Here is a 57119-nt window from a genome sequence, read left to right as displayed (position 1 = left end):
GTGGGAATCGGCATGAAGCCGCCGCGCTGGCTGCGCGCCGGCGACCGGATGAAAGTGGAAATCGACGGCATTGGCGCCATCGAAAACGTGGTCCAGACCGAACCTGCATGAACGCGGAGCCTACCGATGACCAGCAATACTGAAAACACGGTGCGCGACGAGGTGATCCGGCTGGAAGCCGAGCGGTGCCGCGCGCTCGTGACGGCGGACCTCGAAGCGCTCGATCGTCTCGTGGCCGACGACGTCGTGCATGTCCACGCCAACGGCCAGGCCGACGACAAGGCCGGCTATCTGGCGATGGTGAGCGGCGCGATACGGTTTCTTTCGGCGCAACGCGAGCGTCTGGACGTGCGCGTATACGACGGACTGGCCGTCGCGACAGGACCGCTGCGCCAGTCGATCGAGATGACGGCGACGGGCCAGCGCATGGACATGCACATCATGACCACGCAGGTCTGGCGGCTCCAGTCCGGCGCGTGGCGGCAGGTGAGCTTCCAGGCGACCAATCTGTAAAGACGCATCGGGCCGATCCACGGGGCTGCCACCATCAGAGGCTACGCCGTTGATGGCGGCCGCTGTCTCAGCGTGGCGCGTTCGACGAGCGCGCACGGCACGACGATGTCGGCGGGCCGCAGCTCTCCGGTCATCTGCTGGCAGAGCAGGGCGACCGTGGCGTCGATCATCGGCTCCAGATCCTGGCGCACCGTCGTGAGCCGATAGGCGCCCCACGCGGCCTGTGGGACATCGTCGAAGCCGATGACGCCCACGTCCTCCGGAACCTTCAGGTTGAGCTCGTGGCGCAGCACGTCGAGCGCGGCGATCGCCATGTGATCGTTGGCGACGAACAGAGCGTCCGGCCGTTCGTCGCCGGCGAAGAGCCGTTGCGTGGCTTCCTGCGCGCGCCGGAAATCGTAGTGGCCGACCTCGCGGTTCCACAGGCGCATTTCGAGGGCGGCCAGTTCGTCGGTGAAGCCGCGCTCGCGCTCGATGCTGGTCGAGGCGTTTTCGAGCCCGGCGATCAGCGCGATGCGGCGATAGCCGCGCTCGACGAGCAGCCGCGCCGCCATCCGGCCGCCGGCTTCGTTCGCGGATGTCACCGAGCTGATCTTGCTGCGGCCGCGGCCCCGCTGCTCCATCACACGGTTGAATTGCACGACCGGCACGCCAAGATCGGCGCAACTGTTCGCAAGCCTCGGCGAAAGGTTCGCGGAAGCTATGATGATGCCCTCGACCTGATAATCGAGAATCTCGGCCAGCACGCCATCGGCTTCTTCGTCCACCTCCGCGATGAACATCAGGACGTGGTAGCCGGCCTTCTGCAACCGCTGCGAGAGCTTTTCGATGACGAGCGGATAAAACTGGTTTTCGAGGTAGCTCATCACGAGCGCCACAATGCGGCTGCGCCGGGTAATGAGGCTGCGCGCGAGCGCATTGGGCCGATAGCCGAGCTTCTTCGCGGCGGCCAGCACCTTGCGCCGTGTCTCTTCGGACACGCTGGCGCCGGGCGTGAAGGTGCGGCTCACCGCGGACTGCGATACCTGCGCGAGAGCGGCGACGTCCTGCGCGCGCGGGGCCGTCTTCATGCCGCGGTCCATCCGCCGTCGAGCATGAGCGCGCTGCCTGTCATGAGGCTCGATGCGTCGCTGGCCAGAAACACGATCGCGCCCATGACCTCCGGCATCTCGCCGACGCGCCCTAGCGCGATGCGCTCGCACACCCACTCGCGGAACCCCGGCGCCGCGAACATGGGCGCCGTCATCGGCGTCTCGATGAAGGTCGGGCAGACCGTGTTGATTCGAATCCGTGCCGGGCCCAGCTCCCAGGCGAGCGCGCGGGTCATGCCCTCGACCGCGTGCTTGCTCGCGCAGTAGAGCGAGCGGCGCGGACTGCCGACATGTCCCATCTGCGACGAGACATTGATGATCGAGCCCGGCAGGCCGGCGGCCTGGAGCCGGCGCGCGACGGCCCGGGTCGTGTAGAACGTCGACTTCACGTTCAACTGCACGACCGCGTCGATGTCGTCGTCGGTGAGCTCGGCGAGCGGCTTGGGGCGATTCATGCCGGCGCTGTTTACGAGGATGTCGAACGGTGCGCGCGCATCGAGTGCGCGATCGACCGCACCGGAGTCGGTGACGTCGAGCACGAGGGCTTCGCAGGCGATGCGCTCGGCGCGCATCGCCTCGCACAGGTCGTCAAGCTCGGCGCCGCGCCGCGCGGCCACGCTCACGTGCGCGCCCGCGCGCCCCAGCGCCACGGCGGCCGCGAGGCCGATGCCGCTGCTGCCTCCCGTGACGAGCGCGCGTCGCCCGCTCAGCCCGAAGCCGGGGCCTGCCGGCAGGGCGATCACGATTGCGCCTCCACCGGCTGATACCAGGCCAGCTCAGGCCGCCCGCCATAGCGGCGCACGCGGATGTTCGCCTGCTCGCCGTGGCCGGCGAAATTCTCCATATGGCACAGGCGCGAGCAATAGGCGCCGATAGTGGCGCTGGCCTCGTCGCTCAACACGCGTTGATACGTGCAGGTCTTGAGAAACTTGCCGACCCACAGGCCGCCGGTATAGCGCGCGCTGCGATTGGTCGGCAGCGTATGGTTCGTGCCGATGACCTTGTCGCCGAAGCTGACGTTAGTGCGCGGGCCGAGGAACAGCGCGCCGTAGTTCGTCATGCGTGAGAGGAAGAAGTCCGGGTCGCGGGTCATGACCTGCACGTGCTCCGACGCGATTTCGTCTGCAATGCGAAGCATTTCTTCATCGGTGTCGCAAACGATGACTTCACCGCAATCGGCCCAGCTCTGCGCGGCGATCGACGCGGTCGGCAGGTGCTTCAACTGACGCTCGATTTCGGCGAGGGTATCGTGCGCCAGCTGGACGCTGTTGGTGAGCAGAATCGAGGGAGATGTGGGTCCGTGTTCGGCCTGGCCGAGCAGATCGACAGCGCAGAGCTCGCCGTCGACGCTATCGTCCGCGATGACGAGCGTCTCGGTCGGCCCTGCGAAAAGGTCGATGCCGACGCGCCCGAACAGTTGTCGCTTGGCTTCGGCCACGTACATGTTGCCCGGTCCGACGAGCATGTCGACGGGCGCCACGCTGGCCGTGCCCACGGCCATCGCCACCAGCGCCTGAACGCCGCCGAGCACGAGGATTTCGTCGGCGCCCGCCATGTCCATCGCCGTGACGATGGCCGGATGCGGCTGGCCCTGATAGGGCGGCGCGGTCGACACCACGCGCGGCACACCCGCCACCTTGGCGGTCAGCACGCTCATGTGGGCGGAAGCCAGCAGCGGATATTTGCCGCCGGGAATGTAGCAGCCGACCGCATTGACCGGAATGTGCCGGTGTCCCAGCACGACGCCGGGGAGCGTTTCCACTTCGACGTCCTTCATCGAGTCGCGCTGGATCTGCGCGAAATTGCGGACCTGCTGCTGCGCGAACGTGATGTCCTCGATTTCCCGGGCGGAAAGCTGTTTTCGCGCGGCTTCGATTTCGGCGCGCGAAAGCCGGAATTCGTCCGGATCCCAATTATCGAATTGACGGCTGTACTCGCGAACCGCCGCATCGCCGTCTTTCTCGATGCGTTGAATGATCTGCTCGACGGTGGCGCGCACCGTTGCTTCGGCGTCCGATTTGACGGCCGCGGGACGGCCACGCTTGATGTACCTGATCATGATTTTCCTTGACGAAAAGAGTATTCGGCTTCGAATAGCTGACACCATCCGGTCGTTGCATACGCATGCAAATACGTATAAACCCCTGTATTGGAGCTTCTGTGGTGGTCCGTTGCCGTGGTGTATGGCGATTGCCGCATCGGCGTGGAGGCGTATGCGGCGTCATCCGCTTGCGCGCGCAATCGTGCCTCAGCCTGCTCGCGTAGATAGTGCGCCGGAGACATGCCGACATGGCGCGCGAAGGCGGTGCTGAAGGCGCTCGCGGTGCCGTAGCCCACACGTTCCGCGACATCGGCCACGCCGCCTGCGTTTCTCAGCAGCAGGTCCCGCGCGATCGCCATGCGCCATGCGAGCAGGTATTTCATCGGCGCGACGCCCACGATGCGGCTGAACCGCTCGAAGAACGCCGAACGCGAGAGCGCGGCGTCCCTGGCCAGTTGCGCGACAGTCCACGGTCGGGCCGGAAACGCGTGTATGCCCCGAAGCGCGGCGGCGATCCGGGCGTCGGCGATCCCGCGCAGCAGGCCGGGCGAAGCGCTTGCATCGGCCGCGCGACGAAGCGCTTCGATGAACAGGACTTCGAGCAGTCGCCGGAGCACGACATCGCTCGCGGGTCCGGCCGTGCGGGTCTCATCCTCGATGAGGTGCACGAGCGTGGCAAGGCGGCTGCCGCCTTGCACATGGACAACCTGGGGCAAGAACGAAAGCAGCAACGCGGCGTCGGGCGAACCGAAGACACAGTAGCCCGCAAGAAGCCGCAGCTCGGCCAGCCCGCCGGTTTCTCCGGCACGCGGCGTCCCGATGAAAGGCCCCCCTGCGAGGTCCAGCAAGCGGAAAGCGATGCCGGAAGGGATCAGTACGAAGTCGCCCTGCTGAACGACCATTGTCTTGCCGCCTTCGACGGCAACGCGACACGTTCCGTCAAGCGCTGCGCAGAAAAAGGGCAACCCGGCTGGCGGGTAGCACGCGCGGGCGCAATCCGCACCGCGAACGGTCCTGGCAAGCGGTGCGGCTGGCCGAAGCAAGGCGACGAACTCGGCGAGTGGATCAGCCATGCCAGGACTCCGGCGAATGAAATCCGGACTGCCAACGATGGCAGTCCGGTCCGTGCAACTCTATCGTTGCAATGCCTTCAACCGTTTCATACATCCCCATGAAAACCGTTCTGATTACCGGATGCTCGTCCGGGTTTGGCCTCGAAACCGCGCGTTACTTTCTCGAACGCGACTGGAACGTCGTCGCCACCATGCGCATGCCGCGCGAGGACGTGCTGCCGCGCTCGGCACGCCTGCGCGTCCTCGCCCTCGACGTGACCGATCCGCGGAGCATTCGCGAGGCCGTCGATGCCGCCGGCCCGGTAGACGTCCTCGTCAATAACGCCGGGGTCGGTCTGCTCAGCGCATTTGAAGGAACGTCGATGGAGACGGTCCGCCAGGTCTTCGAAACCAACACCTTTGGCACCCTGGCGATGACGCACGCCCTGTTGCCGCAGTTCACGCACCGTCGCTCCGGGACCATCATCAACGTCGCGTCGGCGGTCACGTTGAAGTCGTTTCCACTGCTTTCCATCTACACCGCAAGCAAGGCGGCAATCGCGGCTTTCACGGAGTCGCTCGCGCTTGAACTCGAAGCGTTCGACGTGCGGGTCGGCCTGATCCTCCCGGGCCGGGCGCCGGAGACCCGCTTCGGCGAAAACGTCCAGCGCCTGATGCCCAATGGCATTCCGCAGACATATGAAGCTTTCGCGCATGCCGCCCTCGCGAAGGTCGAGCAGGTGGACGCCGTGACTCACTCGCTCGACGTGGCGCAAGCCGTATGGCGCTTCGCCACGGATATCGCTTGCCCTGCGCGGTTGCCGGCCGGCGCTGACGCCGTCGCAATCGCCGAATCGCGTTAAACCCAGCGGCGCGGCGCCGGGCGACTCCGCCTAAAGCCGCGCCGCGCTCTCGCGCGTTTCTCCGCGCCGTGATGCGGCGGTTTCTCATCTCCGCGGTCCTCGTGGACCGGTTGGCCATCGCTGTCGCCTAAATCCAGGTTGCCGCCGGCGTATGTGTCGACACAATTATGATCCAGAGTGGTGCCTCTTGTACAAGATTTTATCCGCGGGCAACTGAAGGTTGAGGTAAAGACCCATATATAAGCGGGCTTTGTGAAGTTGTACGGGTATGTCCTGGCGATGCCAGACTTCAAAACTGTTGACAGTTATTGGGTGGAAATTTATCGTTTCGACCAGATTGGCGCTGTTCACGAAAGTCCTGAACTCGGGCAGAAGGCAGGCGTCTCGCACGGTCCCGCGGACTTTCTCGGGCACCGCCGCTGTTCGTCCGGCGCCCCGCACCTGGGGCCGCTGAGCAATAGCGCGGTGTGCGTAACACGGCGAAATATGTTTCGGATAACGAATCATATTGATGGGCCAAACAGATTTATCCCAGCCACGCTGGGAGGCTCGAGGCAGAAATCCCGCCGCACTTCCATCAAAACAACCCGACACGAGATCCTTTTCAAAACGGAATCCACTTATGAAATCCAGACCGCAGAACACGGCCATGCGCGTCGTGACAGCCGGGGTATTCGCACTATTGGCGTGCTCGGGGACGAGCGCTCAAGCGCAAACCAGCGTGACGCTGTACGGCATACTGGATGCGGGACTCGAATACGTCAGCAATTCCGGCGGCCACTCGCTTGCCGAGGTGCAAAGCAACGGCGGCGCGCCTTCGCGCCTGGGCCTGCGAGGAAACGAGGATCTGGGCGGCGGCCTGTCCGCCCTGTTCGTGCTCGAAGCGCCGATCAGCGTCAACAACGGCGCGTCCACGACGCCGTTCTGGGCCTACGCTTCCTATGTGGGTTTGCGCAGCGAGACCTATGGCACGGTAACCCTTGGGCGGCAGTTCGATTTCCTTCACATCGAGATGCCGCCGGATTCCACCACCATGATCGAAGGCGGACTCGTGGAGGGCTTCCAGGGGTTCAGCAGCCCGGTCAAAGGCGCGCCGCCGCCCGCTGTCGACAATCATTCCGGCTCCGGGATGTACAACAATTCGATCAAGTGGTCGTATAACAACGGTCCGATATCGGGCGGTCTCATGTATGGCTTCGGCCCGGACAGCCGCCACGACAACATGCAGTCGGCCTATCTGAAGTACGTGAACGGCGGCCTGGAACTGGGCGCGGGCTGGGCGCGCGACAACTTCAGCACCGTGCTGCTCGCCAACGACGTCTATTCGCTGCGTGCGGTCTACACGATTGGCGGCCTCACATTGCTCGCCAACTATTCGCAGGGGTGGGAAACCGTCTTTCCTGGATCGCAGGCCAGAGCGCGGCCTTTTGAAGTGGCGGCGAACTACTATGTGACGCCCTCGATTACCGTGGGTGCGGGGGTGGGTATCGCCTGGGACAGAAACCGGGCAGGCGAGAGCGCAACCCTCACCGAACCGTTCGTCGGTGCGCGCTATCTGTTGAGCAGGCGCTCGATGCTTTATGTCATGGCGGCGCTCAACCACAGCAGCAACCCGTCCGCCATTCCTGCGACGGTTTCGGTGGTGGGCGGCGCGCCGGATGTCTCATCGAGCGCGAACCAGTTGGCGGTCGTGTGCGGCTTGATGATGTTCTTCTGATTCCGGCTGGAAGCAGGGTGGCGCAGCGGTGCCGCAGTTGTCGCCTCGGTCAGCGCGGCTTTGCATGGATTTCGGGCGCGCGGCCCGGGCGCATCACCTGTCGGGTGGCGGCAAGACGGCGTCGATACAGCTGCGCAGCCGCGCCGCGTCATACCGGGGCGCGGCGCCGGCCATGATGAGCGACGCCATGCGGCTGAACATATCGGCGAACAGAATGGACGCGCGATAACCGTCGCCCGAGGCAGCAGACAAGATGATCTCATGAAACGCCTTGCCCGACGGATGGGCAACCGGCGGCGCATCGGTCAGTACGTATGCGCGATAGCGTTGAGCATCATCGATTAGTCCTCCTATGATCGCCACCGAATGGGCGCCGGCGTGCCGCGCGAAGCACAACGCGAAACGCCGGAAGGCCGCCTCCCATGCGAACCGGTCCTGATTGGCGAACTTGTCCATTTCGTCGGCGCATTCGCGCAGATGCGCGACTTCATCCTGGCTCAGGAACGGCGTGGCGATGCGGATCGTCAGCGCGATGTTCACGAGATGCAGCCCGAGGACTTCCTCGAGGTCGGCGATATCGAACGACGCCACGCTGAAGCGCCGATTGGCCTCCGCCACGACCAGCTGTTCCTGCTGCAGCCGCCGCAGCGCTTCCCTTACCGGCCCGCGGCTCGTGCCGCTCGCCTTCGCGATGGATAACTGCGAGATCGGTTGCCCAGGCGAAAGCGTGCCGTCGAGAATCTTGGCCCGAAGCTCGGCGTAGACGATCGACGCCGTATTGCCCGTTCGTTTGACGCGCGGCGCTTCTTCAGGCACGGCTGTCGCGACCTTGCGCGTTTTGCGTTTGGCGTTTGGGGAAGGCGCTGCGGATCTCGTCATGAGTGCAACCGGAAGTGAGTGTTATGGATGAAACGCAGAGTGTCGACACCTTGCGGATGTGCTTTCACTATACCACGCAGCAAGACACGGGTCGACCCGCTGCCGTGCCCGCATTTAATGCGAAAAAACAGCCATATTGCGCGAGTCTTTCATGTCTCGACGCCAGCGGCACTGACAGTTTCGACTCGCGTGCAACCGAACCGATGTGTGTCAGAAATCGGGCGCCGAAAGCGGTCAAGTGTCGTCAAGGGTGGCGGCAATCGTTATGTTGCGCGCGCCATGATGCATGGACACAAGTCGTAAGTGATGTTTGCGATATTAAAAATGTCAACACTATAAATTTCGACCGAGGTGCGAAAATCGTATCGGATCGCGATGATGGAAGCGCAACTCAAAGCACAATATTCCTAAAAACAAGGAAGTTTTGGAGATTTCCATCGGCATGCGAATGATGGGTGGCTTTCCTGGATAAGCCGATACCCAGCGTGCTTCCATCAAAAAGTGTTGACATATTTAATTGTCGATGTGAATCTGTGTCGACTTAAACCCGATGTCTATTGAACTTGGAGACCCGCAATGAGTGTCGTGTCCGTTGCCCAGCCGTCGACCATCAGCAGCGATGCCGCGCCTCGCGCGCCGCAGCTTTCCTCTCCGGGCGACGAGCAGATCGCTGCGCGCATCCTCGCGGACGTGCGGGCCTACGTGCCGACGCTGCGCGAGCGTGCGCGTCAAACGGAGGTGCTGCGCCGCGTGCCCGATGAAACGATCAGGGAACTGGACGAGTTGGGCGTGTTTCGCATGTGCGTGCCGGTCGAATACGGCGGCTACGCGCTGACGCCTGTGCAGCAATTCGACATCGTCGCGGAGATCGCGCGCGGCTGTGGCTCGACCGGATGGGTGGTATGGGTCACCACGACCTCCCAGCAATGGGTATCGTTCTTCGACCCGCGCTTTCAGGCGGAACTCTTCGGGATGGGCTGGGTTGGGCCGCTCAATTCCGGCGTCATCACGGCGTGGGGGCCGGGATTCGCGCGGCGCGTCGAAGGGGGGTACATGCTCAAGGGGCGCTGGCCGTTCAACAGCGCGTGCCACCACACCCCGTTCCATCACCTGGGCGCGAGTTGCGAAGGCGAAACCGATCGGGGTCCTATCCTTTTGCAAGTCCCGCACGAGCAACTGCAGATTCTCGACGACTGGAAGGTGATGGGACAGCGCGGTTCGGGCAGCAACACGGTGGTGATCGAGGATGAGGTGTTCGTGCCGGAATATCGCGTGCGTCCGATCGGTGACATCTTTGCCGCGAAGCGCCTCGCTCCCGCGCCCGAAGGCGTGCTTTACCAGGTCAACCTCATCCAGCACACGGCGTCGCTGATGGCAGCCATCGCGGTGGGACTCGCCCGTGCGGCAGTCGAGTTGTTTCAGGAAAAGATCCATCGTCGCGGCATTTCCAACTCGGGCTACAGCAAGCAGAGCGAGGCGCCCGTGACGCACCTTCAACTCGGCGAACTCCATTGCCAGCTGCGCACGGTCGAAATGCTCGCTCGCGGCAACGTGGAAAAAGTTCAGGCGCTCGCGGCGACCGGCCAGAGCGTCGATGAACTCGAAATTGCGCGAACCAAGCTGGAAAGCGCGCATGCCATCAAGCTTGCCTCGGAGATCACGGCATTGACGCTGCGGGCCGGCGGCGCGTCGTCGATCATGGACGGCAATCCGTTCGAACGCCTGTTCCGCGACAGCCGCGTAGTGACGCTGCACGCCCACACGCAAATCGAGACCTGCCAGGAAGACTATGGCCGTGCGTTTGCCAAAGCGAACGCACCCGCGGCCGCGACGCCGCAATGACGCCGGCGCGAAGCGGACCACGCTTTCATCGCTGGCTTTGAATTGGCGCAACTCATATAAAACCGGAGACAACCATGCAGGCAACAGTGGAGACGATACGGGCGTCGAAGATCGATGCCGGCGAGCCCGCCGATACCTTGAATGATCTGGTTGCGAAGGCGGCGGCCCTGCAGCCGCTGCTCATGAAGAATGCTGCGGAATCCGAAAAATATCGTCGCGCATGCGACGAGAACATCGCCGCGATCGACAACGCAGGCCTGTTTCAACTGATGGTCCCGCGCCGTTACGGCGGCCACGAAGGGACGCTGCGCGCGCACCTCGAGGTGTCGGCCGCATTGGGAGAGGCGTGCGGCGGCACGGCATGGGTCGTCGCGCTCATCAACGTGTGCGCATGGTTCACCGCGTTGTTTCCGAAGCAGGCCCAGGACGACGTATGGGGCGCCAATCCGAAAGCGCGCGTGTCGGGCGTCTTCACGCCGTCCAGCCAGTCGCGCCGCGTGGAGGGCGGGCTCGTGGTTTCGGGCAAGTGGTACTTCTCCTCCGGTTCGCTGCATGCGGACTGGGCTGCGATAGGCGTGATCGAGCACGATCAGAACGGCGCGTTCAAGAAGCAGTACCTCGCGCTCGTGCCCGTGTCCGAGCTGACGATCGAGGACACGTGGTTCACGGCGGGCATGCGCGCCTCGGGCAGCAACTGCATCGTCGGCAACGATGTGTTCGTACCGGAGCATCGCCTGCTCGACATGATGGAGGCCATCGAGCGTCGCTATCCGACCGAGTGCAAGGACGAAGCGGCGTATCGCGCATCGTTCGTGCCGTTCGCGGCGCTGATCCTCACCGGCCCGCAACTCGGGCTCGGCCGCGCCGCGCTGCGCTATGTGATCGAGAAGGCCGCGCAGCGCCCGATCACCTATACGTCTTTCGAGAAGCAATCCGATTCGACCGTGTTTCAGACGCAGATCGCCGAGGCCGCGATCAAGATCGACAACGCGCATCTGCGCGCCTTCCGCGCCGCGGACGAGATCGACGCCGCGGCGCGGCGCGACGAGCAGCTCGACGGCGTGACGCGTGCGCGCGTGCGGGCGGACACGGGCATGGTGACGACTTACGTGACCGACGCGATCAACACCTTGCTGTGGGCGCACGGCGCCGGCGGCTTTGCCGAGACGAGCCCGCTGCAGCGCTGGTGGCGCGACTCGAACACGGCGGCCCGCCACGCGGTGGGACTGCCTGCGATCGGGCTCGAGCTCTATGGCAAGGCGCTGCTTGGCGTCGAAAACAACGTGACGCCGCTGGTCTGACCATGAATGCCCGCAGCCCGCTTTCTGCCGCACCGCGCATCGACGCGAAAGTCCTGCGCGAGACCATGGGCCGGTTCGCCACGGGTGTGACGGTCGTGACCTTTCGGCTCGACGGCGAACCCGCGGGGATGACCGCGAACGCGTTCATGTCGGTCTCGCTCGAACCGCCGCTCGTGCTTGTCTCCGTTCGCGCGAGCTCGCGTTTCAACCAGTGGGTTGACACGGGCGTGCGTTACGGCATCAATTTTCTCGCGGAGGACCAGCGTGCGTTGAGCGCGCATTTCGGCGGCCGGCCCGACGCCAGCCTCGCATTGCCGTTTTGCGAGCACGAGGGCACGCCGCTGCTGGAGAACAGCCTCGTGCAGCTCGTCGCGCGCACCGTCGATATTCATCCCGCGGGCGACCATCTGCTGTACATCGGCGAGCTCGAATACGTGCGGCACGGCGAGCAACGGCGTCCGCTGGTTTTCTACAGCGGGAAGTATCAGCAGATGCACGCCCGCACGCCGATGCTGTCCGCCAACGGATGCATCGAGGGATGGTGAGCAACAACCGGTCGCTGCGCCCGGCGTCAGCGAAAGACCCAGCAAAACAGGAGGCAAACATGACGACATCACAGACAACGACGAGCGCGACCGATACCGAAGCGCGCATCGTCCCCGCCCGCATGGCCCATCTCGTTCTGCAATGCGCGCGGCGCGCGGACACGGTCGCGTGGTACATGAAGCTGTTTCAGGCGCGGCTCGTATTCGAGGACAACGTGCTGACCTTCATTACGTACGACGACGAGCATCACCGCCTCGCGTTCTTCAACATGCCGGACTTGTCGCCGAAGGCCGAGCGGGTAGCGGGCGTGCATCACATCGCTTACAGCTACAACGACATCGGCGAGTTGCTGGCGACCTATGCGCGCCTGAAATCGCTCGGCATCCTGCCGTTCTGGTGCATCAACCACGGCCCGACCACGTCGCTCTACTACCGGGACCCCGAGGGCAACGATATCGAACTGCAGGCCGACAACGGGGAAGATCCGGGCGCGTACTTCCATACGGAGGCGTTCGCGCAGAACAATCTCGGCGTGGAGTTCGATCCCGACGAGCTGGTCCGTATGTGGCGCGCCGGCGCGAGCGACGCCGAGTTGAGCGCGGTCGGCGCCGCCGCGACCGGCAAGTCCACCCTCACGTAAACGGAGCACCCACCCATGAAACTCGTTACTTTCAGCACGGCGCGCCATGCGCCGACCGTCGGCCTGGCTCTCGAGGACGGCGTCCTCGAGATCGCCCGGCATCTGGGCGACGCGCCGCGCGACATGAAAGCGTTGATCGCGGCATGGCCGGCCTGGCGCGAGCGGCTCGCGTCGCTCGCCGCCACGCAACCGGCCGACATCGCGTTCGATGCGCTGACCTTGCTCGCGCCGGTGCCGCGTCCGGGCAAGATTCTCGGCATCGGTCTGAACTACGCGGATCACGTTGAGGAATCCGGAATGGCGCGACCCGCCGAGCAACAGTGGTTCGCGAAGATGCCCACTTCGGCGGCCGGTCCGTTTGCTTGCGTCGAGCTGCCGCGCGTCTCGGAGCAACTGGATTACGAGGCGGAACTCGCGTTCGTGATCGGCCAGCGCTGCCGCCATGTGCCGCGCGAGCGCGCGCATGAAGTGATTTTCGGCTACTGCGCCGCAAACGACGTGAGCGTGCGCGACTGGCAACTCAGGACGTCGCAATTCACGATCGGCAAGTCGTTCGATACGCACGCGCCGTTCGGACCGTGGATCGTGACGGCCGACGCGATCGCCGATCCGCACGCGCTCGGCATCCGCTGCTTCGTGAACGGCGAAAAGCGCCAGGATTCGAATACGTCGCAACTGATCTACGACTGCTACGCGCAAGTGGAGCATCTGTCGAAGGTGATGACGCTGGAGCCCGGCGACGTGATTTTCACCGGCACGCCGGGTGGCGTCGGGATCGGCATGAAGCCGCCGCGCTGGTTGCGCGCCGGCGACAGGATGAAGGTGGAGATCGACGGCATCGGCGCGATCGAGAACATCGTGCAGGCCGAGCCGGCGTAATGGGAACAGAACGGGAACAGAACGGGAACAGGAGAACACAGATGAAGAATGCGAACGACGTCCACGTAGCGGATGAAATCGCGCGGCTCGAACGCGCGCGTTGCCAGGCGCTGGTCGAGGCCGATCTCGCGACCCTGGGTGAGCTGGTCGCCGACGACGTCGTGCACGTGCACGCCAACGGCAAGACCGACGACAAGGCCGCTTATCTGGCCGCGGTGAGCCAGCAGATCCGCTTTCTCTCGGCTACGCGTGAAGACCTCGACGTGCGCGTTTACGGCGACGTCGCGGTGGCGACCGGGGCGCTGCGCCAGTCGATCGAATTGATGGCCTCGGGCCAGCGCATGGACATGTCGATCATGACGACGCAGGTGTGGCGCCGGCAGATGAATGCGTGGCAGCAGGTGAGCTTCCAGGCGACGAACCTCTGAACGCGCCGCAGACGGCGCCCGGCTTCTTGCGGCGCCGTCCTTCAACTTGATTGCGATGTCCCGAGTGAGGTCCGAATGACCGAAGCCACCACGGTTTCCCGTAGTCTCGCCGCTGAAGCGAATCGCGCCGGCGAGCCGTCGTTTTTTCGCTTCCGGCTTGGCGCGCTGTCGTGTGTTTCATTGAGCGACGGGTATGTCACGACGCCCGCGCAAATGGCCGCCCCGGAAATTCCGCCCGATGAATTGCGCGCGTTCCTGAGCGCGTGCGGAGAAAGCCCCGACGTGATCGATACGCCCATTTCGTGCTTGCTGGTCCGTCTGCCCGAGCCGCGCATGACGGTGCTGGTGGACGCGGGGATCGGCAGCGTGCCGGGGCCCGACGGGCGCGCCATTCCAACCGCGGGCCGTCTGCTGCGCTCGTTCGCCGATGCGGGGATCGCGCCCGCCGAAGTCGATGCGGTACTGGTCTCGCATATCCATCCGGACCATATCGGGGGACTCTTCGACGACGAGGGCCGGTCTGCCTTTCCGAACGCTACGTACTACGTAAGCAATGAGGAATTGGCCTTCTGGCGTCGGCCCGATCTCGATGGCTCGCTGATGCCGGATTTCATGAAGGCCGACGTCGTTCAGGTCGCGCAGCGCTTCATCACGCTTGCGGCGCACCGGATGATCCGTTTCGCGGCGGGCGACACGCTGCCCGGCGGCATCGAAACCGCGCTGTTGCCGGGGCATACGCCGGGCCAGGTGGGTTTCCGTTTCAAATCGGAGGGCCAGGTGATGTTCTACACGGCCGATGCGGCGGGCCACCCGTTCATTTCCATCCGGCATGAAGACTGGCGTTTCAGTTTCGACAGCGATCCGGCGCTCGCGATCGAGACGCGCCGCAAGCTGGTCGCTCGCCTGTTGCAGGAGCGCTGCTTTCATTTCACGCCGCACTTCCCCTGGCCGGGCGTCGGACGCACGCTCGACGAGGGCGGCGAGCGGATATGGAAGCCCGGCTTGCAGTTGCACGACGCGGCGGCATAACCGCGGCGCTTTTGGCGCCCACGCATATAACAATATTCTTGACGGAGACAGGCAATGGATTCAGTGGATCTTCATGGCCAGAAAATTTGCACGCCCGCGCGTGCCCTCGACGGAGCACGATCATGAGCGAAGCCAGGCGTGGCGTATTCAAGTCGTATGAGAACCGGCTGCTGATCGTCCTCACTTTCACCTTCGGCTTCGTATTCCTCGACCGGACCGCGATGACCTTGCTCGCCCCGTTCGTCGCGCGCGAGCTTGCGCTCGACAATCTGCAGATCGGGCTGCTCGCGTCGGGCCTGTCCGCCGCGTGGGCGATCTCGGGCTATGGCTTTGGCCGCCTGTGCGACCGGCGCGGCAACTACCGCCTCGTGCTGGTGGTGGCGATGGTCGTGTTTTCGCTGTGCTCGTTCATTTCCGGTCTCGCCGCGACGTTTGCGGTGCTGCTGTTCTCGCGCGTGCTGATGGGCGTGGCCGAAGGGCCCGTGCTGCCGATCTCGCAGACCTTGATGGCCGCCGCGTCGTCGGAGTCCCGCCGCGGATTCAACATGGGGATGATGCAGACCTTCGGCGCCAGTGTGCTGGGCGTCTTCATCGGCCCGATCGTGCTGATTCCGCTGGCGAGCCATTGGGGATGGCGCGATGCGTTTTTTGTGGCCGGTCTGCCGGGACTGATCTGTGCGTTGGTGACGTGGCGCATCGCGCGCGACCCCGCGACGCGGCCCGCCGCTGGCGCGGCGCCGGGTCAGGAGCCGTTGAAACTGCGCGTGATGATGGGCCACCGCAATATCGTGCTGTGCATGGCGCTGGCCAGCCTGCTGCTCGGCACGTTCTCGCTGGCGTTCGTCTTCTTGCCCGTTTATTTCTCCAGCGTCCTGCATATGCCGTCCACCGAGGTAGGCGTGATGATGAGCATGATCGGGCTGTCCGCCGCCGTTGCCGGGCTCGTGGTGCCCGCGATATCGGACCGGGTCGGACGCAAGCCGGTCATGTTCGTGACCGGCGCGATCTCGCTGTTGATGCCGTTCAGCGTCGTGTATCTGTGGCAGACCCCGATAGCGATGGCCGCGACGCTGTTCGTCGGCAGCTTCGTCAGTGCGCTGGGTCCGTTGCTGATCGCCACCGTTCCGGCGGAAACGCTGCGCGACGGCCGCGTCGCGGCGGCGATCGGACTCGTGCTCGGCACCGGTGAAATTGTCGGCGGCGTCCTCGCGCCGCTGCTTGGCGGGGCGCTCGCCGATCGCGTCGGCCTGATCGCCGTGCCTTGCCTGCAGGCGGCCTTCATGATCGTTGCGCTGCTGTTGATGCTGATGGTCGAGGAAACCGCGCCGCGCAAGGCAAAGCGACTGGCGCTCAGTGAAGCACAGTTTTAATGAAGAGGACGAATCGCGGCGACAGGACAGATATCGCCGCTTCGAACAAGGAAAGCCAACCCTCGTTAGCCACCACGGAGAAGACAATGAGTTCGACGCGTAACCCCAACATCCAGAACCCCGAGGCGCCGTTCTATTTCATCAACCTGCTCGAAATCGCGGAAGCGGACATCGAGCAGTTCGTCGACGACTGGAACCGACGTTCGAAGCTGATGGGGCAAATGCCGGGTTTCATCCGCGCCGACTTGCAAAAGTCGCTGCTGCCCGACCATCAATATCAATTGATCAACGTTTCGCTTTGGCAATCGTATGACGCATGGGTGGCCGCCGTCGACAATCCGGCCTATGCCAGCGAACTGAAAACGGATCTTCACCGCACGTCGAGCGTGAAGGTCAATCGCGGATTCTATCGGCCGGTCGCGTCCTATACGCATCTGTATGAATAGGTCGCCGCTCTCCGATGATTGACGTGCCCGACTCCACCATCCACTAAACCGAGGAGACTATCTTGACCAGGACGACCATGACCGTAGCCACCGAGCAAGCCGAGCTCTACTGCGAGCGACGCGGCGAGGGGCCCCTCCTTCTGATGATCACCGGCGCACTCGGAGACGCCGGCTTCTTCGCCGACGTGGCCGACATTCTGGCGGCCGACTACACCGTCGTTACCTATGATCGGCGCTGCAACTCCCGAAGCACGGGCGACCTCGCGGCGCCCATGACGGTCGCCCAGCAGGCTCGCGACGCCATTGCAGTCATCCGCGCGTTTGGCGAGGAAAAGGCGCTGATCTTCGGTAACAGCGGGGGGGCCGTGATCGGCCTTGAACTCGCCGCGCGTCATCCCGAGGTGATCGACTTCCTCATCGCCCACGAGGCCCCGGCCGGACTGCTGCTCCCCGAAGCCGCGCAATGGCAGGCGCTCGCCGATAAGGTCGACGAAGCGACTCGCACGCAAGGCTGGGAGGCCGCCGAGCGCGTATTCACCGAGCTGAACAACGCGAGCCAGGAAGCCGCCACACTGGTCGCGCTGGAGTATGCGGAACGCGTCGCCGGCAACTGGAAGTTCTTCTTCGAGCACGAGTACATGCCGTTCACCCTGTATGTGCCGGATCTCGCGCGCATCCGCGACAACCGGGTCAGCATGGTCACGGCCGCCGGCGTCGGAACTGGCGACGGACTCGCCGGCCGCGCGGGCGTCGTCATCGCGCAAGGGATCGGCTGCCCGATCGTGGAGGTGCCCGGTCATCATCTCGGCTTCACCGAGATGCCCGAGGCGTTCGCGGCCGCAATGCGAGCGATCTTGAAGAACCATGGACGCGGGTGACACGCACTCCGATTTCGCGCGGGTACCAGCGAACACCCGGAATGATTGCGGCGCGGTCGAAATGACGGCCGCCTGCGCGCTATTTGCACCAGAGCCCCGCGGCGCGCTTGCGCATTAGCCGGAGCGGGGTGGCCAGGTGGTCGCGCAGCAATGCGCAGGCGCGATCTGCGTCGCGCAGGAGCACGGCCTTGACAATGTCTTCGTGTTCCTGCGCGAGAGGGCTATGCCCGGCATGCCCATCGCGCAATAACAGGTGCCAGTAGCGCGCCGTGTGGTTTTGCAAGGTTGCCGCGAAACGCCGCAGCCAGTCCGAGCGGCAGCATGCGAGAAGCGTCACGTGGAACGTATGGTGAGCCTGTTCCCACGCGGGATTCATTCGCGGGATTTCGCCGACGAAGACGGGCAAGCTGTTCACCTGGTGCCATGCTGCAATAACGGCGCCCTCCCATTCGAGGCCGGTATTTTCGATCGCCCTGCGCAGCGCCTCACTCTCGATACGCTGTCGCGCGGACGTCACATCTTCCAGGTCTTGCAATGAAACCTGCGTGACCCGGAAGCCGCGCTGGTCCTCCGCTTCGACAAGCCCGCTCGTCGCAAGCCGCGAGACCGCCTCGCGCACGGGTATGACGCCCGCGCAGTAGCGATCCGCGAGGCCGCGGATCTTGAGCTTCGATCCAGGGGGCAGTGCGCCCGTGACAATGTCCGCCAGGATGGCGTCCGCAAGCGCGGACGCCATCGTGCGCGGCGAGCCGGCGCCGGCATTCCCGAGCCTGATGTCCGCGACGTCTTGCGCGCATTCGGCCATGCGCTCCGCACCAGGCGGCGTTGCCGGTAAAGACGAGGCGACTCGAACCTCGATCGATTTTCTGTCCATCAGTGCCGGACCTGCTCTATAACCCTGTTCCCGGGTACCCTGGTCTCGTCGGGCTCTACGCCCGGAGTGGGGCTCGCCTCATGCTGCGCCGATCGCATCTGTCGTCGGACGCGGCATACGGGATGGCGCGGTTTCCTTGAGACTTAGTGCAACCACGAACCCGATTGCAAGCGCGATGAACCCGAGCCACATGATGTACTGGATTCCGAAGTGTTTGGCCACATAGCCCGCGATGGCCGGAGCAATGCCACCGCCGAATACTTCGCCGACACCCACGACCAGCCCCGACGCGGTGGACATCAGCTTCGCCGGCACCGACTCCGCGCTCAACGGCCCGACGGTCAGTGTGATCATGCTGAACACGAAAAGCAGCGTCAGCATCAGATAGAAGAACAGCGCCGTCGGATTGGCGCCGGTTCTGGCCAGCAACGCCAGGAAAATCGCGGCGCCGATCACTGACAGGATCATGACCGGCTTGCGGCCCAGCTTGTCCGAGAGCGTCGGCATCGTAATCGTCCCGAGCATGCCGCCGAAGCCGATCGCAGAGAGCACGTAGCCCATCTGCTGGATATCGAGATGCAGGTAGTCCACGAGATAGCTCGGAAACAATGCGCTCAGCACTACCAGGCATGTCAGCCAGCAAAGCATGCCGACAATGTTGAGCGGAATATTTCGATACCGGAGCACGTCGCTCCACTTATGCTCGGCGGCGTCGTGCGTCATCGTATGTTCGGCGGCGGTGGTCGCCCTGGTATTGCGCAGCACCTTCCATAGCAGTACCGCCACCACCAGACCCGGAATCGAGACAATCGCAAAGATCAGATGCCACGGCATCACCTTCAGCAACTGCGTGACAAGAATTGGGGCGATGCCCAGGCCGAATAGCGGAAGCGCCATTTGCTGGATGCCGATATTGCGGCCATGGCGACTGGGTTTCGAGGCATCGAGCGTCGCGATGATGCTTGCGGGCGTATAGGCGCCTTCGGCGAGGCCCATGACGGCACGGATGAGAATGAGCGTTCCGACGCCTGTCGCGAGGCCACTCAATCCTGCGAGAAGCGAAAACATGACGATGGCGGGCATGATGACCTTCCGGTGCCCGATCCGGTCCGACAGGTTCCCCATGAACATCGCTGAGAATCCCCATGCCACCGACAGTGCGCCGGTAATGTGGCCGAGGTCCTGATAGTCGAGCTTCAGGTCTTTCATCATGACCGGGAAGAGCGGCATGATCATGAAGCGATCAATGCCAACCAGGCCAAAGCCGAGGGAAAGCAGGAGTACAGCTTTCCATTCATAAGCCGTGTCCCAGGGTGAGTTAAGGTTGCTGTTCATTCAGGTCTCCTGATGTAAGCCTCGCTACGAGGAGGCTTCTGGCGAAAATGACCGGTGATTCGCTAGAACGCCGTTTGCAGACCGAGGCGCCCGATAATCTGATGATCGCTGCTCGATTGACTGACGCCGTTGATCCAGGCGTCATGTCCGCCCGGAACGTCGCCCCCGGTCCACTGGAAGACTCCTTCGGCGTACACCACGGTGCGTTTGGAAAGCGAATACTGGACGGCGGCGCTCACCTGTTGGGCGCGGTTGTCCTCCAGTTGAGCGTTGCCCTTCATGTACTGGTAGTTGGCGCCCACGCGCCAGAACGGGGTCAGGGAATAGAGGCCGCCGGCCTGGATGGCCTGAACCATGCCTCCAGTCAGCGTGTTCTTCGTGTTGGTATAGAGTGCGTTGAGGTAAAGATCGCCTATCGTCTGGCTAACGCCGCCCCCGAAATTGCGGATACCGTCGTGGCCATTGTTCATCGATGCGTACCGCGTCTCGTTGTAGGCGGCACCGATCCCAAACCCGCCGATGGTGTAATTCACGCCAAAACCGACCGTGTTGTTGGCAGAAAGGGATCCGGCCGTGTTGCCAAATCCGTACAACGCACCGAGGCGAAGCCCGTCAATCGTCGCACTGGTGATCTTCACCGAATTGGAGACGCGCGATGTGCCGCCTGTCTGGTCGAAGTCGAACGAGCCTGTGGGGTTATCGGGGATACCCAGTGCGGAAAATGGGCCTTGTCGCATGTTGTACAGGCCGCCATACATGAACGATCCGTCGAAACGGCCGGGAGGGAAAAAAAGGAAGTCGGCCATGAGGTTGTACTGCTGGCCGAAAGTAACGCGTCCGATCCCTTCCTTTTCGAGGCCGACAAAAGCCTCGCGGTTAAAGTCGGCGTTGGGGCCCGGAATGCCGGCGCCAGAGTTGACCGAGAACTGCGAGGCAAGCTCGAATACCGTCTTGTACCCGCCGCCCAAATCCTCCACGCCCCGGATACCCCAAAGACTGGGTGTCCAGATGGAGTCGTCGGCCTTGAAGTTGTGGCTACCATTTTCGTTCGATACAAAACTCAAACCGACGTCGAGCAACCCGAAAAGCGTCACGCTGCTTTGAGCGTGAGCGGCAGAGGAGAGGGCGAGCGTCGACGCAGCACATATCAGGGTCTTTCTCATTCTGCATTCCTAATAGAATGGGATGATCATGGCGCCTGGCGGTGAACCATGGTTTCGTTCCGGGCAGACGCCAGATGCTCGCGCTTCTGCCCGTTCGTCCGGCTAGGCTGCTACTTCTCCGTGCTGGTTGAGCGCTCCCGCGATGCCATCGCGGCGTTCCACCCCCAAGGCGAGCGTCTCCAACATGGCGGAAATGTCCTCATACGCTCCGCACGTCGCATATATGTAGTAATCGGGGCGAACGATTACGGCCCGTACACGGTGTTCCTCGAAGAACGCCTGATACTTTCCGCTCACGTCATACAGGACGCGGCCGGTAACAACGCGTGACGGATCACGCGTGATGCCAATCGTATGAGCGCCGATTTGGGCGAGCAGTGCCCGGGCGGCGGCGTCAAGATAGTGCTCGGGGTCCGCGTCGAGCGCGATGACGTGAAATCCGTTAGGGACGGCCTCGTCATAGCGCATCGTCTCGCCGGCGTTTTGCACCCGGCCGTGGACGCTCAACTGTCCCGCAATGCCGCCGTGCGCCGCGTTCTGGTCAGCATGGATCAGGCCATCGGTGATCCCCGGGAAAGGCGGCAGCGGCGGCACGTTTCCCGAGAGGTAGGCTGAGTCTCGCCGCGCCGCCTCCTCGGGATCGGAAATACAGACGACCTTGCCCATCGCAATCGACGCGTCGATCACGGCGCGGACCTGGGGCTTGCGCTCGGGCGTATAGCCATCGAGAAGCGCCGGCGACGCGATACCCTTGAGAATGAGGTCGAAGCGCCACGCGAGGTTCCAGGCATCCCGCAGGCCGGAGCACATGCCCTGTCCCATGAAGGGGGGCATCTGGTGCGCCGCGTCGCCGGCGATCACGACGCGTCCCTTGCGCCACTGCTGCGCGAGAAGCGAGCGGAACGTATAGAGCGCGTAGCGCACGAGCGTTGCCTGATCCGGTCCCACCCAGGGCGAGAGGAGCTGCCACACTTTTTCTGGCTGCTGCATCTCCTCGCGCGTTTCGTGCGGCAGACGCATGAACTCCCAGCGGCGGTAGCCGGGACCGCCCGGAACCATCGTGGTAGGGCGTTGCGGGTTGCACCACTGGCCGATGTCCGGCACGTCGAGTTGCACGCCTTCGTTCGGTTTCAGGTCGATGACGAGCCAGTCTTCCTGAAACCCGAGATCCTCGAACGTGATGCCAAGGGATTGTCGGACGAAGCTGTTGGCGCCGTCTGCGCCAACGACATAGCGCGCCTTCACCGTGCGAGTCTCACCCGTAGGAGTCCAGACGTTTTCCGTCATGGCGCCACGTCGAAGCGTCACTTCGCAATAGTCGTCGCACTCGCGCAGATCGACGGCTTCCCATCCCTGATTGACGGAGATCGCCGGGATCGACTTTGCCTTGCTGTCGAGGAGCGCCTCGAGCGACGGCTGGTTGAACAGGTAACCGACCGGCCCATCGCTGATGGACTCGGACGACCAGTCGATTTCGACCAGCGTCTTCCAGTCGGCGTTGAACCACTGGTAGGTGGCGGAGGGCTGGGACAGCGCCTCCACTTCCTTGCCGATACCCATTGCATGGAACACGCGCCGGATCTCGTGATCGTGGAATACCGCGCGCGGCAAGGGGTAAAGAGACGGCCAGCGGTCGTAGACCGCCACGCTGTAGCCGCGCTCGCCCAGCAAGATCGAGAGCGATTGTCCAACGGGGCCGTAGCCGATAATGACGACATCGAGAATGTTCTGGTCAGCCATGATGTTCACCTTCGAACGAGCGAGTCGTCCCCTGGCGCCGTGCATGCCGGCTGCCATCAAACCCGCTTCTGGTTGAGAAATCGCTTAGCCTTGCGGCCGGAGGCTTGAGCCGCTACGCGCTCGCCTCGGTGTTGCGGATGAAGTTTTCGGGAACAGCGGGGCCCCACAGATAAAGCGAGTCCTCGGGGGGGAAGTCGCCGGCCGGCCAGGCATGACCGGCGGAGACAAAGTCGATGTCGGCGGAGTATTCGCAGAACGAACCCCACGGATCTTCGACGTAGTGAAAGTAGTTCGAACCCAGCACGTGACGGCCCGTACCCCATCCTTTCGCATAGCCCGCGGCCGCCATTTGCGAGGCGCCTGCGCCCACCATGTTCACGTCGTCCACGTCCCAGGCCGCGTGATGCCAGCCGCGCGCGTGGCTCCTGGCGAACGCGACCAGGTGATGGTCGCTGCCATGCGGCGCATGGGTGAAGGCGATGATGTCCCTCGACTTGTCGGAGAGCCGCAGGCCAAGCGCCTTGGCGTAGAAGTCGAGCGCGCGCAGCACGTCCGGCGTGAACAGGAGAACGTGCGAGAGCCGGCGAGGATGGACGGCCTTCGATTCGGAGCGGGTATGCGACCCGCGCGCGTCGGCGGGACTGCCGGAAACCACGTTGCGCGTCTTGGACGAAGGGCTCGTCTTCGGCCCCACCTTGACCTGCACGAGATTGCCGTCCGGATCGCGGAACCAGACGCCGTCCCGGTCTTCGCCGATGACGATATTCGCACCGGCTGCGACGATTTGGGCATGAAGCGCATCGAAGTCGGTGGCGAAGCAGTTGAACGACAGATACGCCAGGGATTTGCGCTCGGCGGGCAGGATGCGCGCCCAGCGATGGCCGTCCGCGGCATATAACGCCAACTCTGGCTGGTGGCCGGCGCACTTCTCGACGCGAAGACCGAAGCTGCGGTAGAAGCGCTCCGCCTCGTCGAGCGACGGCACGTTCAGCGCGAAATGATCGATCGAATGCACGCTGGCGCGCGCGGGAGCTTCCGGGTTGGCGGTCATGGCTGTCTCCATCGTTTTTCGATGCGCCCGCCCGGATGGCGGGCGGTGCATTACCTGTCGCCGGCGATTACCGGGCGGCTTCGTCTGCGATCACATTGCGCAGGGTGCCGATCTTTTCGACACTCACCTCGCAAACATCGCCCGCTTTCATCAGCAGCTTCGGCGTCCGCGCCCAGCCGATGCCCGACGGCGTACCGGAAACAATGACGTCGCCCGCTTCAAGCGTGATCGCCTCGCTGATGATGCTGATGAGGCTGGCAACATCGAAAACCATCTCGTCCGTGCTGGCGGACTGCACGACCTCTCCGTTCAGGCGCGTTTCGAGCCGCAGGCCCTTGATGCCGGGCGGCAGTTCGTCGGCCGTGACGAGGTCCGGGCCGAATGCGCCGGTGCCATCGAAGTTCTTGCCGACGGTCCACTGCGGGGTCTTGAACTGGTACTCGCGCACCGAGCCGTCATTGAACAGCGCGTAGCCCGCGACGTGCGAAAGCGCCGCGTCCTTGCCGATGTGACGTCCGCCCTTGCCGATGACCACGGCGATTTCCCCTTCGTAATCCAGGCCCGCCGAATCGGCGACGGCCGGGCGGATCATCGGCTGCTCGTGGGCGATCAGGCTCGTCGCGACGCGGAAGAACAGGGTGGGGTAATCCGGTTGCGCGTACTGGCTTTCGGACGTGTGGTCCGCGAAGTTCAGGCCGACGCAAATGATCTTGGGCGGCCGCGCGAGCGGCGGGAGAAACGTTACTTCCGTCAACGGGACACGCTCCTGCGTGGCGCTCTGGCTCGCGTACTCGACGAGATCGACGCCACGTGCCAGCAACGATTCCAGGGTTTCGTCGCCGATCACCCGTACCTGTTCGCCCTCGCGAATACCCAGGGTGGCCTTGCCATCCCGCTCAAAACTCACCAGTCGCATGTGTTTCTCCTGACATTCAGTGGAGGCGGCCGCTCGGGCCGCCTTGTTTTGACAAATCCGTCAGAACGAATATTAGTCGTTTTGACAAAAACGTCAATTAGAATGCGCCAGGACAAACCCGTACAATCGCAGTGGGGTCGGGTCGAAGGATGAGCAACCAATGAAAGCGTCACCAGAGCATTACCAGAGCCGCGTCGGCGCCTTGCGACGGGAAAAAACCCGCAATCGCCTGATCGAAAGCGCGCTCGCCGTCTTCGCGGAAAAAGGCCCCGATGCGCCAATCATCGATGACTTCATTGCGGCCGCGGGCGTCGCGCGGGGCACGTTCTACAACTACTTCAGGACCACGGCCGAATTGCTGGCCGCAGTGGCCGGCGAAAGCAGTGACCAGGTGCTGGAAGTCATCGATCCGCTGGTACTCGAGGAACAGGACCCGGCCAGGCGGGTCGTGGTCGGATCGCGGCTGTACATGACAATGGCTGCCCGCTATCCGCTATGGGGGGCGTTCATTACCCGGGTGGGGACGCGGCGCGGCTCGCGCGGCCGATTACTGGACGAATACCTGACACGCGACCTGCAACTGGCGATGGATGCGGGGCGAATCCATGTGGGACATGTTTCAGTCGCGCGCGACATCGCGCTGGGCGCCATCATGTATGGCATTGAAACCTTGCTCTCCGGCGAGGCGCCGGATGACTACACGGAGCAGTCAATGTTTGCACTGCTGCAAGGTTTCGGAGTCGGCGCGGCCGAAGCGCGTGAGCTTGCCTTTGCGCCAATAGTGGATTGCGGCGAGCCACAGGGTGTGGCCTTCGAAAAAGATCAACGGCAGCACCCCGGAGTCGGGGAAGGGTCGTCTGCCGCATAAGCTCAGATCGTCTGCCTGACTCATTGCCGATCACAATGTTCAGGACGCAAGGTCCTTGAACAATTCGTGCACCAGGGTACGCAGCCAACGTACCGCGGCATCGTCGTGAAAACGCTTGTGCCAGTGCTGGCGAAGGCGGAAGGTGGGCGAATCGAACGGTAGCGCGTGCACGGCGACACCTCTGGCACTCCTGAATAGTTCGCCGGTCTCCCGCGGCACGATCGCGATCAGATCCGACTGGGAGACGATCTCAAGCAGGCTTAGGAATCTCGATACCTGAAGTGGCACATTTCGTACGATCTTCTTTTCCGCCATGTATCGCAGGATGATTTCCTGACTCCGGCCGGGCGTCTCCACATCGGCGTGCGGAGCCTGCAGGAACCGGGTCATCGTCAACTTGCCCTTGACATGGGGATTGTCATTTGTTGCGATCACAACGAAGTGACTCGTGAAGAGTCCCTGCTGGTAAAAATCGGCGCCGGCCAGGTCAGGATAGTACCCGACAGCCAGGTCGACATCGCCGGATTCCAGTTGCTGCTCGAGAGCCGACGGCGTCAGTGAGAACACGCGAAGCTGCAGTTGTTGCCCGTGGCTGCGAAGCGCGCGCATCAAGGGCGGCGTAAAGAAACTCTCGCCGGCGTCGCTCATGGCGATGCGGAATTCGCGATTCGAACTCGCAGGATCGAATATCGCCGGGCTGAGCAGGCCGGACTGGATGCGTTGAAGAACATCGCGCACCGTTTCCACCATCGCCAGCGCTCGCGGCGTCGGCTGCATGCCCGACTTGACGCGAACGAACAACGGGTCTTCAAAGGCCGTACGCATCTTCAGCAGGGCGTAGCTCATCGCCGGCTGGCTCAGCCCCAGTTCGCGCCCGGCAGCCGTTACGTTGCGATGCCGGATCATCGCGTCGAACACCACTAGCAGGTTCAGATCCAGATGACCAAAATCCATTTTTTCGATTGCGACTATTGAAGTTGCCTGATTGACGAATAATGCCTGGAAATCGACTATAGCGCCAACGGGACATGGCCGTGCGCCTCGCCCGAACCAATTGCAAAGAAACAGGAGACAAGCGTGGGAAACGCAAACCTTCCCCTCATCGTGGTCGGTGGCGGCCTGGGCGGCCTTAGCTTCGCCCTGGCGCTGGGCCAGAACGGCCGCCGGGTGCATGTCCTCGAGCAGGCAGCCCAGATCTCCCCGATCGGCTACGGTATCCAGCTCGGGCCGAACGTGTTCAAGGCATTTGACCGGCTGGGACTCTCGGAGACCGTGAGAGCCGCCGCAGATTGCCCCGTGTCCCTCGTGATGCCCGACGCGGACAGCGGCGAGACGCTCATCCAGGTTCCCCTGACGTCTGAAAAGTTCTACCGGCGCTACACGAATCCGTACATCGTGATCCACCGGGCCGACATCCACAACATCCTGCTGGATGCCTGCCGCCGCACGCCAGGCGTTGAACTCACGGTCAACGCTACCGCAGTCGGTTTCGAAGACCGCGGCGGCGACGGCGTGCGCGTCACCTGCGCGGATGGGCGAACTTTCGACGGCGCCGCGCTGATCGGTGCCGACGGCATCAAGAGTCGGGTACGGAATTACGTCGCTGGCGAATCGCCGGCACGGTCGGTCGGCTATGTGGCGCACCGCACCATCATCGACATGAAGGATGTTCCGGCCGATCTGCCTCACCAGCAGGATGTGGTGCTATGGGCCGGCCCCGGTTATCACGTCGTCCACTATCCGCTTCGGCACGGGACCATCTTCAACATCGTCGCCGTCTTCAAGGACCCGGCTCCGGGCCATGGCGATCTTCGGGTGACGCACGAGGAGGACGTCAACCATGTGTACGCGAACGCTCACCCTGCATTGAAGACGCTGCTCTCGATGATGAATCTGGAGCGCCGCTGGGTGCTGGCCGATCGCGATCCGATCCGTCAATGGAGTCGCGGACGGGTGGCGCTTCTGGGAGACGCCGTGCATCCGACGCTGCAGTCGCTGGCGCAGGGCGCCGGCATGGCGATCGAGGACGCGGTCTGTCTCGCGGACCTGCTGCACAGCATGGACTACGACTACGAGCGCGCGTTCAGCGAGTATCCGCGGCGCCGTCTCGTTCGCAGCGCGCGTATCCAGCTTGCCTCGCGCGAACTCTGGGAGGTGTACCACGCCGAAGGCATCGCCCGCGAGGTGCGGGACGCAGGGCTGCAAGGGCGCGGCGAGGACGACTATTACGACTGCCTCGACTGGGTCTGGAAGGGCGACCCCTCTCTCGTCGAGGCCTGACGGCCGCACGTTTGCTGTTTCAATTTCCACGGATAAGGAACACGTCATGAGCGCACAACCCGAAGCCCATTTGCATAGGAATCCTGCGGATAATGCCGCTGCATATCGCGAACAACTGGCGGCGCTGAACGTCGCCCCGTTGTGGGACGTACTGAAGGGGCTCGTGCCGAACGAGCCGCGCCCGAAGGCCACGCCTCATACCTGGCGATGGACCGAGATGCGCGACAGGCTGATCGAATCGGGCAGCGTCGTGAGCGCCGAAGAAGCGGAACGACGCGTGCTGATGCTGGAGAATCCTGGCCTCGGCGGTTTGCCCAACGCCACCGATACGATCTACGCGGGCCTGCAATTGATTCTTCCCGGCGAAATCGCCCGCGCGCATCGCCATACCCAGTCCGCGCTGCGTTTCGTGCTGGAGGGCGTGGGCGGCTATACGTCCGTCGACGGCGTGCGCACCGAGATGGTGCGAGGCGATTTCATCGTCACGCCGGCCTGGACGTGGCACGACCATGGCAATGACGGCAACGGCCCCGTCATGTGGCTCGACGGGCTGGACGTACCGCTCGTGACCTTCCTGCGCGCCGGATTTCGCGAGGAGTATGAAGCCGCCACGCAGTTTCCGCGCACCGGCGAATCCGGTCAGGTGTACACGCGGTACGCCGATGCGCTGCTGCCGCTGGAGAACAAACATACGGGGACGACGTCGCCGATCTTCAACTACCCGTATGCCCGCACCCGGGAAGTCCTCGACCGGCTGGCGCGCTATTCGGACATCGATCCCTGTCACGGCGTCAACGTCCGCTACGCCAATCCGCTGACCGGCGGATGGGCGATGCCGACCATCGCCGCCTCCATGCGGCTGATCCCGCGTGGATACACCACCGAGTACTTCCAGTCGGTGGAGGGCACTGTGCTCGTCGGCGTCGAAGGTTCGCCCTCGGTCGAGATCGAAGGCGCCGGCTGTTTCGATATTTCGGACAACGACGTTTTCGTGGTGCCCGGCTGGAACCGCTGGCGCATGCGTGCCGACACGAGTGCCGACGCCGTGCTGTTCGCCTATTCCGATCGTCCGGTCTACGAAAAGCTCGGCCTTTACCGCGAAAAGCGCGGTTGACCCTATCTCGACGCAGGATTCAAGCCATGAAGATTTGCCGCTTTAACGATAACCGTATCGGAGTCATCCGCGGCGATACGGTCCACGACATCACGCCCCTGTTCCAGTCGCTCGGCGAGCCCGGCTGGCCGTACCCGCCTTACGACTGGATCATCGGGAATTTCCCGCGCGTCCAGGCGCAGATCGAGCCGTTCCTCGCGCGTGCGAGCACCTTCGCCCTGTCGGAGGTGACGCTTCAGGCACCCGTTGCCAACCCGGGCAAGATCATCGGCGCGCCGATCAACTACCGCGATCACATCGACGAGGCCAATGCCGACCAGCAGATCGCCAACGGCAAGACCTTCACGACGCTCGAACAATTCGGACTGTTTATCAAGGCGCCGACCGCGCTGAACGGTCCGGACGGCATCGTCGAGTTTCCGTTTCCGGAGCGCCGCACCGACCACGAGGTCGAACTGGGCGTGATCATCGGCAAGCAGGCGAAACGGGTGCCGCGCGAACACGCGCTCGAGTACGTTTTCGGCTACTGCGTGGCGCTGGACATGACGGTTCGCGGTCCCGAGTTCGCAGGATTCCGCAAGTCGGCTGACACGTTCGCAGTCATCGGTCCGTGGATCACCACCGCTGACGAGATCGCGGACCCGAACGCGCTCGATCTCGACCTCACGGTCAATGGCGAGCCGCGCCAGAACGCCAATACAAAGTACCTGATCTACAACGTCCAGCACCTGATCGAATATGCATCGGCGATGTACACGCTGCAACCAGGCGACGTGATCATGACCGGAACGCCGGCAGGCGTTGGTCCGGTGAAGCCCGGCGACGTGATCCATGCCCGCGTGTCGCAACTGGGCGACCTGACGGTGCGGATGGCGCGGTCATGAAGAACGAGACTTCCAAAGCGAGCGAGCCCCAGGCGGATGTGATGCCGCTTGCCGGCGTCAAGGTGCTCGAACTCGGCTCGCTGATCGCCGGGCCTTACGCCAGTGCGCTGCTGGCGCAGTTCGGTGCCGAAGTGATCAAGATCGAGCCGCCGAAGGACGGTGACCCGCTGCGCAAGTGGCGCAAGCTGCACAACGACACCTCGTTGTGGTGGTACACGCAGAGTCGCAACAAGAAGTCGGTCACGCTCGATCTCAAGCGTGAAGAGGCGCGTGAGATCGTGCGCAAGCTTGCTGCGGAAGTCGATATCGTCATCGAAAACTTCCGCCCCGGCACACTCGAAAAGTGGGGCCTGGGATGGGAGCAACTTTCGGCGCTGAATCCGAAGCTGGTCATGGTGCGCATTTCCGGCTATGGGCAGTCGGGTCCGTACAGCCAGCGCCCCGGCTTTGCCGCAATCGCCGAATGCATGGGCGGTCTGCGCCACGTCACCGGGTTTCCCGACCGTCCGCCCGTGCGGGTGGGCGTCAGTCTGGGCGACACGCTGGCGTCGCTGTACGGCACGATCGGCGCGCTGGTGGCCATGCATCACCTGAAGAGCAATAACGGCAAGGGGCAGTTCATCGACGTCGCGCTGTACGAATCCGTATTTGCGGTGATGGAAAGCCTGATGCCCGAGTACGCTGAATTCGGCTTCGAGCGCGGGCGCTCGGGCGCGAGCCTGCCGGGCATTTCGCCGTCGAATACTTACCTGTGCGGCGACGGTAACTACGTTGTGATCGCGGGCAACGGCGATGCCATTTTCAAACGGCTGATGCACGCGATCGGGCGTGACGATCTCGCAGAGGACCCCGAGCTGGCCCGCAACGATGGCCGCGTCAAGCACAACGACAGGCTTGACCAGGCGATTTCGGAGTGGACCACCCAGCGTCCTCTCGCGCAAGCGCTGCAGGTTCTCGAAGCCGCCGAAGTGCCCAGCGGTCGTGTCTATACGGCATCTGACATCGCCAAAGACCCGCACTACGAAGCGCGCGGCATGATCCAGCGCGAGACGTTGCCGGACGGCGAGCCGATCGACCTGCCGGGTATCGTGCCCAAACTGAGCGAAACGCCGGGACGCACGAAATGGGTTGGACCCGCGCTCGGTTCGCATACCGAAGAAGTGCTTGCGTCGCTGGGCATCGGAGCCGATGAGTTCGCGCGCCTGCGTGCTGATGGCGTAGTCTGAGGAGGCATCGATGAAAAGTGTCGAACGCCAACGGTTATATATCCAGGAAGTGTCAGTACGCGACGGCTTCCAGATCGAGTCGCGTTTCGTGCCGACCGATCAGAAAATCGATTTGATCAACGCGCTGAGCCGAATGGGTCTCGCGAAGATCGAGGTGACGTCGTTTACGTCGCCCAAAGCCATCCCCGCGCTCGCTGATGCCGAGAGGGTGATGCAACAGATCGAACGCGTAACCGGCGTGCAGTACGCCGCACTGGTCCCCAACCTGCGGGGTGCCGAACGCGCGCTCGCCAGCTATGCCGACGAGCTGAATCTGGTGATGTCCGCCAGTGCGACGCATAACCTGGCGAACCTTCGCATGACGCCGACGCAGTCGCTGGCCCAGTTCGCCGATATCGTCGGAATTGCCGCTGGCCGTGCACACGTCAACGTGTCGCTGTCGACCGCCTTTGGCTGCCCGTTTGAAGGCGAGGTCCCCGATGCCGTGGTTCTCGGATTGCTGGAGCGCTTCGCGCAGATCGGCGTGCGGCGCGTGACGCTGTGCGACACGACCGGCATGGCCAACCCGGCGCAGGTCAGGCGCCTGTGTGCCGAAGTCACCAAGGCATGGCCCGAGCTGACGCTCACGCTCCACTTCCACGACACGCGGTCGATGGGACTGGCAAACGCCGTGGCCGCGCTGGAAGCTGGGGTCGATCGCTTCGACGCGTCGCTCGGCGGCCTTGGCGGCTGTCCGTTCGCTCCGGGCGCCAGCGGCAACGTCTGTACCGAGGATCTGGTTCACATGTTCGAAGCAATGGGCTACGACACGGGTGTCGATCTCGATGCCCTGATCGCGCTCTCCCGGCGCCTGCCGGAGATCGTTGGTCACGAAGTGCCAGGGCAGGTCGCCAAGGCCGGTCCGTGGACGCGCCGTTATCCGGCGCCCGAAGGCGTGGCCGAACAGGTCGCTGCATATCGAGTTGCCGGCCCATGCGTCGGTACGGTCGATCCCGCCACGACGGGTCGAGGGAGCGCATGATGGGAACGACCCTGGTCGAGAAACTCTGGCGCCGGCATGTCGTGCACGAAGACGCAGACGGGCGCGCGCTGCTGTATGTCGATCGTCACCTGGTGTATGAGGTGACGAGCCCGCAAGCCTTCGAAGGCCTGCGGCTGAGCGGACGCAAGCCGTGGCGCGCGCAGACCGTGCTGGCCACTGCGGATCACAATGTACCGACGACCGGGCGGGCACAGGGGATCGCGGATCCGCTGTCGCGCATTCAGGTGGAACAGCTGAGCCGCAACTGCGAAGAGTTCGGTATCACCGAGTTCGGGCTCAAGGACAGGCGACAGGGCATCATTCACGTGATCGGACCGGAGCAGGGCGCCACGCTGCCCGGCATGACGGTGGTTGCGGGCGATTCGCATACGAGCACGCACGGTGCGTTCGGTGCGCTGGCATTCGGCGTTGGCACGTCGGAGGTCGAGCACGTGCTGGCCACCCAGTGCCTGTCCGTCGGCCGGATGACGCCGATGCTGGTGCGTGTCGAAGGTGAGCTGCCCTCGGGCGTCACGGCCAAAGACCTGATCCTGCACATCATTGGCCTCACCGGCACTTCCGGTGGCACGGGCTATGCCATCGAGTTTGGCGGCAGTACCATCAGGGCGCTGTCGATGGAAGGGCGGATGACGTTGTGCAACATGGCGATCGAGGCTGGCGCACGTGTCGGTCTGATCGGCGTGGATCAAAAGACAATCGACTACGTCAAAGGGCGGCCCTTCGCCCCGCGCGGCGAGCAATGGGATCAGGCGGTCGCGTATTGGCGATCCCTGGTCAGCGATGCCGACGCGCAATTCGCCCGCACCATCGAGATCGATGCGGCCACCGTGAAGCCCATGGTGACCTGGGGCACGTCGCCCGAGATGGTTCAGCCCATCGACGGGCGAGTCCCCGATCCTGCGCTCGAGCCGGACCCCGTGAAGCGCGCCGGCATGCAGGCCGCGCTTGCCTACATGGGGCTGGAGCCAGGTACCGCCATCGAGGCGATCCGGCCTGACAAGGTTTTTATCGGCTCGTGCACGAACGCCCGTATCGAGGACCTGCGCGCGGCTGCGGCTGTGCTCAAGGGAAAGCACATTGCGCCGACGATCAAGCTGGCGCTGGCCGTGCCAGGCTCCGGACTCGTGAAGGCGCGGGCCGAAGCCGAAGGGCTCGACCGCGTGTTCATCGATGCGGGCTTTGAGTGGCGCGAACCCGGCTGCTCGATGTGCCTTGGCATGAACGACGACCGGCTGTCGGCAGGCGAGCGTTGCGCATCGACCTCGAACCGCAACTTCGAAGGCAGACAAGGCGCGGGCGGCCGAAGCCATCTCGTCAGTCCTGCCATGGCCGCTGCAGCAGCGATTGCCGGTCACTTCACCGATATTCACCTGGAGGCGCACTGATGCAGCCCTTCACGACACTGGATGGCCTCGTTGTGCCGGTTGACCGGGCCAATGTCGATACCGACGCGATCATCCCGAAGCAGTTCATGAAATCGATCCGGCGCACCGGCTTCGGCGAGAACCTGTTCGACGAGTGGCGTTATCTGGATCGCGGCGAGCCGGGACAGGACTGCTCGGTGCGGCCGCGCAACCCGGATTTCGCCCTGAACGACGCACGCTATCAGGGAGCGTCGATCCTGCTCACTCGCGCTAACTTCGGCTGTGGCTCCAGCCGCGAGCACGCTCCGTGGGCATTGCACGATTACGGCATTCGCGTGCTGATTGCGCCGAGCTTTGCGGACATCTTCTACGGCAACTGCTTCAAGAACGGCATGTTGCCGATTGTGTTGCCGGATGCGCAAGTGCAGCGCCTGTTCGAGGAAGTTGAAGCCACCCCGGGTTTCCGGCTCGGCGTCGATCTCAATAGCCAGAGCATCACGACCCTGGGCGGCCGAACCCTGCGCTTCGAGGTCGATCCGTTCCGCAGGCACTGTCTGCTCAACGGACTCGACGACATCGCCTTGACGCTTGAGCGGGAGGCCGACATCCGCCAATACGAAAACTCCCGGCGTGCGCTCGAACCCTGGATCTTCGACGCAAGCCAGGAGAATCTACAGAAACTATATCAAGGAGACTGCTTTAAATAATAGGTATGCCGAAATATTAAAAAATGAATGTTGCAGATACACCGTTCGGAAAGAAACGCCTGCAGCATGACCTCATAAGGGGATGTCCGGAAATCGCAGGCATCCCGATGGCTATCCCATACCGGAAGACATACCGGCTGTGCGCCGCAATCTGCATCGCAGGTTGATATGACGCGCCCAGCCATACTGGAGGAAGACAATGAAACAGGATCTCAAAGCGGCCATTAACGAGAGCCCGATGAGCTCGTTTCAAAGATTGGTGGTAGTCGTCTGCATTGCACTGAACATGCTGGACGGCTTCGATGTTCTTGCAGTTGCGTTTTCTGCACCGCATCTCGCCGCCGACTGGCATCTGAGCGGCAAGCAACTGGGCACATTGCTCAGTGCAGGGCTGTTTGGCATGGCCGCCGGGGGACTTTTCATCGCCCCCTTCGCCGACCGCATCGGCCGACGGCTGCTCGTGTTGCTTTGTCTGTTCGCCATTGCGGCGGGCATGCTGGCATCCGGCTTCGCCCAAACGCTGAATCAGCTTGTGGCCTTACGTGTCGTCACGGGCCTTGGGATTGGCGGCATGCTCGCGAGCATCTCCGTTATCGCCGCTGAATATGCATCGAACAAATGGAGAAGCGGCGCAATCAGCATGCAGTCGACCGGCTATACGCTCGGGGCGACCATTGGCGGCGCAATAACCGGTGTGCTGTTGAGCTATTACAGCTGGAGAAGTGCATTTCTTTTCGGCGGAGTGTGCACGTTACTGGTCATTCCAGTTGCTCTCTATGGGCTTCCGGAATCACTGGATTTCCTGATCGCGAGGCGCCCGAAAGGAGCACTCGTCAGGGTGAACGCGATCCTGAAGCGCATGAAGTGGGACACCGTCGATCAATTGCCGGACGCGGATCACACGGCAAAGGTGACTCACGCACCGTCGGACAGCGAGGGATTTCTGTCACCGGTCATGGTTCTGCGCACCGTCCTCATCTGGATGGCATTCGTGCTTGTGATGGCCGGATTCTATTTCGTGATGAGCTGGACGCCAAAACTCCTGGTGCAGGCGGGTATGTCTGCCGCACAGGGCGTAACGGGTGGCGTGCTGCTGAACGTGGGAGGCATCGTCGGCTGTACGCTGTTCAGCGTGGTTTCCGGTCGCGTGAAACTCAGGAGTTTGCTCACGGCGTTTCTGATTGCCAGCGCCGTGGTGCTGGTGATTTTCGGAGCGAACGCATCACGACTGCAATTCGTCATGCCTGCTGCAATCGTGTTAGGCGCAGCGATTTCGGCATGCGTAGGCGGCCTCTATGCGCTGACGCCGCTTCTCTACTCACCCACGGCACGCGCAACGGGCGTGGGTTGGGCGGTCGGGATGGGACGTCTCGGCGCAATGGTGGCGCCCGTGCTCGTCGGCATATTGATGGACAAGGGCTGGCAGGCCTCGAATCTGTACTACCTCTTTGCAGTCCCATTTCTGGTCGCGACGCTGCCCGTCAATGTGATCGCTCGCACCCTCACAAGGCGGGACCGCTGGCGTCAGGCTGATGCAGTTGGAGTGTGAAAACTAATACAACGAAGGAGACGAAAGCATGAAAGAAGGTTTGGAGTACAAAATGATTGCCACGGTTTGCATGCTGGTTGCCGCACTCTGTGCGACCAACGCCGCGCATGCCGATAGCGGCGTGACGCTGTACGGCATCATGGACGCCGGCGTGATGTACCTGAGCCATTCGACGCCGGGCTTCAACGGCACGCAAACCGGTACCGGCCGGCAATTCGCGCTGACGAACGGCGGCTATTCGCCGTCGGTATTCGGACTGAAGGGCTCGGAAGATCTGGGCGGGGGCCTCAAGGCGATCTTCAAACTCGAAAGCGGGATTAGCCTCGCCAACGGCGGATTCGATAATCCACCGGCCAACAACGGACTCTTCAATCGGACAGCCGAAGTGGGGCTGACAAACCAGTACGGCACGCTGAAGGCGGGTCTGCAACTTTCGCCGTTCTTCGAAACCATTTACGATCTCGACCCGCGCAGCGTGAGCCAGTTCGGCAGCATGCTCACGACGGTCATCGACAACAGTCTGATCGCCGCGACGTTCATGCCGAATGCGCTCAGCTACACCTCGCCCGATATCGGCGGATTCGAGTTCGCAGGCTTGTTTGGTTTGGGCGGGGTTGCGGGCGATTTTCAGAACGGTCGCTCGTGGTCGTTGAGCGCAAAGTACACCAACGGCACGTTCCTCGCGGCCGCGTCCTATATCAGCGTCAATAATGCAAGCGACACGGGCCTCGCCGCGATCGGCGGACTTTATCCGGCCAACGTGCGTGCCTATACGGCGGGTGCCAGTTACAAGTTCGGCAGCGTGATCGTCAAGGGCTCGTTTACGAATTTCAAGGCAAACAGTGTGCCGGTTTCAGTCAATCCAGCGCTGACCTACTCGACCGACACCAGTGTCAATGTCTACAGCGGCGGTGCTGACTGGTTCGTACTCCCGACGCTTGAACTCAACGGGGCGGTCTATTATCAACAGGATCGCGTACATTCGGGCGACCGTTCGATCACGGTGGCAGCTGGCACGCAATATTTTCTGTCGAAACGTACGGCGCTTTATGCGCAGGTTGCCGTCGTCAACAACAAGTGCTCGGCCAGCGGTCAGTGCCTGGGATCTGGTCTCTCGGTGGAAAGCGGTGGGAGTGCGATTGGTGGCGTGGAAGGGCTCGGCACTGCCGCTGCTGGTCTCGGCCTGCCGCCTGGTACCACAGTCGGTGCCGACGTCGGTATCCGCGTCAGATTCTAGGCCAGTCGCTTTATCCAACTTCATACCTGATCGCGGGATCATGAAACTACATCCGTTTGCACGAGCAACGGGCATCGCGTTGGCGCTGTTCACGTTGAGTGCGCAGGCGCAGCAGCCCGGGAGCGCAACCGCTCCCGCCATACTCGCCGCCCCGGCGTTGCATTGCGATATTTGTTCGTGCAATCAATGTATCTTCTTCAGCGCCGCAGTGTGTCGCCGGCTTTGATGCGGCCTATCCCCGGATGAACCTTAATGCCGACCTCCTGACATACTACGCCAAGGACAGATATGAAATTCGCAATTAGCTCGGTAATTCTAAGATCCTGCCGGGCAATCAAACAGTACCAATAAGTCGTAACGTCCTCTTCCATCTTCACGCATTTGATAGAGCCAGACTGAATCTCGCCAAGTACCGAAACATCCGTAAAAATGGCGAATGCATCAGAATTCAGCACGATATCCTTGGCGGCGATGAGCGAGTTGGTAGCGATCATCTCTGAAGATGGAAAGTCGACGTGAAATGTACTAAAAATGCGCTTGATTTCACGCGAAACGCTCATATCACCGGTTTGAGACACGAGAGGATATTTCGCTAGTCGCTCCAACGAAAGATCGCTGGCCTCAGGATGATTAATGCGAACACAGAGCATGCGGCGTCCCTGGAACAGCGGAACCGCGACCATTCCTTCCATGTAGAGATCGTCTGGCTCTTTGCAGATGACGGCATCGAGGGAGCGATCATCAATTTGGCGCCACAGATCCCGGTTCCAGATCTCCTCGATGAGACGGATTTCAAATTCCCCACTTTTTTCGCGGAGCCGACGTGTCGTTGCCGACATGACGGAAATGACGCTGGATGTCCCGCCAACGGATAGCTGCCCCTGTCGTCCGAAAGCAAGTCCAGCTATCTTCTTCTCCGCTTCGGAAAGTTGCCAATCGATTTCGGTCGCATGGCGCATCAGCGCCTCGCCGTAGATCGTGGGTACGACGCCATGCGACGTACGATCAATCAAGCGAACGCCAACCTCCGATTCCATCTGGTTGATGCTCTGCGAGAGGGCTGACTGCGTGATACACAGGCTGTCGGCAGCCTTTCGAAAGCTTCCCTGCTTGATCAGTTCATGAAGTCGCAAGAGGCGTAGAGGATCGATGCGCATTTTAGACAGACAACGTGCTTATCGCACTGCTCAAAAATTTGGCAGTGGAATGACAGGATATCAGTGTGTTCGAAAACAGTTGCAAATTCATCTCCCGTGTCCCATCCCTCTATTAATAAAGTACTATCCGCTTGCAGCCCTGGCTGCTCTGACACGTCGTAGAGTGCGGGGATTTATGGTGGCTGTCAACATGGGGCTGAGGTTCCCCCGGATTTTCGCCTTCCAGAGGTTCCGGGTTGTACCGCCACCGCCGTCGAACGACGAGCGAAACCCACAGCAGGGCGACGATGCTCCATGCTCTTTTGTTCAACGATAGACGGTTCATTTTGCTGAGTTCCCCGTTTCCTTCACTACCCAAAATGCGATTCCGGAAGACAGGGATTGTCTTCCCACCCTGATAACGGCCGATCCGGGGGCACCCTGAAGGCTTACCGTAGTCGCCTGAACAGCACCATAGCGCAGCCTGCCGAGGCTGACGCGCGATTAATTTGGCTTATGGCCGGCCTGAAGATCTAATTAGACGTCGTGTCGTGACGAGCCTACGATCTCCTACCAATAAACCAGAAGAAGGAGATGGATATGGCAAACACTGTTCCCGATTTTGCTCGTGTTGAGAACGGCGCCCTCGCGGGCAAGTTTCTGAAAAAATTCTGGCAGCCCATTGCGCTTAGCCGCGATTACGATCCGGGGAAGGCTCGTCGTATTCAAGTTCTGGGTGAGCACTTCACGTTATATCGCGGGGAAGATGGCGAGATCCGACTGACGCAGGATCGTTGTCCCCATCGCGGGACGAGCCTCGCTTACGGTTGGGTAGAGGGTAACAGCATCCGCTGCCGCTACCACGGATGGAAATTTGACGGGGCGGGTAAAGGTGAAGACTTTCCCGCAGAGACGGCGACGTATGCTTCGAGGATTTGTCTGAAGACTTACCCCACACGTGAATATCTCGGCATGGTATTCGCCTATTTCGGAGACGAAACGCCGCCGACGTTTTGGAAATTTCCCGAGCTTGAAGATGAGTCGCGCGGAGAACTGCTGGCGCAAGCAGTGGTGCTTCCGTACAACCACTTTCAACGCATCGAGAACGATCATGATGAGGTGCATGCGCATTACACGCACAACTTCATGCCGATGTTCGGGCTGACCGAACTGCCGAAAATGAGTGCGCGAGAAACCGAGTATGGAATGGTGAGTATTGCCACGCGTTCGGACGGCAGTCGCTTCGACTCCCATTGCTTTATGCCGAACATCCTGTATCGGGAAGTGCCAATCCCGCAGGACACCACCAAAATGGCTATCCATTTTGCTTGCCGCGTGCCCATTGACGATGTTTCGATGCTCAGTTTCATGGTGAACCGCGTCGGCTCCTACGATAAGGAGGCGGAGCGACTTGCAAGTGCTGAGGACTACGCTGAATTGACGCGCCGTGTGATGAACTGCGAGATCACCCTTGAAGACGTCGATCCTGCTCATCCGCTCCTTCCTATCATCCAGGACACGGTGAGCATCGGAGGGCAGGGGGCCATTGTCGATCGCGAACAAGAGAACCTCGGTCAGTCGGATGTTGGCATCGCGATGCTGCGGCGCATTTGGGCGCGCGAGATGAAGGCCATCGCTGAGGGAACGCCACCTAAGCAATGGTATCGCCCTGAGGATTTTTCCTTTAGCGTGCGTGCTCTGGAGGTGATTCAAGAGGTCAATGGCGGCTAAGCTTCACCGGCGATGGGCGCGATTGAATTCTCACCCCATCGCTCGGGTCGCTGGCGTTAGCCGAATTCCGCGATGTGCAAAGCTGCTGCAGCGCCTGGTGGATGCATGACGCACTCACGCATCAATTCCGGAATTGATGCGTGATTTAATAATAATAATAAAAGTTTATCTTCAAGAAGATTTTCAAGGAAATGCAGTATGCCCAAGATATTCGTAACCACGAGAGACGGAACCGAGCACGAACTCGATGCGGCGTCCGGGGTTTCGCTGATGGAGAACATTCGTGACGGAGGGATCGACGAGTTAATGGCCCTTTGCAGCGGCGGCTGTTCTTGCGCTACCTGTCAGGTTTACATCGATGAGGCGTTGCCAGGCGGATTGACCGAGATCTCCCAGGACGAAAATGAGTTGCTGGATTCGTCGACCTACCGGAAAAATACGTCTCGCCTTTCCTGCCAGGTCATCATGAATGACGGTCTTTCTGGTTTGAGAGTTACGATTAGCCCGGAAGATTAATGGTAGAGGAAATCGTCAATTCTGAAACCTTTGATCGTTAAGAACGGCTATCGTTTTTGATCTGCCGGGTGTCACGCATTTCACGTTGCAATCGACGGGGTAAGCGCCGCGACACCCGTTGTGCTTTCTTCGTCACACTCTTCGCAAGATCGGTAATTGAGAGGTCGGAATTTTAATATGGCTGCGATCACGTCTATGGCTGATATCACTATCATCGGAGCGAGTCACGCGGGTGGCGAAGTTGCTTCACGCATCCGGCAAGGCGGGTTTTCCGGAAGTATTTCCTTGCTCGGCGACGAGCCATATCTGCCATATCACCGACCGCCTCTTTCCAAGGCATTTCTTGCTGGCCGAACGACGGTGGAACAACTGTCGATTCGCTCTAAAGGAAGCTATGAGAAAGCAAATATCGACTGGCATCCGTCAACGACAGTCGAGTCGATTGACCGTGCAGCTCATCGCCTCCATCTGACATCGGGTGATCAATTCGAGTACGGCAAACTCGTAATTGCTACCGGAGGGCGGCCGCGACGCCTTACTCTTCCGGGATCGGAGCTCAATGGCCTGCATTACATGCGTGGAATTGCAGATGTGGACGCACTGCGTTCCGATTTCGCAAGTGGAAAGCGTCTTGTCATCGTCGGCGGTGGATATATTGGACTGGAAGTTGCGGCCGTCGCCGTCGAATCCGGGCTTGATGTCGAAGTTATTGAATTTGCGCCGCGTGTGCTTGCGCGAGTCGCGGGCGAAGATCTTTCTGCATTTTATGAGGCGGCCCATCGGGCAGCCGGTGTCAAATTCCGACTCGGCACAGGAGTCGATGGTTTCGAACCATCCGCCAATCAACCTGATCGTATAGGCGCTGTACGGTGCAGCGATGGTACGGTGCTCCAGGCAGACCTTGTACTCATTGCAGTAGGTTTGGTACCCAATGTGGAGCTGGCACAGAATGCGGGTTTGGCAGTAGGCAATGGCATCGAAGTTGATGAATTTTGTCGAACTTCAGATCCAGACATTTTTGCCGTTGGCGATTGCACGGCGTTCCCGTTGCCGTTTTTAGACGGAAAACGAGTACGTCTTGAATCTGTTCCCAACGCCATCGAGCATGCAAGGCTCGTAGCCTCCGTCATAAACGGTACGCCTGTGCTTTATGATCTGGTGCCGTGGTTTTGGTCTGATCAGTACAACCTCAAATTGCAATCAGTCGGCTTCCATCATGGTCACGACCAGGTCGTCATGCGTCCGACAACCAGGGCCGACGGCTTTGTAGCCTTTTATCTCAAGGCGGGACGAGTCATTGCCGCGGATTGTGTTAACGCGCTGCTCGAATTCAACGTTGCCAAGAAGCTGGTCGCAGAAAATATTCTCGTCGATGCCGCCATTCTCGCCAACCCATTGGTGAATTTGAAAACCTCAATTGGACCGGTGGGTTAGGGCGGTTTCAAATGGAGGCATTTAGATACGTTCCCGGATGTCTTCCCGCTGGTTCGGCCGGGGCTGGTAGAAGATTTACGCGGTAAGTGGCGATTTTCATTTTGCGTAACGTTCAAGAGGCGAAGAGCGATATGCAAATTGAATGCACGCATCCAACTATGGTATTAATGAGGAAGTGAATCATGAGTGTGAATTCTCGCTGGATCGAAATTGCAAATGGCAGCGAAACCTTTCAAGGCTATCTTTCGCTGCCCAAGGGCGGGAAAGGCCCGGGTATTGTTGTCATTCAGGAAATCTTCGGCGTAAACGCGCATATCCGCAGTGTGGCTGACCGATACGCTGCCGCTGGTTATGTCGCTCTGGCGCCGGACATTTTTTGGCGTGCCGCACCCCGCGTGGAACTCGGTTATGACGGGGCGGATCGCCAAAAGGCTATGGAAATCTATAGCGCACTTGACGTTGAGCGGGCAGTCGGTGACGTTAGAGCCACGGCCGGCGCACTGCGCGCACTGCCTAATGTCGTGGGCAAGGTTGCCGCTGTCGGTTATTGCCTCGGCGGTCGACTGGCTTATCGAGCCTCCGCACAAGGGGCGTTCGATATCGCAGTGGCTTACTACGGTGGCGGCATCCAGAATGAGTTGGAGTACGCAGACAAGATCAATGTGCCCATGCAATTCCACTATGGCGCACTTGATAATCATATTCCGACCGCAGCTGTTGATTCCGTTAAGCAATGCTTTACCGACAAGCACGCACAGATCTACGTGTACGAAGGCGCGGAGCATGGCTTTAACTGTGAGGATCGTGCATCGTACAACCAGATCGCATCGACAATTGCCTTCGGTCGCACGCTTACGTTCCTGGGCGAGAATTCTTGATTCAACCGGAAGTGTTGGCAAAGTGGTTGAGTGAATGACGGAGAGTCTGACGGGCTGGTCAGCGGTAGATTCTCCCCTGTCGTTGCAGTTGTTCGATGGAATCATTCAGCCAGTGTTTCATGATCCTGCCTGCGCTGTGCCACGCCTGCTTCGCGACGCTACCCGCGATCAAATCGTCGGTGCAATTGATCAAGATACCTAAATAATATAAGAAAGCTTTCCGAACGAGCGATGCCGCCGACCGGTGGCATCACGTACGGCTTACGACGTTTGATCCAGACTAAGACACGGTGGCAGGATATTTCGTACAGGTGCCAAGTAGAAAATGCCTTCGCCATACCGAATTGGTATCGCTTTGATCGAGAACGGTATTGGACGTGAGGCGACGCAGGTCCGTATATTCCCAAGTATCAGCTATAGAACCGAATAACCGCCTTCGAGGAGATATCATGGCGCTGACAGGCGTGCTTCGACCCGGCCATACTCAGATTCGCGTGCTCGATATCGAGCAATCCGTTGACTTCTACACCAATATTCTTGGCCTTGTTCAAACGGGGCGGGATGCATCTGGTCGGGTGTATATGAAGACCTGCGATGAACGGGATCATCACAGCATTATTCTGAAAAAAGCGGATCGCCCAGGCACGGACTTCTACGGAATGAAAGTGCTCGACAGGAAGACTCTGGACATGCTCGATTCGGATCTGCGGGCCTATGGCATTGCAACCGAACGTGTGCCCACTGGCGACCTGCTGGCTACCGGTGAGCGTGTCCGTTTCGAAGTTCCAACAGGTCATCTCTTCGAGCTCTACGCGGAGAAGGAAGAAATAGGGGATACGCTCGGCTACGTCAACCCGGATGTGATCATTGAAGACCGGAAGGGTATTTCTCCGATCAGGCTCGACCACTGGCAGATTCATGGAAAGGACCTTGATGGTTCGCGCAATCTGTTTGTCGATGTACTCGGATTCAATGTTACCGAGCGCATTCTCGCCGAAGACGGCGCCACTGACATGGCTGTCTGGATGACGTGCTCGAACAAGGCGCATGACGTCGCGTTCGTTCGCGATGAGCGAAGCGACACGTCTCATCACGCAGCGTTCCTGGTCGAGAGCTGGGAAAAGCTGCTTTATGCGGCCGATCTGCTTGCCAAGAAGCGTGCCCGGATCGATATCGGACCACTTCGGCACGGCATTACCCGGGGGACGACAATTTACTTCTTTGATCCCTCTGGAAACCGACTTGAGACGTTCTGTGGCGGATATAACTTCTATCCTGACATGAAACCGTATACATGGACGTTTGATGAAATCGGTTCTGCGGTCTTTTACCATACCCGAGAACTGAACGAGCGGTTTCTTACGGTAGTTACCTGATGTAATCAACGTCGCCGTCGTTGCGATCAATCTGGCAAGCTGCGTAGATTCACGACTTCTACTCGGGAAATACGGAACGAAGCCTGGAAACGATCCGAACCCAAGGGCAAAACAAAAAGGATCCGAAGGTTCGGCAATATTATAAATTTAGGTAGATAAATGAGGAGACAAGATGAAGAGGCTACGTGGATTCGCCGTCGCTAGCATAGTTTATTGCGTCGCACAGACCGCATGTGCCCAGAACTCTGTGACGCTATATGGCATTTTCGACCAGGGCATACTTGCTGTGACTAATGCCGGTGGCGGACACGTTTACCAGTCGTCTGGTAGCTGGCTGTCAGGTTCTCGTTGGGGCTTGCGTGGGTCAGAGGACTTGGGGGGCGGGTTGAAGTCAATCTTCGTGCTGGAAAGCGGATTTGATGGCTCCTCGGGGAGTTTGACGCAGGGTGGGCGCTTCTTCGGTCGGCAGGCCTTTGTGGGATTGTCGGGCGGGTATGGGTCGCTTACCTTCGGACGTCAATACGACGAAGTCGTTGAACATCTATCGTCCCAAGGGATGACCCCATACATGTGGGGTGGTGCGTTTGCATGCCATCCTGGAGACGTCGACAATGTTTGCATGAGTCGGCGTATGGACAATTCGGTCAAGTACGCGAGCGGCAGGATAGACGGCTTTTCGTTTGGGGCAGCCTACAGCTTCGGCGGAGTTCCCGGCCAATTCTCGCGAGGCAGTACGTGGTCGATCGGTGGTGATTACGCCGCCGGGCCAGTTACTATTGGGGTAGGCTACTTCAATGTCAATAGCCCGAATACTCAGTACTATAATGGCGCGGTAATCTCGGGAACGACCAACTCATATTCGAATGGTTTTAGTGCCTCGCCCGTGTACAGCGGATTCGCCACGGCAAACCGCCAGCAGACCCTCGCCACCGGCATCAACTATACGCTCGGAAAGAGTACGCTCGGTGCCGTTTATAGCTATACAAAGTTTGGCGGCCTTGGAACGTATAATGTGGTGAACACACCCGCACTAACCGGGTCTGCTGCGGTGCAGAACTTCGAGCTTCGTTATTCTGGCAATATCACCCCGTCCCTGGTGATTGGCATTGCCTTCAACTACACGACGGTCGGCTCGGTTGGTGACATCTCCGGTGCCCGGTACCGGCAGATTGATCTTGGGGTGAATTACTTCCTGTCGAAGCGTACCACCCTGTACGCCGTGTTTGCCGGACAGTCTGCAAACGGTGAGAATTCTCTTGGCCAGCCAGCCGTGGCGGCACTTGCATATGTCACACCGTCGAAGTCGAATCGGCAGGCTGCCGCGCAAATTGGTATTCGACATGCGTTCTAGGTGAATTCAACCTGTTTTCTGCTCTTGCCACGAGAAGCAGTTGGAACGACAGGTTGATTCATGCGACAGCAATTGCGCTGGTTGTTCGATGGTATCGCCGTCGCATACCATTCTCACTCAATGCGATACCGGGTCGGTATCGCATTCCTGTCTTTTGCCACAGAATCAGTTTTTATCGGCGAATAGCGCGTTAACTTATTGGGTAACCCACGAAGAACTGGCTGAGAACCCGAGTCATTGAGCCAGCTTCGGTGGCGCGTGCCGGTATTCGCGTACGACGTCGAGAAACGCGCGCAGCACAGGAGAGGTATCGTCGCGCCGATAAAGGCAATTCAGCTCGATATGGGAAAGGCGTTGCGAACGCAGAGGCCGGTACACGACACCCGGTAACTGCAAATTCGCCGCGGACGCGGTGGTTATACCGACGCCGAACCGGCTCGCGACGAGCGCGATGCATGTGACGACGTCCTCCACTTCCTGTTCGATCAGCAACTCGACGTTTTCATCGCGAAACGCGCGTATGACTTCTTCCGCGAGGCCGTAAACCGGTAGGCTCGGATAAAGAATCATCGGCATGCCGGCCAGGTCTTCGAGAGCAATACACTCCTTCTTGGCCAGTGAGTGACCCTCATACATTGCAACGAGATACGGTTCTTGCAGAACGGTTTCGACCGCAATGTCTTTTTCTTCCGGCAAAAATCGATTGAAGCCGATATTGATACGCCTCTCGCGCAGGGCTTCGATTTGTTCGGTCTTCGTCAGGTTGTGCAGTCCGATACGAATACTGGGCCGCTCCGTATGGAATTGCGCGAGCAGCCGCGGAATCACGTGCAAGATGCCGGAGCTGAAAATGCCGACGTCCAGCCGCCCAACAAGACCCTTGCCAGCAAGCTGCACTTGTTCTTCCGCACGCCTGGTCAACGCCAGAATGTTGGGTGCCTCGGCCAGCAACACCTCGCCGGCTTCTGTCAACTCGGCACCCTTCGCAGTGCGCACGAATAGCTGAACACCGAGCTCTTCTTCGAGCGTCCTGATGTGTCGCGTGAGCGGAGGCTGAGCCATGTGCAAGCGCTGTGCTGCACGGCCAAAATTCAACTCCTCGGCCACAGCCAAAAAATATCGCATTTGCTTCAGATCCATACCGACCGATTTCCATTTCTCGATACCAAAATGGTATCACACGGGTGGAAAACGGTATTGGACGGTATTTCGTCGTCTCGGCACTATTGCGATCAATCCGGTGCGCCTTGTTACGGCGCGTGGGCTCTTTCAGGAGACGGCAAGATGCCGATAGTTCATATTTCACTGGTCGAAGGTCGTAGTGAGGAAGTCGTCAAAGCGTGTGTCAAAGCCGTGGCGCAAGCAATTCATCAAACGCTGGGCGCACCGTTGGACGCGGTCCGTGTTTATGCCACACAAGTCCCAGGCGCGCACTGGGCGGTAGGCGTGCAGACCAAGGACGAAATGACGGCGAGCGTTCCGGAATCGAACTCAGAGGCAGGATGACATGACGCCGATTCAGATTGAACTGGTCGCGCAGCATCTGCGCGAGGCTGCGCGTTCAGGAAAATATCTTGAGCCGATTCGCGAGACGTGGCCTGACGCGACCATTGCTCATGCGTATGCGATTCAGGACGCGAATACCGAATACAAGACCCGGCAGGGTCGCCGCATCGTCGGCAGGAAGATCGGCCTGACTTCCGTCGCCGTGCAAAAGCAGTTGAGCGTCGATCGGCCGGATTACGGTGTGCTGTTCGACGACATGTCGTTTGGCGATTGCGAGACGATCCCGGTGAGCGCACTCGCGCAACCGAAGATCGAAGCGGAAGTTGCTTTCGTGCTGGGCCGCGATCTGGACATCGAAAATCCGACCGCAGCCGATTTGATCAATGCGATCGAGTATGCGCTGCCGGCGCTCGAAATCGTCGGGAGCCGTATTGAGAACTGGAATATTGGCATCATCGATACAATTGCTGACAACGCTTCGTCATCGGCCTTCGTGCTCGGTACGCAGCCGAAAAAACTCGACGTACTCGACTTGCGTCTGTGCGGCATGGTGCTCGAAAAGAAGGGCGATCCGGTCTCGGTCGGCGCGGGTGCCGCGTGCCTCGGTCACCCACTGAACGCGGTGACCTGGCTCGCGCGAAAGATGGTGTCGCATGGTGCGCCATTGCGCGCGGGCGATATCGTGTTGTCGGGCGCACTCGGTCCGATGGCAGCCGTTTCACCCGGCGAGCGCTTCGAATGTCGTATTGAAGGCTTGGGTACGGTCCGGGCCGTCTTCGAAAAGGAACTGGAGGCAGCACGGTCATGAATCACATCGAGAAGTACGCCACGCTGCTGGACGACGCAGCCCTCAATGCACAGGAAGTCGAGCAGTTCGATAAGGACAGTACGTTGTCGTTGGGCGATGCGTATGCAATCCAGGCTGCGTCGATCAAGCTTCGGCTTGAGCGCGGCGAACACCGCGTCGGCGTGAAGATGGGTTTTACATCGCGCGCCAAGATGATTCAAATGGGCCTGTCCGATGTGATCTGGGGGCGGCTGACGAATCAAATGCGTGTGGCCGAAGGCGGCGCCGTTGAGCATTCGCGCTATGTGCATCCGCGTGTCGAACCCGAAATCGCCTTTCTGCTGAAGAAGCCGCTTGTCGGCAACATCAGTAATGCAGAAGCGCTGGCCGCCGTCGAAGCAATCGCGCCGGCGCTGGAGATCATCGACTCGCGCTACAAGGATTTTCGCTTCACGCTGCCCGAAGTCATTGCCGATAACGCGTCATCGAGTGGCTTCGTGATCGGAGACTGGGCTAGCCAGAAGATCGACTTTTCGAATCTCGGCATGGTGTTGAGCATCGACGGAGAGGTGAAGCAAGTCGGTTCGACCGCTGCATTGCTTGGCAATCCTGTTCGATCGCTTGTCGCCGCCGCTCGCCTTGCTGCAGATGCGGGTGAGCCGCTTGAAACGGGTTCGATTGTGATGGCGGGCGGGGCCACTTCGGCGGAGTGGTTCTTCCCGGGCCAATATGTTTCGGTAGACGTACAGAAGCTGGGGCGTGCCAGCTTCCACGTGTCCGCGTAATCACTCAGAGGAACTTGAATCCATGAAGCTCAAAGCGGCGATCATTGGCTCGGGCAACATTGGTGCCGACCTCATGATCAAGATCATGCGACACGGCAAGCAGCTGGACATGGGTGCGATGGTCGGCATCGACCCGAACTCGGACGGGCTCGCGCGAGCCGCGCGTCTTGGCGTGGCGACCACGCACGAAGGCGTCCAGGGGCTGGTGAACCTGCCCGTCTTCAAGGACATCGACGTGGTGTTCGATGCCACCTCCGCTGGCGCGCACGTGAAGAACGACGCGTTCCTGCGCCAGCACAAGCCCGGCCTCCGCGTGATCGACCTCACGCCAGCTGCCATTGGCCCGTATTGCGTACCCGTGGTCAATCTCGAATCGCATCTCGACTCCCCGAACGTAAACATGGTTACCTGCGGCGGCCAGGCCACGATTCCCATGGTGGCGGCGGTCTCGCGCGTCGCCAAGGTCCATTACGCCGAGATCGTTGCCTCGATCAGCAGCAAGTCGGCGGGTCCGGGCACGCGTGCCAACATCGACGAGTTTACTGAAACGACATCCAAGGCGATCGAAGTCGTGGGCGGTGCGGACAAGGGCAAGGCCATCATCATCCTGAACCCGGCCGAGCCGCCTGTGATGATGCGCGATACCGTCTACGTGTTGTCGGAAGCTACCGATCAGGCCAAGGTCGAGGCCTCGGTGGAGGAAATGGCCCAGGCCGTCAACGCTTACGTGCCGGGTTACCGCCTCAAGCAGAAGGTGCAGTTCGACGTAATTCCCGAGAACGCGCCGCTCAACATTCCGGGCCTCGGCAAGTTCAGCGGCCTGAAGACCTCGGTGTTCCTGGAAGTGGAAGGCGCGGCGCATTATTTGCCCGCCTACGCAGGCAATCTCGACATCATGACTTCCGCCGCGCTCGCCACTGCCGAACGCATGGCGCAGACGCTCTTGAGCTTGCAAGGAGCCTAAGGGCATGAAAATTCTGAGCAAGAAACTTTATATCTCCGATGTGACGCTGCGCGACGGCAGCCACGCCGTTCGTCACCAATACTCGATCCAGAACGTGCAGGACATCGCCCGCGCGCTGGACAACGCCAAGGTCGATTCGATCGAGGTTGCACACGGCGACGGACTGCAGGGGGCGAGCTTCAACTACGGCTTTGGCGCACACAGCGACCTGGAATGGATCGAGGCCGTGGCCGATGTGGTCGAGCACGCGCAGATCGCCACGCTGCTGCTGCCCGGCATCGGCACGATCCACGACCTGAAGGCCGCGTACAACGCGGGTGCGCGCATCGTGCGCGTCGCCACGCACTGCACGGAAGCCGACATCTCGAAGCAGCACATCGAGTACGCGCGCGAACTCGGCATGGACACCGTGGGCTTCCTGATGATGAGCCACATGACCACGCCGGAGAATCTCGCCGTCGAGGCGAAGAAGATGGAAAGCTATGGCGCGACCTGCATTTACGTGGTTGACTCGGGCGGCGCGCTGACGATGAATGACGTGCGTGACCGCTTCCGCGCGGTGAAGGCCGTGCTCGAGCCGGAAACGCAAACGGGCATGCATGCGCACCACAACCTCTCGCTCGGCGTAGCTAACTCGATCGTGGCGGTGGAGGAAGGTTGCGATCGCATCGATGCCTCGCTCGCGGGCATGGGCGCGGGCGCGGGCAATGCGCCGCTCGAAGTGTTCATTGGCGCGGCCGAGCGCATGGGCTGGAACCACGGCACCGACCTCTACACGCTGATGGATGCCGCCGACGACATCGTGCGCCCGCTGCAGGATCGATCGGTGCGGGTGGACCGCGAAACGCTCGCGCTCGGTTACGCGGGCGTGTATTCGAGCTTCCTGCGCCACTCGGAAGTGGCCGCGAAGAAGTATGGCCTGAAGACGGTGGACATTCTCGTCGAACTGGGCAAACGCCGGATGGTGGGCGGCCAGGAGGACATGATTGTTGACGTGGCGCTCGACCTCAAGAAGCGCGTGCAAGAACGCGAACCTGGTGCTACGTGAAAACCGTGACGCGCGCCGGTGCCCTCCGGCGCGCGTCATGGACTCCTCATGGCTCAAGAGGTGCGAAACCTTGTCGTGCCTTTAGTCGACTTTCAGACATTTTTAATTCATGGCGTACCTAAAAAGGAGAAAGTAAATCCGGAAACTATTCGTGTTTCTGGTTAATGAATTGCGTGGAAGGTGATGTGATTTCACCAATTCATGAACATGACGGAATGGTCGTAGATTGAAGATATTATCAAAAGGAGGGGGTGCACATGGAGACGGGCAACTTGGGTATTATTCCAACGTGGACGAGATCGCAGTACTCGACGCTAGCGGGTTGCGCTTTGGCGCTAATCGCTGGAGTGACCACTGTAACCACTATGACGTTCGGGATGTTTCTCTTGCCTGTAAGTGAAACATTCGGATGGGCTCGAAACGTCATGACGTCCGGTTACGGTGTGTTCATGATTTTTATGGCGCTGGGCACGCCCGTGGTTGGTCGATTAATTGACCGCTATGATCCCCGGATCGTTCTGGGATTCGGAAGTGCACTATTCGCGGCGTCAACGGCTTCACTGTCATTCTTGACACCGTCTCACACGCTTCTTTTGGTGCTATACGCGGTGTGGGGTCTTTTTGGGGCAGTGCAAGGGCCGCTCGGATACGCCAAGATTATCTCCGCATGGTTCGGTCTTGGTCGTGGACTGGCGATGGGGCTGATGTTGGTGGGCTCGGCCAGCGGCACGGTGATTATCCCTGTCCTGACACAAACATTGATTCATGATTTTGGTTGGAGAGTCGCATACGTCGGGCTGGGCGCTGTCGTTCTGTTTATCTCCGTCCCGGCGATTTTCCTTCTAGTGAAACGACCGCCAGTTCCTGAAGCCACGGAACCAACGGTGGGTACCTCCACGGGCATGGACGCCGAGCGGCAGGATCACGGCGTTTCCGCGACCGAAGCAATTCGGTCCTTCAGATTCTGGTTCATTACCGCGTCCATGTTCTTGATCGCAGCCGTCATTGTCGGGCTCCAACTCCATCTATTTCCGATCTTGATCGACCGGAAACTTTCGGCTTCTGTTGCAACGACTGCTACAACTATGTCAGGTCTCTTCATGGTGGCCGGGCGTCTGCTTGGTGGCGTCGCAATGGATCGCTTTGTCAAGGAAAAAGTTGCAGCATTCTTTTTTGCTCTTCCGTTGGGGACGTGCGCATTGCTGTCTACGTCGTCTGGCGCCATCGGCGGAATAGCAGCAGCTGCCATCCTGGGTCTTTGTAACGGCGCTGAGGTGGCTGTCGCGAGTGTTCTCGTGGCCGAACTCTTCGGACTCCGCGCCTACGGCCAGATTTTTTCGTGGATATTTGTGGGTTTCATCGCTGGCGCGGGTGTTGGTCCATCGCTAATGGCTCAGTCTTTCGTCCGGTCTGGTTCCTATGAGAACGGACTGCTTTTGCTGAGCGTGTTTTCGGTCACTGCGAGTATTCTGACGTATTCGCTCGGCCGCTTTAGCGTGTCGGTTGCACGGCGCTCAGTTACGACGTAGGCAGATATTCGACACACGTCTTATCAACATGTGTTGATGCGCGATGAGCGCTGATCGAGCGGCAAACAAAAACAGGAGGGAAATCAGCCCTCCTGTTTTTTTCGACCCATGATTGAGGCGCTAGTACCGATCATCCTCGTCGGCGTGCGTTTCACTTTCAATTTCTTCGGTTGCGTCCTTGCTTCTCTCACCAGAACTGCTCGTCCGCGGGGATCCGTAAATTAATATGGCGGTCAGTAGGACAGCGACTGCCACTATGCCGAAGACCAGGTCGTAGGAGCCCGAGAGTTGCCTTGTGATGCCGGCAACGACTGGTCCAAGCATCGCGCCAATTCGCCCAATTCCGAGAAACATGCCAACGCCTGTACCGCGAATTTCGGTGGGGTAGGAAGATGCCACCAAATTGTTCAAAACAATTTGCGAGCCGACGACAAAGGCTCCCGCAGCTGCGACGGCCACGACGGTCGAAAGAGGCGTATGGGCGCGTGCAAGCGCGCCAATGGCGATGGTGCCGAGTACAAAGCTCGATGCGATGACACGACGACGGTCGCCGATGCGGTCGGCGACCGCAGCAGTTAGCAGGCCGCCGCCGACCGCGCAGGCGGCGAGAAGCGAGCCATAGGCGAAGCTTGCCGAGAGCTTTTCCCCGCGCGCAAGTATGATCGTGGGCAGCCACGTTGACAGACTGTAGGCAGAAAACAGACTAAGCATGCCTGCGCCCCAAAAGCAAATCGTCCGTGCCATGTATGTTCGCGACAGCAAGAGCCGAAACGAGGCGCTTTTTTCCTTACGCGGAGAGGAAAACTGTGCTGATGCATACGTCGTTGCGCGCTCAGGCTGAATGTTCGTCAGGAGTGTAGCGAGCGCTGCCCAACGAGAACGGCTTGCGAGGAAATGCGGCGATTCGGGAAGCCGATGCAACCACACACTGACGGGTAACATTAACGCACCCGCGAAGTAGAGACTTTCCCAGCCATAGCGCGGAGCAAGCCAGGCTGCAACGAGTCCCGCCGCGGACGCTCCGCCTAGCCAGCCCAGGGAGAAAAACCACGCTGTGAACAGGTTCGATGCACGGGAAGGGGCAATCTCGTTGATGTAGGTAATGGCAACCGGCATGAGCAGCCCCAACGAGAGGCCCATGACGAAGCGAAGCACGATATACGAATGCAGATCGCGTGCGAAGCACGCTATCGCAAGACTCATCGCACTTGATGTCCAGCAGCCCAGGAGTAGAGCCGTTCTGCGTCCGAACCTGTCGGCGAAGAATCCAGAAATTGTCGAACCGGCGGCGAATCCGGCGAGCCCGCTTGAGAGCAGTGCGCCGATCTGTTGTGCGTTGAGCCGCCAGTCCGCAGCAACGTAGTGGACAATGTATGCTGTGTTGTACAGGTCGTACCCGTCAAACAAGAGAATCAGTGAAATCAGTAGACCGAGCTTGATGTGGAACGGTCGGAGGGGCGCGGACTCTATCTCATGGGAGACGTCGATTATCTTTTCGGAAGTAGCCGCTTGCCGAATCCCGACTCCGCCGGGGTGATTTTTGCGTTGTTTGGCAGGGTGTGCAGCGCTTGGGCTGATGCTCACGTTTCGTCTCCGTAATGTCATTCTGCGAGGGGCGCAGCTTGCGGAGTGTTCGGTAACGGGCAGTCTTGAGCTGCGCCCCTGTTTTGTTCGTTGAGGCCGTCAGGAAAGTCGCGGAGGGATACGAACCGGTGTGGGTAGCTCGATTCCTGCTCCGGCACGAGTGGCGCGTGCGAGAATCTCGACCCCAAGTGCGAGGTCGGACACACCCATGCCCATTGCCTTGAACACGGTGATGTCGTCGTTGGCACTGCGAGCCCGCTCGCCTGCTACGACGTCACACAACGACGATACCTCTTCCCATCGTTGCGATTTGCCGTACGTGCGGATCAGCTCGGTTGACAGCTTTTGAGCCGCTGACAGGTCGTCTACGACGGCGCGGGTGCACCGTGAAAGCACTTCGTCATCGAGTTCGATGCGCTCCTCGGTGATTGCGCCGACTGCGTTGATATGGGTACCCGGTGCGACCATCGAAGCATTGAGGAACGGCTGTTTTGCGCGCGTCACGGTTGTGATAATGGGCGCGTCGTTTGCTGCCTCTTGAACAGACTTCGACTCTTCAATTTCGATTCCGGGGAATGACTGGCGGGCACGCTCGATGAATGCAAGACGCTTCTCCGGTGTCGGGCTGAATACTCTTACTTGGCGAAGCGGGCGAACGGCTGCGACAGCAGCAAGTTGTGCGAGCGCCTGCTTGCCGGTGCCGATCAACGCCAGTAAGTCTGCATCGGGCCGCGCTAGCCAGCGTGTCGCCACCCCTGAAATGCTACCGGTGCGCATTTGACCGAGGGCGAAAGCTTCGATAATCGCTTTTAGTTGTCCGGTACCCGAATCGAAGAGGATGAGCAAAGGACAAGTGCCGCCGGTGGTATGCGCCCAAGTTTTCGTTCCCACGAGACCGCTGTCCGGAACGCTCGCGCCAATTGCATGCAGATTGTTTTCACCCCATGCGACGTGAGTCTTGACCATGTTTCGCGCGTCTCCGCTTGCCTGAAGCGCGAGCCCCCGTTCGAGCGCTCCAATCGCGTCGGGCAAACTCATCAGGTCCACAACGTTCTGTTCGGAAATCCAGATCGGTGAAGTCATGGGACTATCATTCCTCAAAAATCGAAGGCACCGGCGGTGCCAGTTGCAACGTGTTGACCACGATGGCGTGGGTGATATAGCGGCCGATCAGCAGAGCGAAAGCCATCGCTTCCGATGCGGGGACAAGGCTGGCGAATGCTTCAAACTCCTGCTCTACGCCGATGCCGCGCTTCTCGAGCACAGCAAGTGCATAGACTTGCGCGGCGGCCTCGACCTCTGTGAATGTGCCGGCACCAGCCGGGTCGAGTTTGGTAACCTGGGCAATCCACTCGCGCGGAAAGCCCAGCTTGACGCTCAGGCGTTCGTGTTGATGGCGCTCGTACCGATTTTCCATATAGCTGGCAACCGTCAGTGCGCCTAGCTCAGTGAGACGGTCGGGTAGGGCATCTTTCAGTGCATCGGTGAAGTGCATGAACTGAAGGATCACGTCGGGGGCGTTACCTGCACATTTGAAGAGTTCGCCCAGATAGCCCAGTCGTCTGACCCGAGGTTCGAGATAGGCCGCGAGGTCGGGGCGTAGCGATTCCATTTCGAGGCGCGGAATCTGTGTGCTCATGTCTGTCTCCAATAACTGTCTTCTGAGCTCTCGTCCATGGTCCCTAGATCAAGCCTGCACGCTCGAGGACGCCATCAAGACGCTTTTCGAGTTCAGGTGTTGCAGGCACCATCGGGAGGCGGTGTTCATTGCCTGGCAGCAGGCCCATCCGCTTCATCATGTACTTGATGGGAATCGGGTTCGTATCGAAGAAAACAGAAAGATTCAGATCGAACAGGTCGAAATGCAGCTTTCGGCCAGCTTCGAGGTCACCGCGCTCGACGACCTCATAGAGCTCTGCGACCTTGCGCGGTGCGAGGTTTCCCACCGCGTTCATCAGGCCGCACGCCCCAACCGCGAGCATCGGGAAGCTCAGTTCCTCGAGCCCGACGAAAACACGCCAGTCAGGACCGAATACGTCGAGCATGTGGGTGACGAAACCCATGTCGTTGACCGCGTGCTTCATACCCACGAGGTTCGGCGCGCGTTCCTTGATGGCCTTGACAGTGGCCAGGTCCATGCTGACTGCAGCACGGCCAGGGATGTGATAAATCAGAACGGGCCGGTCGGTCCGACCCGCAACTTCAACGTAGTACTCGACGAGGCCACGTTGAGGCGGTCGGATGTAATAGGGCGTCACGACGAGCAGACCGTCGACGCCAGCCTTGTCTGCGTGTGCGGTCAGTTCGAGCGTCTCGGCAAGTGACTGCGAGCCGGTGGCGGCGAGAACCGGAACGCGACCAGCGGCGGCCTCGATTGCAACCTCCACGAGCCGATTGCGCTCGCTAACGGTAAGCGTGCCAGGTTCTGCAGTGGTGCCGTTGACGAGCACACCATGACCGCCGTTAGCGATTTGCCAGTCGACGAGGCGTGCGTATGTTTCATAGTCCACCACGCCATTGCGGAACGGCGTGACGAGCGGGGTAATCGATCCTTGCAGTACATTCAGTTGGTTCATGGTTATTCTCTTCAGGCGCCAGCTGCGCTACGGTTGGTCTGGAATCCGGTCTCCGTCCCCAGCAATGCGGGGGCTTCCTTCATGCTTTCCTGCCAAAGCAGCGATTCCATGTAGATGTTGAGTGGTTGATCCTGGATAGTCAGCTCGTAGACCGATTCGTCGTGCGATGCATGGTTGTGGACTGCCCAGCCCGGAGCCGACAGCATCAGGTCGCCCGCCTTCCATTCGTAACGATTGCCGGCAACCATGCTGTGCCCGGAACCCGAGAAGTAATAGTTGATTGCAGCCGAGACATGGCGGTGCGGGCGATCAACGATCTTCGGCGGACGAACCGTCATCGTCGCGAAGAAGTTCGGCGTAATGCCGTTCGTGCGGCCAGTAGACGGGTTGTACATCATGTACAGGCGTCGGCCGATGTAGTCACTGCCGAGTGCCGAAAGCTTGTCGAGTTCCGCCTTGACGTTTTCCCAAGGGAAGTGAAGCGGCTTCGATTCGATTACCGTTGGGTTGATCAGCGTCTCATACGGCATCAGAAGACCCCCTTCGGTGCCAATCGGGAAGGTACCGAACGGATTCTTGCGGCGGGGGTCGTCATCCTTATGCATAATCGCAGCCCCGCTTGCGACGTCGAGTGCAACATCGAAATCCGGCACGTAGATTTCCATGTGCTGCAGCAGAGGAATGTTCGAGTAGGTCAGCCGAACCTGGATTTCGTCGGTATCGTTGATGTGTTGATATGCAACGTACGAGGGGTGATTCCAGACGTCGTATTGGCGGAACGAGATCGAGCGGCCTGCAACGATAGTGCGACCGCCGCCACGGATGCAGAAGTTCACTTCGGTCGCGTTATGGCGCATCGGTCGCGTCGATTCGCCTGGAAGCAGCACTTGAAGTGCTACCTGGATACCGGGCGCGAGACCAGGGCTCGTGCGGTCTGCCGCCGGGTGGACGATCAGCGACTGGCGACGGCCATCTTCAGGTGCCGGCAGCGCCGCAAGCCGTGCCACTTCGGCTTCGATTTCCTCGCGCGTGATGACGACGGGTTCCCAATAG

Annotated in this window: 55 protein-coding genes (2 of these 55 running past the window's edge); 36 read left to right on the top strand and 19 right to left on the bottom strand. The window is 60.7% G+C overall.

Annotated features, from left to right (window positions below; translation table 11 throughout):
- Both U5775_RS21835 and U5775_RS21830 read left to right on the top strand, forming a co-directional pair.
- On the top strand, positions 1–111 hold the final stretch of the coding sequence (locus tag U5775_RS21835) for a fumarylacetoacetate hydrolase family protein (protein WP_322060170.1). 753 nt of this gene lie to the left of the window's left edge; 111 of the gene's 864 nt are visible here — the last part of the coding sequence; its start codon lies off the left edge, out of view; its stop codon occupies positions 109–111.
- 15 nt (positions 112–126) lie between these two features.
- Positions 127–513 (top strand): nuclear transport factor 2 family protein, encoded by a 387-nt coding sequence (locus U5775_RS21830; RefSeq protein ID WP_322060169.1) that lies wholly within the window; start codon positions 127–129, stop codon positions 511–513.
- Between the two features lie 41 nt (positions 514–554).
- Here the strand turns inward: U5775_RS21830 and U5775_RS21825 are convergent, their stop codons facing one another.
- Genes U5775_RS21825 through U5775_RS21810 form a run of 4 tightly spaced genes read right to left on the bottom strand, consistent with a single transcriptional unit; the run spans position 555 to position 4718 of the window.
- The gene (locus tag U5775_RS21825; RefSeq protein WP_322060168.1) at positions 555–1583 is read right to left on the bottom strand and encodes a LacI family DNA-binding transcriptional regulator; all 1029 of its coding nucleotides are present in this window, start codon (positions 1581–1583) and stop codon (positions 555–557) included.
- Complete coding sequence (locus U5775_RS21820; RefSeq protein ID WP_322060167.1) at positions 1580–2347, bottom strand: SDR family NAD(P)-dependent oxidoreductase; 768 nt, start codon at positions 2345–2347, stop codon at positions 1580–1582. The genes U5775_RS21825 and U5775_RS21820 overlap by 4 nt, the downstream gene beginning before the upstream one ends.
- Positions 2344–3663, bottom strand: a complete 1320-nt coding sequence (gene hisD, locus U5775_RS21815; protein WP_322060166.1) for a histidinol dehydrogenase — start codon at positions 3661–3663, stop codon at positions 2344–2346. Before hisD ends, U5775_RS21820 begins: the two co-directional genes overlap by 4 nt.
- Entirely contained in the window at positions 3660–4718 is a 1059-nt protein-coding gene (locus U5775_RS21810) for an AraC family transcriptional regulator (RefSeq protein ID WP_322060165.1), read from the bottom strand. The genes hisD and U5775_RS21810 overlap by 4 nt, the downstream gene beginning before the upstream one ends.
- Before the next feature lie 98 nt (positions 4719–4816).
- Between U5775_RS21810 and U5775_RS21805 the strand changes: the two genes are divergently transcribed.
- Positions 4817–5560, top strand: a complete 744-nt coding sequence (locus tag U5775_RS21805; protein ID WP_322060164.1) for an SDR family oxidoreductase — start codon at positions 4817–4819, stop codon at positions 5558–5560.
- A 622-nt stretch (positions 5561–6182) separates the two neighbouring features.
- Positions 6183–7277 carry a porin gene (locus U5775_RS21800; protein WP_322060163.1) on the top strand — a complete coding sequence of 365 codons (1095 nt, stop codon included), beginning with the start codon at positions 6183–6185 and terminating at the stop codon, positions 7275–7277.
- A 93-nt stretch (positions 7278–7370) separates the two neighbouring features.
- Here U5775_RS21800 and U5775_RS21795 read toward each other — a convergent pair whose 3' ends face one another.
- The gene (locus tag U5775_RS21795; protein ID WP_322060162.1) at positions 7371–8156 is read right to left on the bottom strand and encodes a GntR family transcriptional regulator; all 786 of its coding nucleotides are present in this window, start codon (positions 8154–8156) and stop codon (positions 7371–7373) included.
- A 576-nt stretch (positions 8157–8732) separates the two neighbouring features.
- Here U5775_RS21795 and U5775_RS21790 point away from each other — a divergent pair.
- From U5775_RS21790 to U5775_RS21745, 10 genes are all read left to right on the top strand, one after another.
- The gene (locus U5775_RS21790) at positions 8733–9998 is read left to right on the top strand and encodes an acyl-CoA dehydrogenase family protein (RefSeq protein WP_322060161.1); all 1266 of its coding nucleotides are present in this window, start codon (positions 8733–8735) and stop codon (positions 9996–9998) included.
- 74 nt (positions 9999–10072) lie between these two features.
- Entirely contained in the window at positions 10073–11299 is a 1227-nt protein-coding gene (locus U5775_RS21785) for an acyl-CoA dehydrogenase family protein (RefSeq protein ID WP_322060160.1), read from the top strand.
- A gap of 2 nt (positions 11300–11301) precedes the next feature.
- A complete protein-coding gene (locus U5775_RS21780; protein ID WP_322060159.1) occupies positions 11302–11844 on the top strand; it encodes a flavin reductase family protein in 543 nt (180 codons plus the stop codon).
- 59 nt (positions 11845–11903) lie between these two features.
- Positions 11904–12485, top strand: a complete 582-nt coding sequence (locus U5775_RS21775) for a VOC family protein (RefSeq protein WP_322060158.1) — start codon at positions 11904–11906, stop codon at positions 12483–12485.
- A 15-nt stretch (positions 12486–12500) separates the two neighbouring features.
- Positions 12501–13364 carry a fumarylacetoacetate hydrolase family protein gene (locus U5775_RS21770; RefSeq protein ID WP_322060157.1) on the top strand — a complete coding sequence of 288 codons (864 nt, stop codon included), beginning with the start codon at positions 12501–12503 and terminating at the stop codon, positions 13362–13364.
- A gap of 41 nt (positions 13365–13405) precedes the next feature.
- Positions 13406–13792, top strand: a complete 387-nt coding sequence (locus U5775_RS21765; RefSeq protein ID WP_322060156.1) for a nuclear transport factor 2 family protein — start codon at positions 13406–13408, stop codon at positions 13790–13792.
- Positions 13793–13867: 75 nt separating this feature from the next.
- A complete protein-coding gene (locus U5775_RS21760; protein WP_322060155.1) occupies positions 13868–14821 on the top strand; it encodes an MBL fold metallo-hydrolase in 954 nt (317 codons plus the stop codon).
- A gap of 122 nt (positions 14822–14943) precedes the next feature.
- On the top strand, positions 14944–16191 hold the full coding sequence (locus U5775_RS21755) for an MFS transporter (protein ID WP_322060154.1): 1248 nt from the start codon (positions 14944–14946) through the stop codon (positions 16189–16191).
- Between the two features lie 86 nt (positions 16192–16277).
- Positions 16278–16637, top strand: coding sequence for an antibiotic biosynthesis monooxygenase family protein (locus U5775_RS21750; protein WP_322060153.1), 360 nt, complete (start codon positions 16278–16280; stop codon positions 16635–16637).
- A gap of 77 nt (positions 16638–16714) precedes the next feature.
- Positions 16715–17515 (top strand): alpha/beta hydrolase, encoded by an 801-nt coding sequence (locus tag U5775_RS21745; protein ID WP_322060152.1) that lies wholly within the window; start codon positions 16715–16717, stop codon positions 17513–17515.
- Between the two features lie 79 nt (positions 17516–17594).
- On the opposite strand, the gene U5775_RS21740 is transcribed toward U5775_RS21745, so the two are convergent.
- The 6 genes from U5775_RS21740 to U5775_RS21715 all read right to left on the bottom strand — a co-directional run bounded on the left by U5775_RS21740 (position 17595) and on the right by U5775_RS21715 (position 24594).
- A complete protein-coding gene (locus U5775_RS21740) occupies positions 17595–18389 on the bottom strand; it encodes a GntR family transcriptional regulator (protein WP_322060151.1) in 795 nt (264 codons plus the stop codon).
- 78 nt (positions 18390–18467) lie between these two features.
- A complete protein-coding gene (locus U5775_RS21735; RefSeq protein ID WP_322060150.1) occupies positions 18468–19724 on the bottom strand; it encodes an MFS transporter in 1257 nt (418 codons plus the stop codon).
- Positions 19725–19786: 62 nt separating this feature from the next.
- Positions 19787–20887, bottom strand: a complete 1101-nt coding sequence (locus U5775_RS21730) for a porin (RefSeq protein WP_322060149.1) — start codon at positions 20885–20887, stop codon at positions 19787–19789.
- Positions 20888–20989: 102 nt separating this feature from the next.
- A complete protein-coding gene (locus U5775_RS21725; protein WP_322060148.1) occupies positions 20990–22627 on the bottom strand; it encodes a bifunctional 3-(3-hydroxy-phenyl)propionate/3-hydroxycinnamic acid hydroxylase in 1638 nt (545 codons plus the stop codon).
- A 112-nt stretch (positions 22628–22739) separates the two neighbouring features.
- Entirely contained in the window at positions 22740–23678 is a 939-nt protein-coding gene (locus U5775_RS21720; protein ID WP_322060147.1) for a VOC family protein, read from the bottom strand.
- A gap of 67 nt (positions 23679–23745) precedes the next feature.
- Complete coding sequence (locus U5775_RS21715) at positions 23746–24594, bottom strand: fumarylacetoacetate hydrolase family protein (protein WP_322060146.1); 849 nt, start codon at positions 24592–24594, stop codon at positions 23746–23748.
- Between the two features lie 160 nt (positions 24595–24754).
- Here U5775_RS21715 and U5775_RS21710 point away from each other — a divergent pair, with 160 nt between their 5' ends.
- Positions 24755–25462: a TetR/AcrR family transcriptional regulator gene (locus tag U5775_RS21710; protein WP_322060145.1), complete on the top strand. Its 708-nt coding sequence runs from the start codon at positions 24755–24757 to the stop codon at positions 25460–25462.
- A gap of 39 nt (positions 25463–25501) precedes the next feature.
- On the opposite strand, the gene U5775_RS21705 is transcribed toward U5775_RS21710, so the two are convergent.
- Positions 25502–26416 carry a LysR family transcriptional regulator gene (locus U5775_RS21705; protein WP_322060144.1) on the bottom strand — a complete coding sequence of 305 codons (915 nt, stop codon included), beginning with the start codon at positions 26414–26416 and terminating at the stop codon, positions 25502–25504.
- 123 nt (positions 26417–26539) lie between these two features.
- Between U5775_RS21705 and U5775_RS21700 the strand changes: the two genes are divergently transcribed.
- From U5775_RS21700 to U5775_RS21660, 9 genes are all read left to right on the top strand, one after another.
- Positions 26540–27742, top strand: coding sequence for an FAD-dependent monooxygenase (locus tag U5775_RS21700; protein WP_322060143.1), 1203 nt, complete (start codon positions 26540–26542; stop codon positions 27740–27742).
- Positions 27743–27788: 46 nt separating this feature from the next.
- The gene (locus U5775_RS21695) at positions 27789–28856 is read left to right on the top strand and encodes a cupin domain-containing protein (RefSeq protein WP_322060142.1); all 1068 of its coding nucleotides are present in this window, start codon (positions 27789–27791) and stop codon (positions 28854–28856) included.
- A 26-nt stretch (positions 28857–28882) separates the two neighbouring features.
- Positions 28883–29740 carry a fumarylacetoacetate hydrolase family protein gene (locus U5775_RS21690; RefSeq protein WP_322060141.1) on the top strand — a complete coding sequence of 286 codons (858 nt, stop codon included), beginning with the start codon at positions 28883–28885 and terminating at the stop codon, positions 29738–29740.
- Positions 29737–30966 (top strand): CaiB/BaiF CoA-transferase family protein, encoded by a 1230-nt coding sequence (locus tag U5775_RS21685; RefSeq protein ID WP_322060140.1) that lies wholly within the window; start codon positions 29737–29739, stop codon positions 30964–30966. The genes U5775_RS21690 and U5775_RS21685 overlap by 4 nt, the downstream gene beginning before the upstream one ends.
- A 10-nt stretch (positions 30967–30976) precedes the next feature.
- Positions 30977–31987: a hydroxymethylglutaryl-CoA lyase gene (locus U5775_RS21680; RefSeq protein WP_322060139.1), complete on the top strand. Its 1011-nt coding sequence runs from the start codon at positions 30977–30979 to the stop codon at positions 31985–31987.
- On the top strand, positions 31987–33393 hold the full coding sequence (leuC, locus tag U5775_RS21675; RefSeq protein ID WP_322060205.1) for a 3-isopropylmalate dehydratase large subunit: 1407 nt from the start codon (positions 31987–31989) through the stop codon (positions 33391–33393). The genes U5775_RS21680 and leuC overlap by 1 nt, the downstream gene beginning before the upstream one ends.
- Entirely contained in the window at positions 33393–34079 is a 687-nt protein-coding gene (gene leuD, locus U5775_RS21670) for a 3-isopropylmalate dehydratase small subunit (RefSeq protein WP_322060138.1), read from the top strand. Before leuC ends, leuD begins: the two co-directional genes overlap by 1 nt.
- Positions 34080–34278: 199 nt before the next feature.
- Positions 34279–35628, top strand: a complete 1350-nt coding sequence (locus U5775_RS21665) for an MFS transporter (RefSeq protein WP_322060137.1) — start codon at positions 34279–34281, stop codon at positions 35626–35628.
- A gap of 28 nt (positions 35629–35656) precedes the next feature.
- The gene (locus U5775_RS21660; RefSeq protein ID WP_322060136.1) at positions 35657–36865 is read left to right on the top strand and encodes a porin; all 1209 of its coding nucleotides are present in this window, start codon (positions 35657–35659) and stop codon (positions 36863–36865) included.
- A gap of 197 nt (positions 36866–37062) precedes the next feature.
- Here the strand turns inward: U5775_RS21660 and U5775_RS21655 are convergent, their stop codons facing one another.
- Positions 37063–38022: a LysR family transcriptional regulator gene (locus U5775_RS21655; protein ID WP_322060135.1), complete on the bottom strand. Its 960-nt coding sequence runs from the start codon at positions 38020–38022 to the stop codon at positions 37063–37065.
- A gap of 579 nt (positions 38023–38601) precedes the next feature.
- On the opposite strand from U5775_RS21655, the gene U5775_RS21650 reads away from it, so the two are divergent.
- The 6 genes from U5775_RS21650 to U5775_RS21625 all read left to right on the top strand — a co-directional run bounded on the left by U5775_RS21650 (position 38602) and on the right by U5775_RS21625 (position 45287).
- Complete coding sequence (locus U5775_RS21650; RefSeq protein WP_322060134.1) at positions 38602–39732, top strand: Rieske 2Fe-2S domain-containing protein; 1131 nt, start codon at positions 38602–38604, stop codon at positions 39730–39732.
- Positions 39733–39930: 198 nt separating this feature from the next.
- Positions 39931–40248, top strand: coding sequence for a 2Fe-2S iron-sulfur cluster-binding protein (locus tag U5775_RS21645; RefSeq protein WP_322060133.1), 318 nt, complete (start codon positions 39931–39933; stop codon positions 40246–40248).
- 177 nt (positions 40249–40425) lie between these two features.
- Positions 40426–41682: an NAD(P)/FAD-dependent oxidoreductase gene (locus U5775_RS21640; RefSeq protein WP_322060132.1), complete on the top strand. Its 1257-nt coding sequence runs from the start codon at positions 40426–40428 to the stop codon at positions 41680–41682.
- A 182-nt stretch (positions 41683–41864) separates the two neighbouring features.
- Entirely contained in the window at positions 41865–42560 is a 696-nt protein-coding gene (locus U5775_RS21635; protein WP_322060131.1) for a dienelactone hydrolase family protein, read from the top strand.
- A 449-nt stretch (positions 42561–43009) separates the two neighbouring features.
- Positions 43010–43936, top strand: coding sequence for a catechol 2,3-dioxygenase (locus U5775_RS21630; RefSeq protein WP_322060130.1), 927 nt, complete (start codon positions 43010–43012; stop codon positions 43934–43936).
- 172 nt (positions 43937–44108) lie between these two features.
- On the top strand, positions 44109–45287 hold the full coding sequence (locus U5775_RS21625) for a porin (protein WP_322060129.1): 1179 nt from the start codon (positions 44109–44111) through the stop codon (positions 45285–45287).
- Between the two features lie 234 nt (positions 45288–45521).
- Here the strand turns inward: U5775_RS21625 and U5775_RS21620 are convergent, their stop codons facing one another.
- Positions 45522–46427, bottom strand: a complete 906-nt coding sequence (locus U5775_RS21620) for a LysR substrate-binding domain-containing protein (protein WP_322060128.1) — start codon at positions 46425–46427, stop codon at positions 45522–45524.
- Between the two features lie 144 nt (positions 46428–46571).
- On the opposite strand from U5775_RS21620, the gene U5775_RS21615 reads away from it, so the two are divergent.
- The 6 genes from U5775_RS21615 (at position 46572) to U5775_RS21590 (ending at position 51906) form a co-directional block, all read left to right on the top strand.
- Positions 46572–46793 carry a tautomerase family protein gene (locus U5775_RS21615; RefSeq protein ID WP_322060127.1) on the top strand — a complete coding sequence of 74 codons (222 nt, stop codon included), beginning with the start codon at positions 46572–46574 and terminating at the stop codon, positions 46791–46793.
- Position 46794: 1 nt separating this feature from the next.
- Positions 46795–47601 carry a 2-keto-4-pentenoate hydratase gene (locus U5775_RS21610; protein WP_322060126.1) on the top strand — a complete coding sequence of 269 codons (807 nt, stop codon included), beginning with the start codon at positions 46795–46797 and terminating at the stop codon, positions 47599–47601.
- Positions 47598–48365, top strand: a complete 768-nt coding sequence (locus U5775_RS21605; RefSeq protein WP_322060125.1) for a 2-keto-4-pentenoate hydratase — start codon at positions 47598–47600, stop codon at positions 48363–48365. Before U5775_RS21610 ends, U5775_RS21605 begins: the two co-directional genes overlap by 4 nt.
- A gap of 22 nt (positions 48366–48387) precedes the next feature.
- Positions 48388–49329, top strand: coding sequence for an acetaldehyde dehydrogenase (acetylating) (locus U5775_RS21600; protein WP_322060124.1), 942 nt, complete (start codon positions 48388–48390; stop codon positions 49327–49329).
- Positions 49330–49333: 4 nt separating this feature from the next.
- Positions 49334–50377, top strand: a complete 1044-nt coding sequence (dmpG, locus tag U5775_RS21595) for a 4-hydroxy-2-oxovalerate aldolase (protein WP_415913626.1) — start codon at positions 49334–49336, stop codon at positions 50375–50377.
- Between the two features lie 257 nt (positions 50378–50634).
- The gene (locus U5775_RS21590) at positions 50635–51906 is read left to right on the top strand and encodes an MFS transporter (protein ID WP_322060123.1); all 1272 of its coding nucleotides are present in this window, start codon (positions 50635–50637) and stop codon (positions 51904–51906) included.
- Between the two features lie 120 nt (positions 51907–52026).
- Here U5775_RS21590 and U5775_RS21585 read toward each other — a convergent pair whose 3' ends face one another.
- The 5 genes from U5775_RS21585 to U5775_RS21565 form a co-directional block, all read right to left on the bottom strand.
- The gene (locus tag U5775_RS21585) at positions 52027–53490 is read right to left on the bottom strand and encodes an MFS transporter (RefSeq protein ID WP_322060122.1); all 1464 of its coding nucleotides are present in this window, start codon (positions 53488–53490) and stop codon (positions 52027–52029) included.
- A gap of 99 nt (positions 53491–53589) precedes the next feature.
- Positions 53590–54573, bottom strand: coding sequence for an ornithine cyclodeaminase family protein (locus tag U5775_RS21580; RefSeq protein WP_322060121.1), 984 nt, complete (start codon positions 54571–54573; stop codon positions 53590–53592).
- A 7-nt stretch (positions 54574–54580) separates the two neighbouring features.
- Entirely contained in the window at positions 54581–55129 is a 549-nt protein-coding gene (locus U5775_RS21575; RefSeq protein ID WP_322060120.1) for a hypothetical protein, read from the bottom strand.
- 43 nt (positions 55130–55172) lie between these two features.
- Positions 55173–56066: a 4-hydroxy-tetrahydrodipicolinate synthase gene (gene dapA / locus U5775_RS21570; protein WP_322060119.1), complete on the bottom strand. Its 894-nt coding sequence runs from the start codon at positions 56064–56066 to the stop codon at positions 55173–55175.
- 11 nt (positions 56067–56077) lie between these two features.
- Positions 56078–57119 carry the 3' portion of a cupin domain-containing protein gene (locus tag U5775_RS21565; RefSeq protein WP_322060118.1) on the bottom strand. It continues 80 nt past the right edge of the window, so 1042 of the gene's 1122 nt are visible here — the last part of the coding sequence; the start codon falls outside the window, past its right edge — the gene reads right to left on this strand; the stop codon is at positions 56078–56080.

It is taken from the genome of Paraburkholderia sp. J63, from assembly GCF_905220245.1.
Classification (GTDB): domain Bacteria; phylum Pseudomonadota; class Gammaproteobacteria; order Burkholderiales; family Burkholderiaceae; genus Paraburkholderia.
The sequence above is the reverse complement of the archived record's forward strand: the minus strand, read 5'-3'. Positions and strand labels throughout refer to the sequence as shown.

What these genes read in the sequence shown, in the direction of transcription:
- U5775_RS21650 (WP_322060134.1), top strand. Translation starts at nt 38,602, where the DNA reads ATGGCAAACACTGTTCCCGATTTTGCTCGTGTTGAGAACGGCGCCCTC.
- U5775_RS21575 (WP_322060120.1), bottom strand. Translation starts at nt 55,129, where the DNA reads ATGAGCACACAGATTCCGCGCCTCGAAATGGAATCGCTACGCCCCGAC.
- dapA (WP_322060119.1), bottom strand. Translation starts at nt 56,066, where the DNA reads ATGAACCAACTGAATGTACTGCAAGGATCGATTACCCCGCTCGTCACG.
- U5775_RS21740 (WP_322060151.1), bottom strand. Translation starts at nt 18,389, where the DNA reads ATGGACAGAAAATCGATCGAGGTTCGAGTCGCCTCGTCTTTACCGGCA.
- U5775_RS21655 (WP_322060135.1), bottom strand. Translation starts at nt 38,022, where the DNA reads ATGCGCATCGATCCTCTACGCCTCTTGCGACTTCATGAACTGATCAAG.
- U5775_RS21825 (WP_322060168.1), bottom strand. Translation starts at nt 1,583, where the DNA reads ATGAAGACGGCCCCGCGCGCGCAGGACGTCGCCGCTCTCGCGCAGGTA.
- U5775_RS21635 (WP_322060131.1), top strand. Translation starts at nt 41,865, where the DNA reads ATGAGTGTGAATTCTCGCTGGATCGAAATTGCAAATGGCAGCGAAACC.
- U5775_RS21735 (WP_322060150.1), bottom strand. Translation starts at nt 19,724, where the DNA reads ATGAACAGCAACCTTAACTCACCCTGGGACACGGCTTATGAATGGAAA.
- U5775_RS21610 (WP_322060126.1), top strand. Translation starts at nt 46,795, where the DNA reads ATGACGCCGATTCAGATTGAACTGGTCGCGCAGCATCTGCGCGAGGCT.
- U5775_RS21800 (WP_322060163.1), top strand. Translation starts at nt 6,183, where the DNA reads ATGAAATCCAGACCGCAGAACACGGCCATGCGCGTCGTGACAGCCGGG.
- U5775_RS21705 (WP_322060144.1), bottom strand. Translation starts at nt 26,416, where the DNA reads ATGGATTTTGGTCATCTGGATCTGAACCTGCTAGTGGTGTTCGACGCG.
- U5775_RS21785 (WP_322060160.1), top strand. Translation starts at nt 10,073, where the DNA reads ATGCAGGCAACAGTGGAGACGATACGGGCGTCGAAGATCGATGCCGGC.
- U5775_RS21580 (WP_322060121.1), bottom strand. Translation starts at nt 54,573, where the DNA reads ATGACTTCACCGATCTGGATTTCCGAACAGAACGTTGTGGACCTGATG.
- U5775_RS21665 (WP_322060137.1), top strand. Translation starts at nt 34,279, where the DNA reads ATGAAACAGGATCTCAAAGCGGCCATTAACGAGAGCCCGATGAGCTCG.
- U5775_RS21615 (WP_322060127.1), top strand. Translation starts at nt 46,572, where the DNA reads ATGCCGATAGTTCATATTTCACTGGTCGAAGGTCGTAGTGAGGAAGTC.
- U5775_RS21645 (WP_322060133.1), top strand. Translation starts at nt 39,931, where the DNA reads ATGCCCAAGATATTCGTAACCACGAGAGACGGAACCGAGCACGAACTC.
- U5775_RS21770 (WP_322060157.1), top strand. Translation starts at nt 12,501, where the DNA reads ATGAAACTCGTTACTTTCAGCACGGCGCGCCATGCGCCGACCGTCGGC.
- dmpG (WP_415913626.1), top strand. Translation starts at nt 49,334, where the DNA reads ATGAAAATTCTGAGCAAGAAACTTTATATCTCCGATGTGACGCTGCGC.
- U5775_RS21605 (WP_322060125.1), top strand. Translation starts at nt 47,598, where the DNA reads ATGAATCACATCGAGAAGTACGCCACGCTGCTGGACGACGCAGCCCTC.
- U5775_RS21590 (WP_322060123.1), top strand. Translation starts at nt 50,635, where the DNA reads ATGGAGACGGGCAACTTGGGTATTATTCCAACGTGGACGAGATCGCAG.
- U5775_RS21715 (WP_322060146.1), bottom strand. Translation starts at nt 24,594, where the DNA reads ATGCGACTGGTGAGTTTTGAGCGGGATGGCAAGGCCACCCTGGGTATT.
- U5775_RS21775 (WP_322060158.1), top strand. Translation starts at nt 11,904, where the DNA reads ATGACGACATCACAGACAACGACGAGCGCGACCGATACCGAAGCGCGC.
- U5775_RS21710 (WP_322060145.1), top strand. Translation starts at nt 24,755, where the DNA reads ATGAAAGCGTCACCAGAGCATTACCAGAGCCGCGTCGGCGCCTTGCGA.
- U5775_RS21685 (WP_322060140.1), top strand. Translation starts at nt 29,737, where the DNA reads ATGAAGAACGAGACTTCCAAAGCGAGCGAGCCCCAGGCGGATGTGATG.
- U5775_RS21755 (WP_322060154.1), top strand. Translation starts at nt 14,944, where the DNA reads ATGAGCGAAGCCAGGCGTGGCGTATTCAAGTCGTATGAGAACCGGCTG.
- U5775_RS21805 (WP_322060164.1), top strand. Translation starts at nt 4,817, where the DNA reads ATGAAAACCGTTCTGATTACCGGATGCTCGTCCGGGTTTGGCCTCGAA.
- U5775_RS21720 (WP_322060147.1), bottom strand. Translation starts at nt 23,678, where the DNA reads ATGACCGCCAACCCGGAAGCTCCCGCGCGCGCCAGCGTGCATTCGATC.
- U5775_RS21690 (WP_322060141.1), top strand. Translation starts at nt 28,883, where the DNA reads ATGAAGATTTGCCGCTTTAACGATAACCGTATCGGAGTCATCCGCGGC.
- U5775_RS21745 (WP_322060152.1), top strand. Translation starts at nt 16,715, where the DNA reads ATGACCGTAGCCACCGAGCAAGCCGAGCTCTACTGCGAGCGACGCGGC.
- U5775_RS21725 (WP_322060148.1), bottom strand. Translation starts at nt 22,627, where the DNA reads ATGGCTGACCAGAACATTCTCGATGTCGTCATTATCGGCTACGGCCCC.
- U5775_RS21640 (WP_322060132.1), top strand. Translation starts at nt 40,426, where the DNA reads ATGGCTGCGATCACGTCTATGGCTGATATCACTATCATCGGAGCGAGT.
- U5775_RS21600 (WP_322060124.1), top strand. Translation starts at nt 48,388, where the DNA reads ATGAAGCTCAAAGCGGCGATCATTGGCTCGGGCAACATTGGTGCCGAC.
- U5775_RS21620 (WP_322060128.1), bottom strand. Translation starts at nt 46,427, where the DNA reads ATGGATCTGAAGCAAATGCGATATTTTTTGGCTGTGGCCGAGGAGTTG.
- U5775_RS21765 (WP_322060156.1), top strand. Translation starts at nt 13,406, where the DNA reads ATGAAGAATGCGAACGACGTCCACGTAGCGGATGAAATCGCGCGGCTC.
- leuD (WP_322060138.1), top strand. Translation starts at nt 33,393, where the DNA reads ATGCAGCCCTTCACGACACTGGATGGCCTCGTTGTGCCGGTTGACCGG.
- U5775_RS21680 (WP_322060139.1), top strand. Translation starts at nt 30,977, where the DNA reads ATGAAAAGTGTCGAACGCCAACGGTTATATATCCAGGAAGTGTCAGTA.
- U5775_RS21695 (WP_322060142.1), top strand. Translation starts at nt 27,789, where the DNA reads ATGAGCGCACAACCCGAAGCCCATTTGCATAGGAATCCTGCGGATAAT.
- U5775_RS21810 (WP_322060165.1), bottom strand. Translation starts at nt 4,718, where the DNA reads ATGGCTGATCCACTCGCCGAGTTCGTCGCCTTGCTTCGGCCAGCCGCA.
- U5775_RS21660 (WP_322060136.1), top strand. Translation starts at nt 35,657, where the DNA reads ATGAAAGAAGGTTTGGAGTACAAAATGATTGCCACGGTTTGCATGCTG.
- U5775_RS21730 (WP_322060149.1), bottom strand. Translation starts at nt 20,887, where the DNA reads ATGAGAAAGACCCTGATATGTGCTGCGTCGACGCTCGCCCTCTCCTCT.
- U5775_RS21830 (WP_322060169.1), top strand. Translation starts at nt 127, where the DNA reads ATGACCAGCAATACTGAAAACACGGTGCGCGACGAGGTGATCCGGCTG.
- hisD (WP_322060166.1), bottom strand. Translation starts at nt 3,663, where the DNA reads ATGATCAGGTACATCAAGCGTGGCCGTCCCGCGGCCGTCAAATCGGAC.
- U5775_RS21760 (WP_322060155.1), top strand. Translation starts at nt 13,868, where the DNA reads ATGACCGAAGCCACCACGGTTTCCCGTAGTCTCGCCGCTGAAGCGAAT.
- U5775_RS21795 (WP_322060162.1), bottom strand. Translation starts at nt 8,156, where the DNA reads ATGACGAGATCCGCAGCGCCTTCCCCAAACGCCAAACGCAAAACGCGC.
- U5775_RS21790 (WP_322060161.1), top strand. Translation starts at nt 8,733, where the DNA reads ATGAGTGTCGTGTCCGTTGCCCAGCCGTCGACCATCAGCAGCGATGCC.
- U5775_RS21625 (WP_322060129.1), top strand. Translation starts at nt 44,109, where the DNA reads ATGAAGAGGCTACGTGGATTCGCCGTCGCTAGCATAGTTTATTGCGTC.
- U5775_RS21750 (WP_322060153.1), top strand. Translation starts at nt 16,278, where the DNA reads ATGAGTTCGACGCGTAACCCCAACATCCAGAACCCCGAGGCGCCGTTC.
- leuC (WP_322060205.1), top strand. Translation starts at nt 31,987, where the DNA reads ATGGGAACGACCCTGGTCGAGAAACTCTGGCGCCGGCATGTCGTGCAC.
- U5775_RS21780 (WP_322060159.1), top strand. Translation starts at nt 11,302, where the DNA reads ATGAATGCCCGCAGCCCGCTTTCTGCCGCACCGCGCATCGACGCGAAA.
- U5775_RS21630 (WP_322060130.1), top strand. Translation starts at nt 43,010, where the DNA reads ATGGCGCTGACAGGCGTGCTTCGACCCGGCCATACTCAGATTCGCGTG.